We start from the raw sequence: 55252 nt of genomic DNA, 5'->3' as shown, positions 1-55252 counted from the left end.
GCAGATGGATGATATCGGCTTCGCGTTGTGGGATATCGCCAATCTATCGAAAAGTCCCAAGAGGCTGCCTACCGATTGGGACGAGTTGGTCTATAGGCGGAGCGACTCATGAGCGAATCTCCTTACGTCCACTCGGCTGCAGAGGGGGTAGTTGAAAGCAGCATGGGGCTCTATTCCGTGCCCGCCTATGTCAGCTTCCTGCAGCAGAACCGGACCCGGGAACAGGCGTTGGCGATCTATGAGCAGCGTATCGCCGATGCGTTGGCGATTTACACGGAGTTTTCTCATGCATTCGTGGAAAGGTGTTGTCCTTGTTGCGGAGCGCAGGAGCGCGCCGACCTCGAACCTTTCCAGGGTATCTATTGTGTCGCCAAATGCATGCGCTGCACCACCGCGTATGTAACGCCTTGCCCGCCGCCGGCGGTACTTGGTCATTATTACAGCCAGTGCCGCTGCAACGGCATGCTCGGCGACCTGTTGAAGGCGCGTCAGCGCTCAGGCGACCGGATAATTTCCGATCGGGTGCGCTTTCTCCTCACTCTGATCGATGAGTATCTGCTGGGCCGGGCGCGGATACGCATCCTTGAGGTCGGCTGCAATTCGGGCGGCTTGTTATCCGAGTTGAAGGCTGCCCTTCACGCCAGCGATCTCCTGCACCGATGCGAGTTGACCGGCATTGATATCGACGCTTCGGCCATCGCTAGGAACGAAGACCGCGACCTCACGCTCCATGCTGCCAGTGCCGAGGAGTTTGCTGCCGGTAGTGGCGGGGTCTTCGACCTGATCATCCATTTCGAGCTGATCGAGCATCTGTTCGATCCTCACGGTTTTATGGTCGCCACGAAGAAGCTCATGAGCGATGGAGGGCTCCATCATTTCCATACACCTAACGCGCTCGGTATGGACAACCAGGCACTGGGTTACAACAGCTTTCGTGCGCTGGCCCATGGTATTTTTCCGCCGATGCATTTGCAGGCTTTCACTCCGCAAAATATCGGGCATTTCGCCATGCGTTCGGGCTACAGCATCGTTCAGATGGACACTCCTGGAAATTTCGATGTCGACATGGTTGCCAACTGGTTGCCGAAGGACGCCATGGACTCTCCTTTTATACACATCCACCAGTTGCCCAGGGAGCACCTGGCTATATTCCAACAATGGCTGAAAGTGCTAGGTGCGAGCAGCCACATGCGTTGCACGCTCAGGAGCTGATGGATGGTCCAGCCATTGTCGGCGATCACCAGCAAGGTGCTCGACTGTACCCTCCGTGATGGTGGCTACTACACCGCCTGGGACTTCCCCACCACGATCATCGAGCGTTATCTCGATGCGATGCGTGCGGCGCGGGTCGACGTCGTGGAGCTGGGTTTCCGGTTTCTGCGCAACGAAGGGTTCAAGGGAGCCTGTGCCTACACCACCGACCACTTCATCCGCAGCCTTGCCATTCCCGAAGGGTTGGCCCTGGCGGTGATGCTCAACGGCGCCGACCTTTTGGGCGAGATGGGCCTGGAGGCAGCGTTGCAACAACTGGTTCCAGAGAGCGCGGAAACCAGCGCGCTGAAGATGGTGCGCATCGCCTGCCACTTCCACGAGTTCGAGCGTGTATTGCCCGCGTGCGACTGGCTGAAGCGCCGAGGCTATGCCGTTGGCTTCAACCTGATGCAAATGGCCGGCCATACCCGTGAGGAGGTGAGTCGCCTTGCGTCATCGGCCAGTGACTGGCCCGTCGACGTGCTGTACTTCGCCGATAGCACGGGCAGCATGAAGCCCGCGGATGTCTGCGAGACCGTGGCCTGGCTGCGGGAAGGCTGGTCGGGGGCGCTGGGTTTTCATGCGCACGACAACATGGGCCTGGCGTTACAGAACACCCTGACCGCGCGGACCGAGGGCGTCGAATGGTTGGATGCCACCATCACCGGAATGGGACGCGGCCCCGGCAATGTGCGCATCGAGGAACTGTTGATCGAGCTTGCCGAGCCGCGGGCCAACCTGGTCCCCTTGCTGGCCCTGATCGGAGAATACTTCGCCCCTTTGAAGGTGCGGCATGGCTGGGGGACCAACGCGTTCTACTACCTTTCCGGGAAGCATGCCATCCACCCGACCTATGTCCAGGAAATGCTGGGCGACCCGCGCTATGGCGAAGAGGACGTGCTTGCCGCTATCGACTATCTACGTCGGCAAGGTGGACAGAGCTTCCGTCGCGACATGCTCGTCAGTGCCCGTCATCTCTATGATGAAACGCCGAAAGGGATTTGGTCCCCATGCGACTGGCTGGAAGGCAGGGAAGTATTGCTGCTGGGGGCTGGCGCAGGCGTGGTCAGGCACCGCCAGGCCCTCGAGTCCTATATCCGGCGTACCCGGCCAGTGGTAGTCGCGTTGAATACCCAGTCGGATCTCGACGCCAGCCTGATTGATCTCCGCGTAGCCTGCCATCCAGTACGCCTGCTTGCGGATTGCGAAACCCATGCGCGCCTGCCGCAGCCTCTCATAACCCCTGTCTCGAGCCTGCCTACCGAATTACTGATGTCGTTGCACGATAAGCAACTTCTGGATTTCGGGTTGGGAGTGAGGTCCGGCAGGTTCGAAGTGTTCCCTCAGGGCTGCGTCGCTCCGAACTCACTGGTCATCGGTTATGCCTTGGCGGTGGCCGCCAGCGGCAGAGCGCGACGAATTCTCCTGGCCGGTTTCGATGGCTATCCGCCGGGAGACTCGCGCAACCAGGATATGCAGGAACTGTTCAATCTGTTCTGTGCGCGGCAAAGCGTGCCCGGCATGGTTTCCGTCACGGAGACGGCTTATGACATTCCTTGCACGAGTATTTACGGCATGTAGCGACACACGCACCCGGACAGCAGCCCGCGGCTATGGATGATTCCCAAAGGCAAGGCCCGACAGAGACTAGCCTGGCGAATCGATGCTCTTCAATTTCGACAACGGTCAATGAATATGGGTGAACAGGCTCTCGTCAGCATCGTCATGCCGACCTACAAGCTGGAGTACTTCGAGGACGCCCTCGACAGCGTGCTCGGGCAGACCTATCTGGCCCTGGAGCTGATCATCTGCGACGACAGCAGCGACGAGCGGATCGCCACGCTGGTCGAGCAGAAGCGCGCCTCCGCGGCATTCCCGATCCGCTACTTCCGCAACGAGACGCGCCTCGGCGAGCTGGGCAGCACGGCGAAAGGCATCCGCCTGGCGGAGGGCGAGTACGTCAAGTTTCTCCACGACGACGACGTGTTGCTTCCCGAATGCGTCGAGGCGTTGGTGGGAGCGATGGAGCGCGAGCCGAACGTGGTCCTGGCCTCGTCGCGGCGGTTGCGTATCGACGAGGAAGGGCAGCCGCTGCCGGACATCCTGGCGACCTGCTTCCCGTTCGCCGGCGACGTCCTGATCGACGGTCGCGAGCTGGTCTCGTTCCTCGCCGACCACACCATCAACTTCATCGGCGAACCCAGTTGTCTGATGGCCCGGCGCGATGCGCTGCTGCAGATCTGCGAACGCCTGATGATGCTCAACGGCCGGGCCATCGACTGGATCGGCGACCTGGCCATGTGTGCGCAGTTGCTACAGCGTGGCGACCTGGCGTTCCTGTCGCGGCCGCTGACCCGTTTCCGCGTCTCCCGCCAGCAGTTCAGCCAGGTCGGGCGCGACCAGCCCGGTATCGGCGAGCAGGGCCATGCCGACTTCCGCCTGGCTATCCGCGAACTGGGTTGGTATCGCCAGGCCGGCGACAACCGCTTCGTCCGGGTGGCACCGATCACCCGCCTGGACGCCCGTGTCTTCAAGCCGGTCAACCTGCTCGCCGCGCTGAGGCGGGCGGCGGGCTTCGGTAGCGTCACGCTGTCGACCTGGCTGGAGGCGCGGCGGCCGGATGCGGTGCAGAAGGTGCTGATCGATCGATTCCTGCAGGAGCAGGGTGGTGGGCCGCGCTTCGCGGTGCTGGTGCTCGATGCCCACGGCGATACCGAGGCCGTGGAGCGTACCCTGCAGAGCCTGGAGCACGTCAATTCGTATCCACGTGTCGAGAGCCACCTGTTCGCGCCGCTGGGCACGAGTCCGCGGAACGGAGCGATGCTCTTCGATCCTGCCGCGGGGCCGATACCGACGATCAACCAGGCGCTTGCCCGGCTTGATACCGACTGGTTGCTCCTGGTCGAAGCGGGCGTCGAATTCACTGTCAGCGGCCTGCTGGTGGCGGCGCTGGACCTGCTGGCGGCACCGGAGAGCTGCCAGGCGGTGTACGCCGACGAACTCATGCGCCTGGATGACGGCGAGCTGGGCGCGGCGTTGCGCCCGGACCTGAATCTCGACCTTCTGCTCAGTTTCCCCGCCGGCCTGTCCCGGCACTGGTTGTTCCGCCGCGAGCCGCTGCTTGCCACGGGCGGATTCGACGAGACCGCCGGCGAGGCTTTCGAGCTGGCCTACCAGTTGCGTCTCGTCGAGCAGCGGGGCCTGGGCTGTATCGGACACATCAGCGAGCCACTGCTGTCTGGCCCAGCGCTGCGCCTGCAGGACAGCACCGCCGAGCGTGCGGCGATCGAAGGCCACCTGCGTGCCCGTGGCTACGCGCAGGCGACAGTCGGAAGCCGGCTGCCGGGGCGCTACGAGCTGGACTACGGCCACGCCGGGCAACCGCCGGTCAGCATCCTGGTGCTGGCCGGGGAGCGCCTGGCGCAGCTCCAGCGTTGCGTAGAAACCGTGCTGGAGAATACCGCCTATCCCAACTACGAGATCCTTCTGCTGGAACAGGGTGGCGAAGCGGCCGACGTTCGCGAATGGCTGCTCGCCGTCGAAGGCATGGGTGTCGAGCAGGTGCGGGTGCTGCGAGGCGATGGGCAGTTATCCCGTGGGGCTCTGCGCAACCTGGCGGCGTCCCGGGCGCGTGGCGAATTCCTGCTCTGGCTCGATGCCGGCAGCGGCATCCTCGACAAGGACTGGCTGCAGCAGTTGCTCAACCATGGCCAGCGTCCGGAAGTCGGCGCGGTAGGCGCCAAGCTCCTGGCGGCGGACGGACGGGTCTGCCACGCCGGCTGGCTGCTCGGCTTATGCGGACCGGCCGGGCGGGCCTTCGAAGGGCGTTCGCACGAGGACGCCGGTTACCTGCAGCGCCTGCAGGTGGACCAGAACTACTCGGCGGTGGCTGGCGAATGCCTGTTGATGCGCCGCGAGTTGTTTCTCGAATTGGGCGGTTTCGACGAGGCGCTGACGCGCTGGGACGATGTCGACATCTGCCTGCGGGCGGTCCAGGCGGGCTACCTGAACGTATGGACGCCGCGTGCGCGGCTGTTGCTCGATGCGCCTGCCACGACGGCGGCGAGCGTCGAGGAAGAAGATGCGCTGTACGCGCGCTGGCTACCGTTGTTGGCACGCGATCCCGCCTATAACCCGGGCTTTTCGTTGCAGGCCGAAGGCGGTTTCAAGCTGGCCGACCCGCAGCTGGCCTGGCGCCCGTTGCAGGGGTGGCGGCCCTTGCCCACTGTCCTGGCGCACCCCGCCGACCTGTTCGGCTGCGGCCATTACCGGGTGATCCAGCCGTTCAGCGCGTTGTGCGAGTCGGCATCCATCGATGGCGCGCTGTCGATCGGCCTGATGCACGTGGCCGATCTGGAGCGCTACGACCCGGATGTACTGGTGCTGCAGCGCCAGGTCGGCGAGGAGCGTCTCGAGGCCATGCGGCGGATGCAGGCGTTCTCGCGGGCCTTCAAGGTCTACGAGCTGGACGACTATCTGCCCAACGTGCCCCTCAAGAGCGCCCATCGCCAGCACCTGCCGAAGGACATTTTGCGCACGCTGCGTCGCGGGCTGGGTTACGTCGACCGCTTCGTGGTGTCGACGCCGGCCCTGGCAGAGGCCTTCGCCGGTCTCCACCCGGATATCCGGGTGATCGAGAACCGCCTGCCGGTGGGGTGGTGGCAGGGGCTGCGGGCGCAGCGGCGGCGCGGCGAGCGGCCACGTGTCGGTTGGGCGGGCGGCTCGAGCCATACCGGCGATCTGGAACTGATCGCCGATGTGGTCCGGGAACTGGCCGACGAAGTCGACTGGGTGTTCTTCGGCATGTGCCCGCCGTCCATCCGTCCCTTCGTCAGGGAAGTGCATGCGGGGGTGCCTATCGAACGCTATCCGCGGGCATTGGCGGCTCTCGATCTCGACCTGGCGCTGGCGCCGGTGGAGCAGAACCTGTTCAACGAGTGCAAGAGCAATCTGCGCCTGCTGGAATACGGCGCCTGCGGTTTCCCGGTGGTCTGCAGCGACGTGCGCTGCTACCAGGACGATCTGCCGGTGACGCGGGTGAAGAACCGTTTCCGCGACTGGGTGGAGGCGATCCGCATGCATACCCGCGACCTGGATGCCGCGGCCAGGGCAGGGGATAACCTGCGCGAACGGGTGCTGGCGGATTGGATGCTCGACGGCGAGCATTTGCGCGCCTGGTATCGTGCCTGGATGCCGGACTGAGCGGCCGGCGGGGCTTTCCGTCGCTGTCCGCAGCGCTCGGGAGGCCTTGCGCGAACCCCTCCGACGGGGCCGATGCATGAAAAACGAGGATGGTCAAAAAAAAACCTAAAGCTCCCCAGGGAAGCGCCGATAAAGATCACGAATGCGAACTTTAGGGGTGCCTGGGCGATGCCCACCCGAGGTCGCAAGCTCAGGCAAACATATCGTCCTTGGAGGGCATCAAGATGGCCTTGACCGTCAACACCAACATCGCTTCGCTGAACACTCAGCGGAACCTGAACAACTCTTCCGCGTCGCTGAACACTTCGCTGCAGCGTCTGTCCACCGGTTCGCGCATCAACAGCGCCAAGGACGACGCTGCCGGCCTGCAGATCGCCAACCGTCTGACCAGCCAGGTCAACGGCCTGAACGTGGCTACCAAGAACGCCAACGACGGTATCTCCCTGGCGCAGACCGCTGAAGGCGCCCTGCAGCAGTCGACCAACATCCTGCAGCGTATGCGTGACCTGTCCCTGCAGTCGGCCAACGGCTCCAACAGCGACTCCGAGCGTACCGCTCTGAACGGCGAAGTGAAGCAACTGCAGAAAGAACTGGATCGTATCAGCAACACCACCACCTTCGGTGGCCGCAAGCTGCTCGACGGTTCCTTCGGCGTCGCCAGCTTCCAGGTGGGTTCGGCCGCCAACGAAATCATCAGCGTCGGCATCGACGAGATGAGCGCAGAGTCGCTGAACGGCACCTACTTCAAGGCTGACGGCGGCGGCGCGGTCACTGCTGCAACCGCTTCGGGCACCGTCGACATCGCGATCGGCATCACCGGCGGCAGCGCCGTGAACGTCAAGGTGGACATGAAGGGCAACGAAACCGCCGAGCAGGCGGCTGCCAAGATCGCCGCAGCGGTCAACGACGCCAACGTCGGCATCGGTGCCTTCAGCGACGGCGATACCATCAGCTATGTTTCCAAAGCTGGCAAGGATGGCTCCGGTGCGATCACTAGCGCGGTTTCCGGCGTTGTCATCGCTGACACCGGCAGCACCGGCGTAGGCACCGCGGCTGGCGTAGCCCCTTCCGCTACCGCTTTCGCCAAGACCAACGACACCGTCGCCAAGATCGACATCTCCACCGCGAAGGGCGCTCAGTCCGCCGTGCTGGTGATCGACGAGGCGATCAAGCAGATCGACGCCCAGCGTGCCGACCTCGGTGCGGTGCAGAACCGCTTCGACAACACCATCAACAACCTGAAGAACATCGGTGAGAACGTATCGGCTGCTCGCGGCCGGATCGAAGACACCGACTTCGCAGCCGAAACCGCCAACCTGACCAAGAACCAAGTGCTGCAACAAGCCGGCACCGCGATCCTGGCCCAGGCCAACCAGCTGCCGCAGTCGGTTCTGAGCCTGCTGCGCTAAGCTTCGGCGAGGTCAAGGTGAAGTCACGAGGGGGAGCGCTGGCGCGCTTCCCCTCGTATCTCATTGAGAGGTAGCGACGATGGACGTCAGCAATGTCAACAATTCGACGGCTGCTCCGGTAATCCGGCTGTTCGGCTCGGCGTCTTCTTCCGATGGCGCACGCCCGGCCGGCCAGGCCGGCGAGGCGGCCGCCAGCGCAAGCGCGCAACGGACGGGCGACGTCAGGATGGGCGACAAGGAGCAACGCGCTGCGGTCGAGGAGGCGGTTTCCTCCATCGAGAAGTTCACCCAGAGCATCCGTCGTGATCTGAGTTTCAGCCTGGACGACTCCACGGGGCGGGTAGTGGTCAAGGTGACCGATTCGACTTCCGGAGAAGTCATCCGGCAAATCCCTTCCGAAGAGGCCCTGCGCCTGGCAGAGCGACTGGACGAAGCGCGCAGCCTGCTGTTCAAGGCGGAAGCCTGAGCGGAATTGGCACGTCTTTTGAGTGTCTGTTGGAATTGGAAGGACAAAGCGTCAATGAGCTGACGAGGTGAAGCAAGATGGCGAACAGTACGACGATCAACGGCTACAACTCGGGCCTTGATATCAAGAACATCGTTTCCACCCTGGTGGCGGCCGAGAAGGCGCCGAAGGAGGCGCAGCTCAAGCGTCTGGAAAGCGACACCACCGCCAAGTTCACCGGCATCGGCCAGCTCAAGAGCGCGATCTCCGACCTGCAGACCATCCTCAAGGAACTGAACAAGCCCGAGCTGTTCCAGAAGCGCTCGGCGAGTACCAGCGACGAGAAGTTCGCCACCGCCACCGCGACCAAGGACGCCCTGCCGGGTATCTACAAGCTCGAAGTGACCCAGCTGGCCAGTGTCAGCAAGGTGGCCACCGCGTCGTTTGCCGATGGCTACAAGACCACTTCCGGCGGAACCCTGACCATCAAGCAGGGTGCCGACGATGCCGGTGTCACGGTAAACGTCGCGGCGGGCGCGACCCTCGCCGAAGTGCGCGACTCGCTCAACGCGCAGCTGAAGGACAAGGGCATCACCGCCAACATCGTCAACAACCCTGGAGACGGAACCTCGCGACTGGTCTTCACCGGCAAGGATTCCGGCGCCGGCAAGGACGTGTTCGTCCAGGGCAGTTCCGGCCTGGAGAACTTCAACATCGGCAGCGTCGGCGCCGATGGCAAGCTGACCCTGTCCCAGTTGGACGGTACCTCCTCCAGCAGCAGCGGCTATATCACCCAGGCGAAGAATGCCAAGTTCAGCATCGACGGCCTGACCCTGGAAAGTCCGACCAATACGGTCGACAAGGTCATCAACGGCGTCACCTTCGAGCTGAAGACGGTCACCGACACCAACAAGCCGATCACCATCTCGGTCGAGCAGGACCGTGGCGGCGTCAAGGACAACATCAAGAAGTTCGTCGAGGCCTACAACAAGCTGGTCGGCGTGACTTCGGAACTGACCGGCGTGACCAAGGTGGGCGACGACAAGGCTCCCGTGGTCGGTGCCTTGGTCGGTGACAGCAGCGTGCGCAACCTGCTCACCACCATGCGCAACGAGATGGTCCAGCCGGGGCAAGGTACCGATGTTCGCATGCTCGCCGACATGGGTATCACCACCAAGAAAGACGGCACCCTGGAAATCGACGACAAGAAACTCGACAAGGTTCTGAAGGACAAGTTCGAGTCGGTTTCCGCTCTGTTCACCGGCGATACCGGCCTGATGAAGCGTCTCGACGACAAGCTCACGCCTTACACCCAGACCGGCGGTGTGCTCCAGCAGCGCCTGGATGGATTGCAGGACACCATCAAGTCGGTGGATACCCAGCGCGAAGCGCTCAATCGCCGGGTCGAGCAGTTGCAGGATCGTTTGCTCAAGCAGTTCACCGCCATGGACCAGTTGATCGGCCAGCTCAACCAGACCAGCGGACGCATGGCCCAGGCTCTTAGCAGCCTGCCTGGCCTTGTGAAGAAAAGCTGATGTCGCGTCCTATCGATACCTACCGGCAGGTAGGCAGCGCACAGGACGTCCCGCCCTACCAGGTGGTCAAGCTGCTGCTGGACGGCGCGCTCGAACGCATCGCCCTGGCCCGGCGCGCGGTGCTGGAGCGCAACCCGGCGCTGCGCGGCGAAGCGGTAGGCACCACGTTGTCGATCATCGGCGCCTTGCAGGCTGGCCTCGATCACCAGCAGGGCGGCGAGATAGCCGGCAATCTGGATGCGTTGTACGACTACATGACCCGCCGCCTGGCTGGTGTCGCGCTGGACGACACACCGCGTCCGCTGGACGAGGTCGAGGCGCTGCTGGGCCAGATCAAGCAGGCCTGGGATGCCATTGGCAGCGCCGAAGCGCAGGGCGAAGACAGCGAACGGCGCTAAAGAATCGCGGTAGCCGACCGATATAGAGCGTATCAGTCACCGAACAAGGCAACCGTCGATGAACGCAATGGCAGCCATGCGGCAATACCAGAATGTCAGTACCCAGGCTCAGGCTATCGATGCCAGCCCGCATCGCCTGATCCAGATGCTGATGGAAGGCGGCCTGACCCGGATGGCGCAGGCCCGCGGAGCCCTGGAGCGCGGCGAAGTGGCGCTGAAGGGCGAGCTGATCGGCAAGGCCATCGCCATCGTCGGTGGCCTGCGCGAAGGGCTCGACTTCGAGGCGGGCGGCGAGCTGGCAGCCAACCTCGACCGCCTTTACGCCTACATGTCGATGCGCCTGACGGAAGCCAACTTGAAGAACGACGCGGGCAAGCTCGAGGAAGTTTCCGAGCTGTTGCGCAACATCAAATCCGGTTGGGATGCGATTGCCCCCTGAGAGGCATCCCCAGAGGGACCAAGCAATGAGTGCAGCTGTACAGATCCTTGAAGAAACCGGTAGCGCCCTGCGCGTTGCCCTGGCCAGCCAGAACTGGGAGGCCATCGGTGAACTCGACCAGCGTTGCCGCCAGGCCGTCGACGAGGCGATGCTCGATGTACAGGACGAAGCCACCTTGCGGGCGCGGATGGAAGAGCTGCTGGCGCTGTATCGCGAGCTGATCGATGTCTGCCAGGGCGAGCAGCGCAAGCTGGCCACCGATCTGATCCAGCTGAACCAGTCGAAGCAAGGCGCCAAGGTCTACCAGATGTTCGGATAAGTTTTTCATGGCTTTGTGCCGTTACTTTGGCGCAAGGCTTTTCGGAAAAATTTACATATCCCCCAAAACCCCTGCCAGTACTGCTTTCCATGCGGTCTGTAGGGGTTTTTTATTGCCTCTCCCTGTCGGAAACAGCAAAAAAAACACGCCATAAAATTGACTAATCGTTCACATTTGACTTAACTAGTGGCCAAATGCTGGCTGCTTATTAGAAATAGGCATTAGTCCCAGCCCTCTTTCGGGTCGAGCGAGACCCATTCGATGCAAGGCAGCTGATCAAAATGTGGCGCGAAACCAAACTCTTGCTGATTGACGACAATCTCGATCGCAGTCGCGACCTGGCAGTCATTCTCAACTTCCTCGGCGAAGATCAGCTGACCTGCAACAGCGAGGATTGGCGAGAGGTAGCGGCGGGCCTGAGCAACAGTCGCGAAGCCCTGTGCGTGCTGCTCGGTAGCGTCGAGTCGAAGGGCGGGGCGGTAGAGCTGCTGAAGCAGCTGGCCAGTTGGGACGAGTACCTGCCGATCCTGCTGATCGGCGAGCCGGCCCCGGCCGACTGGCCGGAAGAGCTGCGCCGCCGGGTGCTCGCCAGCCTGGAGATGCCGCCCAGCTACAACAAGCTGCTCGACTCCCTGCATCGCGCCCAGGTCTACCGCGAGATGTACGACCAGGCCCGCGAGCGCGGCCGTTCCCGCGAGCCGAACCTGTTCCGCAGCCTGGTCGGCACCAGCCGGGCGATCCAGCAGGTGCGGCAGATGATGCAGCAGGTCGCCGATACCGATGCCAGCGTGCTGATCCTCGGCGAGTCCGGCACCGGCAAGGAAGTGGTGGCGCGCAACCTGCATTACCATTCCAAGCGCCGCGAGGGGCCCTTCGTCCCGGTGAACTGCGGGGCGATCCCGGCGGAACTGCTGGAAAGCGAACTGTTCGGCCACGAGAAGGGCGCCTTCACCGGTGCCATCACCAGCCGTGCCGGACGTTTCGAGCTGGCCAACGGCGGCACCCTGTTCCTCGACGAGATCGGCGACATGCCGCTGCCGATGCAGGTCAAGCTGCTGCGCGTGCTGCAGGAGCGCACCTTCGAAAGGGTCGGCAGCAACAAGACGCAGAACGTCGACGTGCGGATCATCGCCGCGACCCACAAGAACCTCGAGAAGATGATCGAGGACGGCACTTTCCGCGAAGACCTCTACTACCGCCTCAACGTATTCCCCATCGAGATGGCGCCGCTGCGCGAGCGGGTGGAAGACATCGCCCTGCTGCTCAACGAACTGATCTCGCGGATGGAGCATGAGAAGCGCGGGTCGATCCGCTTCAACTCGGCAGCGATCATGTCGCTCTGCCGCCACGACTGGCCGGGCAACGTCCGCGAACTGGCGAACCTGGTGGAGCGCCTGGCGATCATGCATCCCTACGGGGTGATCGGGGTCGGCGAACTGCCGAAGAAATTCCGCCATGTCGACGACGAGGACGAGCAACTCGCCAGCAGCCTGCGCGAAGAGCTGGAAGAGCGCGCGGCGATCAACGCCGGGCTGCCGGGAATGGACGCGCCGGCGATGCTGCCGGCCGAAGGCCTGGACCTCAAGGACTACCTGGCCAACCTCGAGCAGGGCCTGATCCAGCAGGCCCTCGACGACGCCGGCGGAGTGGTCGCGCGGGCCGCCGAACGCCTGCGCATCCGTCGCACCACGCTGGTGGAGAAGATGCGCAAGTACGGCATGAGCCGGCGCGACGACGACCTGTCGGATGATTGACAGGTCGTTTCGCAACGCTTTGATTTTCAAATGAAAAAAATTTAGGCACGGGTATTGCTATATCTCCGTCGACCGACAGAACCATGACGTCGCGCCGACCGAGAGAAACGCAATGCAACCAGCCCTCCACGCCTTCCCCGAGCAGCCAGCCGATACGGCCGAGGCCACCAGCCGCGCCGGCCTCGAGCAGGCCTTCGCGCTGTTCAACCAGATGTCCAGCCAGCTCAGCGAGTCCTATAGCCTGCTGGAGGAGCGCGTTACCGAGCTGAAAGGGCAACTGGCCCTGGTCAGCGCGCAGCGCATGGAGGAGCTGGCGGAAAAGGAGCGCCTGGCGAACCGCTTGCAGAGCCTGCTCGACCTGCTTCCCGGCGGCGTCATCGTCATCGATGCCCATGGCGTGGTCCGCGAGGCCAACCCGGCGGCCCTGGGCCTGCTTGGCGAGCCGTTGGTGGGCATGCTCTGGCGTGAGGTGATCGCCCGCTGCTTCGCTCCGCGCGAGGATGACGGTCACGAGATTTCCCTGCGCGACGGACGTCGCCTGTCCATCGCCACCCGCTCGCTGAACGGCGAACCGGGGCAACTGATCCTGCTCAACGACCTCACCGATACCCGCCGTCTCCAGGAGCAACTGGCGCGCCACGAGCGCCTGTCGGCGCTGGGGCGGATGGTCGCCTCGCTGGCCCACCAGATCCGCACGCCGTTGTCGGCGGCGTTGCTCTATGCCGGGCACCTCAGCGAGCAGGCGCTGCCGACCGACCAGCAGCAACGCTTCGCCGGGCGCCTGAAGGAGCGCCTGCACGAACTGGAGCATCAGGTACGCGACATGCTGGTGTTCGCCCGCGGCGAGCTGCCACTGACCGACCGGGTGGCGCCGAAGGCGCTGTTCGACAGCCTGCGCGCGGCGGCCGAAGTCCATGTCCAGGGGCTCCAGGTGCGTTGGCAGTGCGAGGCGCGCGGCGGCGAGCTGCTGTGCAATCGCGACACCCTGGTGGGCACCGTGCTCAACCTGGTGGAGAACGCGATCCAGGCCTGCGGGCCCGAACTGCGCCTGAAGGTGCATCTCTATGCCCGCGCCGACAGCCTGCGCCTCAGCGTCAGCGACAACGGACCGGGTATGGACCCGGCGACCCTGGCGCGCCTGGGCGAACCCTTCTTCACCACCAAGACCACCGGTACCGGGCTCGGCCTGGCGGTGGTCAAGGCCGTGGCGCGCGCCCACCAGGGGCAATTGCAGTTGCGCTCTCGGCCGGGGCGCGGCACCTGCGCCACCTTGATCCTGCCGCTGATTCCGGCGGCGCCTCTTTCTGCGATTCAGGAGTAACCCCATGGCAGCCAAAGTCCTGCTGGTCGAAGACGACCGCGCACTACGCGAAGCCCTCAGCGACACCCTGCTACTGGGCGGTCACGAGTTCGTCGCCGTGGACTCGGCGGAGGCGGCGCTGCCGGTCCTGGCCCGCGAAGCCTTCAGCCTGGTGATCAGCGACGTGAACATGCCGGGCATGGACGGACACCAGTTGCTCGGCCTGATCCGTACACGCTACCCGCACCTGCCGGTGTTGCTGATGACCGCCTACGGCGCGGTCGATCGCGCCGTCGAGGCGATGCGCCAGGGCGCCGCCGACTACCTGGTCAAGCCGTTCGAGGCGCGGGCGCTGCTCGACCTGGTGGCACGCCATGCGCTGGGCCAGTTGCCGGGCAGCGAGGAGGATGGTCCGGTGGCCCTGGAGCCGGCCAGCCGGCAGTTGCTGGAACTGGCCGCGCGGGTCGCGCGCAGCGATTCCACCGTGCTGATCTCCGGCGAGTCCGGGACCGGCAAGGAAGTCCTGGCCAACTATATCCACCAGCAATCGCCGCGTGCCGGCAAGCCGTTCATCGCGATCAACTGCGCGGCGATCCCGGACAACATGCTCGAGGCCACCCTGTTCGGCCACGAGAAAGGTTCCTTCACCGGCGCCATTGCCGCCCAGCCCGGCAAGTTCGAGCTGGCCGACGGCGGCACCATTCTTCTCGACGAGATATCGGAAATGCCCCTCGGCCTGCAGGCCAAGTTGCTGCGCGTATTGCAGGAGCGCGAGGTGGAGCGGGTCGGTGCGCGCAAGCCGATCAACCTGGATATCCGCGTGCTTGCCACGACCAACCGCGACCTCGCGGTGGAAGTCGCGGCGGGGCGTTTCCGCGAGGACCTCTACTATCGCCTGTCGGTCTTCCCGCTGGCCTGGCGGCCGCTGCGCGAACGCCCTGCGGACATCCTGCCGCTGGCCGAGCGTCTGCTGCGCAAGCACAGCCGCAAGATGAACCTCGGCGCGGTGGCGCTCGGCCCCGAGGCCGCCCAGTGCCTGGTCCGGCATGCCTGGCCGGGCAACGTACGGGAACTCGACAACGCCATCCAGCGTGCATTGATCCTGCAACAGGGCGGCCTGATCCAGCCCGCCGACCTGTGCCTCACCGCGCCGATCGGCATGCCGCTCGCGGCCCCGGTGCCGGTGCCCATGCCGGCAATGCCACCGGCCACCCCGCCGAGCGTCGAGATTCCGTCGCCGGCCGCAGGCCAGGACGCTAGCGGCGCGCTGGGCGACGACCTGCGCCGCCGCGAATTCCAGGTGATCATCGATACCCTGCGCACCGAGCGCGGCCGCCGCAAGGAGGCCGCCGAGCGCCTTGGCATCAGCCCGCGGACCCTGCGCTACAAGCTCGCCCAGATGCGCGACGCCGGGATGGACGTGGAGGCCTATCTCTACGCCATCTGAGGGCTCGCCATGTTCCCCAGGCCCGCCTCGTGCGGGCCTTTTGCGTCCGCCGCCGGTCGTCGCCCGGGGCTGTTCGAGCGTGCGCGCCTGCCGATAACCGGAGCAGGGACGGACCCTGCTGCGGTCGCGGGCATTGGCGGCGAACGCCGATGCCGGGCCTTGGGGGCGACTTGGCACCCTTGTTGCTAACTCCTCTGCAAAGTGCCGGGCGGCGTCAAAAAAGCCGCGGCTGTTGGAGGAAGAGTCATGAGTCAGGGTGTCGAGTTCAATCGTCTGATGCTGGAAATGCGTTCCATGCAAATGGAAGCCATGGCCAAGGCCAAACCGGCTCAGGCGCCGGCCGAAGCGGGGGCGCCGAGCTTTTCGGAAATGCTCTCCCAGGCCGTGGACAAGGTGAACGAGACCCAGCAGGCCTCCACCGCGATGGCCAACGCCTTCGAGGTCGGCCAGAGCGGCGTCGACCTGACCGACGTGATGATCGCCAGCCAGAAGGCCAGCGTGTCGTTCCAGGCCATGACCCAGGTGCGCAACAAGCTGGTCCAGGCCTACCAAGACATCATGCAGATGCCGGTCTGAGCGGCGCGAGGATAACTAGTTCATGGCCGATGCACTGATCGACAGCCAGGTTCCCGCCAAGAGCGGCGGTGCCGGGATGCTGCAGAAATCCTTCCCGGGACTGTCGTTCCTCGACAACCTTTCCGAGATGACCATGCTGCGCCAGATCGGCCTGCTGGTCGGTCTCGCCGCCAGCGTGGCGATCGGCTTCGCCGTCGTGCTCTGGTCCCAGCAGCCGGACTACAAGCCGCTCTATGGCAGCCTCAACGGGGTCGACGCGAACCGTGTGGTGGAAGCGCTGACCGCGGCGGACATTCCCTACAAGGTCGAACCCAACTCCGGCGCGCTGCTGGTCAAGGCCGACGACCTCGGCCGGGCACGCATGAAGGTGGCCTCCGCCGGCGTGGCGCCGACCGACAACAACGTCGGTTTCGAGATCCTCGACAAGGAACAGGCGCTGGGCACCAGCCAGTTCATGGAAGCCACCAACTACCGCCGCGGCCTGGAAGGCGAGCTGGCGCGCACCGTGTCGAGCCTGAACAACGTCAAGGCCGCCCGCGTGCACCTGGCGATCCCGAAGAGTTCGGTGTTCGTCCGCGACGACCGCAAGCCCAGCGCCTCGGTGCTGGTCGAGCTGTATCCGGGTCGCAGCCTGGAGCCGAGCCAGGTGATGGCGATCGTCAACCTGGTCGCCACCAGTGTGCCGGAGCTGGACAAGTCGCAGGTCACCGTGGTCGACCAGAAGGGCAACCTGCTCTCCGACCAGCAGGAACTCTCCGAGCTGACCATGGCCGGCAAGCAGTTCGACTTTACCCGGCGCATGGAAGGCCTGCTCACCCAGCGCGTGCACAATATCCTGCAACCGGTGCTGGGCAACGGTCGCTACAAGGCCGAGGTGTCCGCCGACGTTGACTTCAGCGCGGTCGAGTCGACCTCGGAGATGTACAACCCGGACCAGCCGGCCCTGCGCAGCGAGCAACGCAACAACGAGGAACGGCAGAATTCGTCCGGCCCGCAGGGCGTGCCGGGGGCGCTGTCGAACCAGCCGCCGGGCCCGGCCAGCGCGCCGCAGCAGGCCACCGCCAGCGCGCCGGCCGACTACGTCGCGCCGGGCCAGCCGCTGAAGGACGCCAACGGCCAGACCATCATCGATCCGAAGACCGGCAAGCCGGAGCTGGCGCCGTACCCGACCGACAAGCGCGACCAGACCACCCGCAACTACGAACTGGACCGCTCGATCAGCTACACCAAGCAGCAGCAGGGGCGCTTGCGCCGACTGTCGGTGGCGGTGGTGCTGGACGACCAGATGAAGGTCGACGCGAAGACCGGCGAGGTCAGCCACCAGCCCTGGAGCGCCGACGAACTGGCGCGCTTCACCCGCCTGGTACAGGATTCGGTGGGCTACGACGCCAGCCGCGGCGACAGCGTCAGCGTGATCAACGCGCCGTTCGCCCCGGCCCAGGCCGAAGAGATCGACAGCATTCCGTTCTACTCGCAGCCGTGGTTCTGGGACATCGTCAAGCAGGTGCTCGGCGTGCTGTTCATCCTGGTCCTGGTGTTCGGTGTGCTGCGTCCGGTGCTGAGCAACATCACCGGCGGCGGCAAGGGCAAGTCGCTGGCCGGCGGCGGCGGTCGCGACGGCGACCTGGCGCTGGGCGAGAGTGGCCTGGAAGGCTCGCTGGCCGACGACCGGGTGAGCATCGGCGGGCCGTCGAGCATCCTCCTGCCGAGCCCCACGGAGGGGTATGATGCGCAATTGAACGCGATCAAGAACCTGGTCGCACAGGACCCGGGCCGCGTCGCCCAGGTCGTGAAAGAGTGGATCAACGCCGATGAGTAAGCGCCATGAGTGAGAATCGTCTCGCCGCCAAACTGACCAAGGTCGACAAGGCCGCCATCCTGCTCCTGTCGCTCGGCGAGACCGACGCGGCGCAGGTGCTGCGGCACATGGGACCGAAAGAGGTGCAGCGGGTCGGCGTGGCCATGGCGTCGATGCGCAACGTGCATCGCGAACAGGTCGAGCAGGTGATGGGCGAGTTCGTCGAAGTGGTCGGCGACCAGACCAGCCTCGGCGTCGGTGCCGACGGCTACATCCGCAAGATGCTCACCCAGGCCCTCGGCGAGGACAAGGCCAACAACCTGATCGACCGCATCCTCCTCGGCGGCAGCACCAGCGGCCTGGACAGCCTGAAGTGGATGGAGCCGCGTGCCGTGGCCGACGTGATCCGTTACGAACACCCGCAGATCCAGGCCATCGTGGTCGCCTACCTCGATCCCGACCAGGCCGCCGAGGTGCTCAGCCATTTCGACCACAAGGTGCGCCTGGATATCGTCCTGCGCGTCTCCTCGCTGAACACCGTGCAGCCCTCGGCGCTGAAGGAACTCAACCTGATCCTGGAGAAGCAGTTCGCCGGCAATTCCAACGCCACCCGCACCACCATGGGCGGGGTCAAGCGCGCGGCGGACATCATGAACTACCTCGACAGCTCCATCGAAGGCCAGCTGATGGATTCGATCCGCGAGGTCGACGAAGACCTGTCCGGACAGATCGAGGACCTGATGTTCGTCTTCGACAACCTCGCCGACGTCGACGACCGTGGCATCCAGGCGCTGCTCCGGGAAGTCTCCTCGGACGTACTGGTGCTGGCGCTCAAGGGCTCCGACGAGGCGATCCGCGAGAAGGTCTTCAAGAACATGTCCAAGCGTGCCGCCGAGCTGCTGCGCGACGACCTGGAGGCCAAGGGGCCGGTACGGGTCAGCGAAGTGGAAGGTGCGCAGAAGGAAATCCTCACCATTGCCCGGCGCATGGCCGAGTCCGGCGATATCGTGCTGGGCGGCAAGGGTGGCGAGGAGATGATCTGAGGTGGTCCCCCACGACAAGGACAAAGACAATCCCAGCGAACTGATCCGCGGCAAGGACGTGGCGGCCTTCGGCCTCTGGTCGTTGCCGAGCTTCGACGAGCCGCGCGACGAGCCGGCCGTTGCCGCGCCGCAGGTGCCCGCGGTCGCCGAACCCGCGCCGGCGCCGCCGGCGGTGGAAGAGGTCGAGCTGGAGACCGTCAAGCCGCCGACGCTGGAGGAGATCGAGGCGATCCGCCAGGACGCCTACAACGAAGGCTTCGCCACCGGCGAGCGCGACGGTTTCCACGCCGGCCAGTTGAAGGCGCGGCAGGAAGCCGAGGAGGCGCTGAAGGAGCGCCTGCAAAGTCTCGAGCGTCTGATGACGCAGCTTCTGGAACCCATCGCCGAGCAGGACGCCCTGATCGAGCAGGGCATGGTCAACCTGGTCAACCACGTTGCCCGCCAAGTGATCCAGCGCGAACTGCACATGGACTCCAGCCATGTCCGCCAGGTCCTGCGCGAGGCTCTGAAGCTGCTGCCGATGGGCGCGGCGAACATCCGTATCCATGTCAACCCGCAGGACTTCGAGCGGGTCAAGGCGCTGCGCGAGCGCCACGAAGAGAGCTGGCGGATTCTCGAGGACGATTCGTTGCTGCCCGGCGGCTGCCGCATCGAGACCGAGCACAGTCGCATCGACGCGACCATCGAGACGCGCCTGGCGCAGGCAGTGAAGCAACTGTTCGAGCAACAGCGCGAACAGGCGACCCATCCGCTGGCCAGCGACATCCGGATCGACCTCGACGCCCCCGGAGACGTCGATGCGCCTTGAGCGAACCAGTTTCGCCAGGCGCCTGGAGGGCTACACCGAGGCTGTCTCGCTGCCGGCGCAGCCGGTGGTCGAGGGCCGCCTGCTGCGCATGGTCGGCCTGACCCTCGAAGCCGAAGGCCTGCAGGCCGCGGTCGGCAGCCGCTGCAACGTGATCAACGAAAGCGGCTACCACCCGGTGCAGGTGGAGGCCGAAGTGATGGGCTTTTCCGGTAGCAAGGTGTACCTGATGCCGGTCGGCAGCCTCGCCGGCATCGCGCCCGGCGCGCGGGTCGTGCCGCTGCCGGACACCGGGCGCCTGCCGATGGGCATGTCGATGCTCGGCCGCGTGCTCGACGGCGCCGGCCGCGCCCTCGACGGCAAGGGCGGGATGCGCGCCGAAGACTGGGTGCCGATGGACGGCCCGACGATCAACCCGCTCAAGCGCCACCCGATCAGCGAACCTCTCGACGTCGGCATCCGCTCGATCAATGGCCTGCTCACGGTCGGCCGCGGCCAGCGCCTCGGCCTGTTCGCCGGTACCGGGGTGGGCAAGTCGGTGCTGCTGGGGATGATGACCCGCTTCACCAGGGCCGACATCATCGTCGTCGGTCTGATCGGCGAGCGGGGCCGCGAGGTGAAGGAGTTCATCGACGAGATCCTCGGCGAGGAAGGCCTCAAGCGCTCCGTGGTGGTCGCCTCGCCGGCCGACGACGCGCCGCTGATGCGCCTGCGTGCCGCGCAATACTGCACGCGGATCGCCGAGTACTTCCGCGACAAGGGCAAGAACGTATTGCTGCTGATGGACTCGCTGACCCGCTACGCCCAGGCCCAGCGCGAGATCGCCCTGGCCATCGGCGAGCCACCGGCGACCAAGGGGTATCCGCCATCGGTGTTCGCCAAGCTGCCGAAGCTGGTGGAACGCGCCGGCAATGCCGAAGCCGGTGGCGGCTCGATCACCGCGTTCTACACCGTGCTCTCCGAGGGCGACGACCAGCAGGACCCGATCGCCGACGCCGCTCGCGGCGTGCTCGACGGGCACTTCGTATTGTCCCGGCGGCTGGCCGAGGAAGGCCACTATCCGGCCATCGATATCGAAGCTTCGATCAGCCGGGTGATGCCGCAGGTGGTCGAGGCCGAGCACCTGCGCGACGCCCAGCGCTTCAAGCAGCTCTGGTCGCGCTACCAGCAGAGTCGCGACCTGATCAGCGTCGGTGCCTACGTGGCCGGCGGCGATCCCGAGACCGACCTGGCCATCGCGCGCTTCCCGGTCATGCGCCAGTTCCTGCGCCAGGGCCTCGACGAAAGCGAAAGCCTGGCGGAAAGCCGTGCGCGGCTGGCGAGCCTGCTCGCCGGCGGGCAGGCCTGAGGCGCCCTGAGGCATGGAGAAGCGCGCGGCGCGGCTGGCGCCGGTGGTGGACATGGCCAGCAAGGCCGAGCGGGATGCCGCGACCCAGCTGGGCAGGTGCCAGCAGCAATTGCTCGCGGCACAGCAGAAGCTGGCGGAGCTGGAACGCTACCGCAACGACTACCAGCAGCAATGGATCAGCCAGGGCCAGAAGGGCGTCAGTGGCCAGTGGCTGATGAACTACCAGCGCTTCCTCTCGCAACTGGAGACCGCCGTCGCCCAGCAGGCCAACAGCGTGACCTGGCACCGCGAGGCGGTGGACAAGGCGCGGCTCAACTGGCAGGAGAGATACGCCCGCCTGGAAGGGCTGCGCAAGCTGGTCGAGCGCTACCTGGAAGAGGCGCGCCAGGCCGAGGACAAGCGCGAGCAGAAACAGCTCGACGAACTCGCCCAGCGTACCCGCCGCCAGGACGACTGACGACTCAGAAGAACGGACGCGACGCCTTCAGCATGAACGTGGTGTCGCAGTAGCTGTTGTGTCCCGAGTAGGCGCTGCAATCGCTGCCGGTCAGGCTGGTGCCGCTGTAGGACAGGTTCAGGTCGATGCCCAGCCAGGGCCGCGAGAGGTTCACCGACCAGTCGTTGAAGACGCTCACGTAGCCCCCGCCGCTGAGGCTCGCCGGGTTGTCCAGGCGATGGTTGCCGTACTTCAGGGTGACGTCGAAACCGAACGGTGGGTTGACCCCGAGGTCGGCGAACAGGGTGGTGTCGTTGCGCCCCGGGTCGCTGCTCAGGGCCGCGCCGAGCCGGCTGCCGAAGATCGACAGGCCGCCGTAGAGTTCGGCTGCGTCGTTGGCCGGCTGCTCCGGGCGGCTGTAGCGGATCAGGCCCATTTCGTAGCCCAGGCGGTTGTTCAGCGGGCGCTTGAAGCCGGCGTAGGAGTCGATCTCGGTGGGCTTGCCGGGGTCGAGGTTGGAGGTCCAGTTGCCGATGTACCAGCCACTTTCGTGGCTTAGGTCGAGGCCGCCGTGGAAACTGCCGGAGCTGCCCGGGGTGACCAGGCCCTGGGCCATGCTGCGGGTCGGACTGGTGGCCAGCTTGAGTTCGAAATCGCCCAGGTCGCGGGCCATCACCTGGGCCAGGGCCGAGGAGCTGGCGAGCAGGGCACAGGTGAGCACGAGCAGGTGCTTGAGCATGGTTCTCCCCTGGTAATGCGGACAACGGCGCTGCGCCGGTCTTCCCGCACGACGCCAACGGCAAGGCCGCGGCATGGGGCCGGGCGAGGTCGGGCAGGTCGGAAGGGCAGGAAGAGCGGCGAGCTAGAGCGCCACGGACCATCTTAACCAAGGTTCGGGCGGCTGACCGACCGCTCGTCAGGGCCGGCCGATCAATTGTTACCGCAGGCTTTCCGCGAGGCTGGCCAGGCGAATCACTTCCACCCGGTTGCGACCGCTGCTCTTGGCCCGGTAGAGAGCCTGGTCGGCGGCGCTGTAGAGCTGCTCGTAGCTGGCCTGGCCGCCTCCGTCGAGGCTGGCCACGCCGAAGCTGGCGGTCAGGCAGAGCACGCCGTCCTGCGTCGCCAGCGGGGTACCTTCGAGGCGTTCGCGGAGTTTTTCCGCAAGGCTGCGAGCCTGCTGCTCGGCGGTGTCGGGCAGGAGCAGGAGGAATTCTTCCCCGCCCAGGCGCGCCACGCTGTCGCTGCTACGGGTATTGCCGCGCAGCAGGTTGGCGGCATGGCGGATGACCTCGTCGCCGAAGGGGTGCCCATAGCGGTCGTTGATGTACTTGAAGTGATCCAGGTCGACCATCAGCAGGCTCAGCGGCTGCGGTTGGCGAGCGATGCGCGCGAGCTCCATGAGCACCAACTGGTCGAACTCGCGACGATTGAACAGGCCGGTCAGGGGGTCGTGACCGGCCAGGTACTCCAACTGGCGATTCTTCTCCTCCAGCTCCTGCCGCTGCAACTCCAGCTTGCGTTGCTGGCGCAGGTTGCGCACGTGGCCGTGCCAGAGGATCAGCGACAGCAGCAGGCCGAGGCCGAACGCGGTGAGGCCGTTGGCCTGGTTCGACAGGCGCAGTTGCGGGTCGGCCTGGGCGTGGTCCATCGCCACCTCGAAGGCCAGCATCGCCAGACCGTAGAAGGGCACCGCGTAGGCCGGGCGGATCAGGATGAACATGGCGCAGGCGAAACAGGCCAGCAGCAGCGGCGTGATGTTGCTGGTGATGCGCTGGTCGATGCAGGCGATGGCGACGCCGAAGCCTATGATCCCTGCGCCGCCCAGCAGGATCAGCAGGCGCATGCGCCACAGCTTGGGCGGCTGGCGGCGCAGCCATAGCGCGAGCAGGCCGATGCCGCCGAAGAGCAGGGCCATGGCGCCATGGGCGTACATGATTTCCTGGCGCCAGAGCTGATGGCCGAGGTCCGGGCGGAAGTCCTTCAGGGAAAACACCAGGATGTGGATCAGGTTGAAGGGGACGGTCAGCAGCGCGAGGTGGGTCAGACGCGAGAGATTCTCCAGGGCGATGGGAAGGGCCAGGGACGAATTCACCTCGATGGCGTGCTGGATCGATTCGAGCGTCGTTCTGGCCACGTTCTGCGGGTCCGCATGGGCGCTGTGCCATCACAGCATAGCAGCGTCGCGACGGCCGCCCTATCCGGCTTTCCGGGCCGGTCGTCCGGTTTGCACGGGCGTACCTGGCGCCGCTTTCATTCCGGCAGCCGCCTGGCCAGCAGCAGTGCGACCAGGCCCAGCAGGCTCCAGTACGCGGCCAGCGGCCAGGGACGGTCGAACGGTAGCAGGGTGGACGCGCCCAGTCCGAGGCCGATCAGCAGGTAGTAGGCGAGCCCGAACAGGGCTCCGGCGCGTCCCCGGCAATCGTCGTAGGCGTGCAGCGCCGGACCCAGCAGGTTGGGAATCGCCACGCCGAAGCCGATGAAGATCGGCAGGGCTGGCAGCGCCCAGTACAGGCCTTCGGCGTATCCGACGGCGGCCAACAGCGTCTGCGCTGTCGCGCCGGCGGCCGCCAGCGCTAGGCCCAGGCGTACCCGGCGAGCGCTGTTCCAGGTGCGCGGCAGGCGTCGGTTGAGCAAGGCGCCGAGGCTCCCGGCAAGGGCGATGGCCAGGCCGATCCAGCCGAAGCCCAGGCCGGGCAGGTCGCCGACCATGAACGGCCCGGCGGCGTAGAAGGAGAACACCAGCACATTGAGCACCGCCACCAGCAGTGCGCGCGTTTGTAGCGGGCGGTCGGCCAGGACCCGTCGGAAGATCGCCAGGGTCGCGGGCTCGGGCGTGCCCGCCAGCAGCGGACGGGTTTCCGGCCAGGCCGGGACGACCAGCGCCGCCAGCGAGGCGAGCAGCACCGCCAGGGTGGCGAACACCGCCGGGTGCCCGCCGAGGTCGGCCAGCCACTGGCCGCCGAGGGGGCCGACTGCCGGCGACCAGGCCAGCACCGCGCCGAGCGTGACGAAATAGCTCATCAACGCCGGGCCTTGCAGCACATCGCGCAGGCTGGCCTGCACCGTCACCGAGCAGGTCGCCAGGCCGAGGCCCTGGACCAGGCGACAGGCAAGCAGGTAGGAATAGTCGGTACTGGCCCAGGCACTGAAGGTCGCCAGGGCCGCCAGGCCGAGCCCGCCGAGCAGAGCCGGGCGCCGGCCGAGGCGGTCGGCCAGCCAGCCCCAGAGCCAGATGCCGGGGGCGAAACCGACGAAGAACAGCGCCATGGTCCACTGGCTGGTAGCGTCGTCCAGTCGCCAGTGGCTGGCCAGGGCCGGCAGCGCGGGGGAAAGGATGGTTTCGGCGACTTGCGGCAGGGCTAGCAGGGCGAGCACCAGCAGCAGGGGAGGGCGAGGACGGTCAGGCATGATGGCTCCGGAAAAAAGAGCCAAGCCTAGGCCGCCTGCGCCTGGCAGAATGCTGCGGTCAGGACGGAAAACATCGCGAAGAGGACAAGGTGCCGCGCTATCCCTACGAACGGGTCGAGGATCCCGATTTCGCCCGCTGCCCGGTGGTCGGCCTCGAGGTCGACAGCACCGGCCACCGCAGCGACTGGCATTGCCACCGGCGCGCGCAGTTGCTGTACATGGCGGCCGGTAGCGTCACGCTGTATTTCGCCGAGCGCATTTGCCAATTGACGCCGCTCCAGGCCGCCTGGCTGCCGGCCGGCGTGCCGCATCGCACGGTCCTGCACGGCCGCTTCGCCTACCGTAGCCTGTACTTCGAACCCTCGGCGTTCGCCGAGCTGCCGGACAGCGTCCAGGTCCTCGAAGTCGGGCCGCTAATGCGCGAACTGATCCTGCGCATGACCGGCTGGGCAGCCGACTTGCAATTGGAAGGGCCGCACCTGACGCTGTTGCGCGCACTGTTCGATGAACTGGCGAGCGCGCCGGCACACGCCGCGAGCCTGCCGATGCCGCGCGATGCGCGGGCGCTGAAGGTGGCCGAGGCGCTGCTGGCGCAACCCGCGCTGGACTGGAGCATCGAGGCATGGGGACGTGAGGTCGGCGCCAGCGGGCGGACCCTGGCGCGTCTGTTCACCGAGCAGACCGGCCTGGGTTTCTCCCGCTGGCGAACCCAGGCGCGCTTGTTCGAAGCGCGGAGGCGCCTGGCCGAAGGCCGCTCGGTGACCGAGGTCGCCCACGCCCTGGGCTACGCCAGCGACAGCGCGTTCATCGCCATGTACCGGCGGGTCTGCGGGCAGTCGCCGGGGCGCGCCCTGCGTGGCCTCGAATGAGCGCTCAGAAGCGTTCGTGGAGGCCGAGGTAGCGCCATTCGCCGAGCGGTAGCCTGGCCAGCGACAGCGCGCCGATGCGCAGGCGGCGGATGCTCCGCACTTCCAGCCCCTCGCTTTCGCACATGAAGCGCAACTGGCCGGGCAGCACGTCTTTGAGGGCGAAGCGCAGGTGGCTTTCGTTCTGCCAACTGACCTTGCACGGCGATAGCCTGCGGCCCTGGTAGGCGAGGCCGTGGCGCAGGCGCTCGAGGCCGCCGGCGGCCAGGTCGCCGGCGACCTCGACCAGGTATTCCTGCTCCAGCCGTGCACCGTCGTCCACCAGCTTGCGCAGTACGCCGTGCTGCTGGCTGAACACCACCAGCCCCGAAGCCTCGCTGTCCAGCGCAAGGGTGGGACGCTGGCGGGCGAAGTGTTTTTTCAGCGCTCGCAAGGGACTGGGGTCATCGCTCCAGCGCCGCCCCGCAGCGAGCAGGCCTTCGAAATCGTCGTGGCGCCAGCCGGCCGGCTTGTGCAACAGCAGGGTGGCCGGTTCGATCGTTTCCGCGCGGGCGCCCGGCAGCAGCTCCACGCGCTGGTCGAGCACCTTGAACTGTGGCTCCTCGATCACTTCGCCGTCGACGCTGACCCAGCCGCCCTCGATGTACAGCTCGGCTTCGCGGCGCGAGCAGGCGGTGAGTTCGGCGAGGCGTTTGGACAGGCGGATCGGGTCGGTCATGGCGAGGCTACTGGAATGAAAGACCGCCAGTTTACTCGTTGTGGCGATGGGCGCCGAGGAATGATTCGGCGCCCGCTCGGTCCCAACTTAAGGAACCGGAGAGGAGACCCTCATGCAGTCACGCCTGATCGATGGCCTGGAATGGGACCTGGACGAGGATGGCAGCGGCGGCCTGTGCAACGTCCATGGCGACAAGGTCCATCTGCGCCAGGGCGACATGGACGGCGCCTGCGGGCCCTACTGCCTGGTCATGGCGATGCTGGTCCGCGGCCAACTGCGCCGGCGCCAGGCCAAGGGCCTGGAGCGGGTCGACAGTCGCAGTCGCTACGGGCGCCTGATGAAGGCGCTGGACCAGCACGGCCCGCTGCTGCGCGTCGGCACCACCGGCGTCGACCTGCTGGAGCTGCTGGCCGAGATCAACGATACCGAGCATTTCGCCCTCAAGGGCGAGGGGCGCAGGTTGGTCCGGCACACCCGCGAATACCTGGAGGCCGGCTTTCCGGTAGTGCTCGGTTTCCACGGCCGCAAGGGCAGCGATATCCGCCACTGGGGCCTGGCCATCGGCATGAGCGAGCGCGCCTTCCTGCTCCTCGACCCGGCCCACGACCTGCCGCGCGGGCAGGCCTGGAACGCGGTGATCACCAGCGAGGCGCATGGTTCCCGGTTCGGCTATCGCTATATCAATGCCAAGGGCACCTGGGCGGTGACTCTCAAGGAAATGGTCGCCTTGCTTTGAGGGGCGGGTTTGTTACAGCCCGTGTGCGGACCGCCAGGCGCGGCGGATCTGCGACTAGAGTGGTGTTTTTCGCTTGGGGAAGGAGAGAACGCATGCCGGGCCTGTCTTTGAATGCCATCCTGCTGAGCGCCGTCGCGCTGCTCGCTCCGTCGGTCGAGGCGGTGGACGCCGGTCGCCACGACAGCGAGCTGGGCGCCGTCGAGGTCACCCCGGTGGTTGGCGGTCTGGCCTATCCCTGGGCCGTCGCCTTCCTGCCGGACAACCAGGGCATATTGGTCACCGAGCGGCCCGGCAGCTTGCGTTTCGTCAGTCCCGAGGGACAGTTGTCGGCGCCGCTGGAAGGCGTACCCAGGGTCTTCGCCAGCGGCCAGGGGGGACTGCTCGACGTCGCCTTGTCGCCGGGGTTCGCCGAGGACCGGCTGGTCTACCTGACCTATGCCGAGGCCGGCGAGGACGGCCGCGCCGGAACGGCGGCGGGACGTGGCCGGTTATCGGCGGACAAGCGACGGCTGGAGGGCTTCCACGTGATCTTCCGGCAGTTGCCGAAGCTTTCCAGCGGCCATCACTTCGGCTCGCGCCTGGTCTTCGACGGCAAGGGCCACCTGTTCATCGCCCTCGGCGAGAACAACCAGCGCAGCACCTCGCAGGACCTGGACAAGTTGCAGGGCAAGATCGTCCGCCTGTATCCGGACGGCGGCGTTCCCAAGGACAATCCCTTCGTCGGCCGTGCCGACGCGCGGCCGGAGATCTGGAGCTATGGCCACCGCAACCAGCAGGGCGCCGCGCTGAATCCCTGGACCGGCCGGCTCTGGACCCACGAGCACGGCCCGCGCGGCGGCGACGAGATCAACATACCCCAGGCCGGCGGGAACTACGGCTGGCCGCTGGCGACCCATGGAATCAACTACACCCTGCTGCCGATCCCCGAAGCCAGGGGCAAGGCCGTCGAAGGTACCGAGGCGCCGCACCATGTCTGGGAGAAGTCGCCGGCGATCAGCGGCATGGCGTTCTACGATGCGCAGCGCTTCCCGGCCTGGCAGCATAATTTGTTCATCGGCGCGCTGGCGACGCAGGAACTGATCCGCCTGCAACTGGATGGCGACCGGATCGTCCACGAAGAGCGCCTGCTGGGCGATCTCGGGGTGCGCATCCGCGACGTGCGGCAGGGCCCGGACGGCTATCTCTACCTGCTCACCGACCAGAAGGACGGGCAATTGCTGCGCCTGGGGTTGGCGCGCTAGCCTTCAGCCTTGGTTGCGCTTGAGCTGGACGTAGAGCGCCTCGACCTTTTCCCGGGCCCAGGGCGTCTTGCGCAGGAAGGCGAGGCTGGACTTGATGCTCGGGTCGTTCCTGAAACAACGAATGTCGACCCGTTTGCCAAGCTCCGCCCAGCCGTGGTGGGCGACCAGTTCGGTGAGCAGTTTTTCCAGGGTGACGCCGTGCAGTGGATCGGGATGGCCAGGCATGAAGGGCTCGGGATTCAGGCAATGAAAAAGGGGATGGAGCGTGGCACATCTGCGTGCCGGCCTGCCATCCCCTTCGTAGTCCCCGGCGAGGGGCGGGCGTTCAGCGCTTCTTGCTGATGGTGATCTGCCGCGACGGGCCGTAGACCTGGCCGCTGACGCCCTTGGCGATCTTCTGGATCTCGCCGCCGGCCTGGAGGAAGGCGGCGACCTGCGCTTCGATGGACTCGCGGGTTTCGACCGCGGGAGCCGGCTTGGCGGCTTTCGGCGCGACGGTTTTCTTCATGATGGCCATATCCGGGGACCTGTCTCTGCATTAAATATGGCCGTTCATTATAACCGAAGCGGCGTTTTATTTCATCTTGAATATTGTCGATCAGATTTCGGACGTAACCTGCTGTTTTCTATAAAGTCCGTTAGGCAATACCCGAGCGAGGCGCTGCGGCATTGGCGATCCGGCGGTGAACTGCTCGAGGTCTCCGCGGCTGGATGTTCCGCCGACCCCGGGCGACGCAGGATACCGCCAGGTGGATAACTCCCTTCGCGCATCCCGGCATGAATTCCAATGTTTGCATTAGTTGATGCGAGAAAGTTCTCCGGGCCTCTATCTCACCTATATCGAGAATAATGAAAAGTTCACGATTAGTTATCGGCTAAGTTGCCCGGATATATACGTCGATATCATCGCGCTGCCGGCCGGGGCATGCATCGCCTCGCTGCGTTCCCGGTGCTAACCTGCGGAACCCCAGCCGCCGAGCGAGCGCCGCATGCCAGCCATTCTCTCCTCCCGCCAACGTATCGCCCTGCGCCTGGCCTGGCGCTTCATGGCGCCTTACCGCTGGCGCATGCTCGGGGCCCTGGTGGCGTTGCTGTTCACCGCAGCGATCACCCTGTCCCTGGGCCAGGGCATCCGCCTGCTGGTGGACCAGGGGTTCCTCACCGCCTCGCCCGAATTGCTCAATCGCTACATCCTGCTGTTCTTCGTGCTGGTGCTCGGCCTGGCCGTGGGCACCTTCGTGCGCTTCTACCTGGTGTCCTGGATCGGCGAGCGCTTCGTCGCCGATATCCGCAAGCGCGTGTTCGACCACCTGATCGAGTTGCATCCCGGTTTCTACGAAACCAACCGTAGCTCCGAGATCCAGTCGCGCCTGACCGCCGACACTACGCTGCTGCAGACGGTGATCGGTTCCTCGCTGTCGATGGCCCTGCGCAATGCCCTGATGCTGGTCGGCGGGGTGCTGCTGATGTTCGTCACCAACGCCAAGCTGACCAGCATCGTGGTGCTGGCGTTGCCGCTGGTGATCGCCCCGATCCTGCTGTTCGGCCGCCGCGTGCGCAGCCTGTCGCGGGAAAGCCAGGACCGGGTGGCCGACGTCGGCAGCTACGTCGGTGAAACCCTCGGTCAGATCAAGACCGTGCAGGCCTACAACCACCAGGCGCAGGATCGCCAGCGCTTCGCCGGCACCGTCGAACGCGCCTTCGACACCGCGCGCAAGCGCATCGCCCAGCGCGCCTGGCTGATCACCGTGGTGATCGTGCTGGTGCTCGGCGCGGTCGGCGTCATGCTCTGGGTCGGCGGCCGCGACGTGATCGCCGGCAGCATCTCGGCCGGCGAACTGGCCGCGTTCGTCTTCTACAGCCTGATCGTCGGCATGGCCTTCGGCACCCTCAGCGAGGTGATCGGCGAATTGCAGCGCGCCGCCGGCGCCGCAGAGCGCATCGCCGAGCTGCTCAGGGCGCGCAGCGAGATCCGCCCGCCAGCGCAACCACGCAAGCTGGCGGCACGGGTGAGCGGGAGGATCGAATTGCAGGCGGTGCGCTTCGCCTATCCGACCCGTCTCGAACACTGGGCCATCGACGACATCAGCCTGGCCGTCGAACCGGGGGAAACCCTGGCCCTGGTCGGACCTTCCGGCGCCGGCAAGTCGACCCTGTTCGATCTGCTCCTGCGTTTCTTCGATCCGCAGCAGGGACGGCTGCTGCTGGACGGGCAGCCGATCGTCGAACTGGACCCGGCCGACTTGCGCCGCAGCTTTGCCCTGGTGTCGCAGAACCCCGCGCTGTTCTTTGGCAGCGTCGAGGAAAACATCCGCTACGGCCGTCCGCATGCCAGCGCCGCCGAGGTCGAGGCCGCAGCGCGTGCCGCGCATGCCCACGAGTTCATCCTGGGTCTGCCGCAGGGCTACGCCACCCACCTGGGCGAGGGCGGCATCGGCCTGTCCGGCGGCCAGCGCCAGCGCCTGGCGATCGCCCGGGCGTTGCTGGTAGACGCGCCGGTGCTGCTGCTCGACGAGGCGACCAGCGCCCTGGATGCGGAAAGCGAGCACCTGATCCAGCAGGCCCTGCCAGGCCTGATGAGCGGACGTACCACCCTGGTGATCGCCCATCGCCTGGCCACGGTACAGAGCGCCGACCGCATCGCGGTGATCGACCAGGGGCGGCTGGTGGCCATTGGTAGCCATGCCCGGCTGATCGCCGAGAACCCGCTCTATGCGCGCCTGGCGGAACTGCAGTTCGCTGCCGGCGGACGCTAGCTTCAGAGCGGCTTGTCGATGCCCGCGTACTGCTTGTCCAGCTCGTCGATACGCTGCGCGTAGGCGCGGGAGAGGCAGTCGGTGTCGCCACCGCAGCGCCGGCGCTGGCGCAGCCAGTCCTGCTGCCGGTCCTGCATGGCGCCGCGGCCGCCCATGGCGAACAGGCCGCGGAGGAAGTGGTACTTGACGCTCATCTCGACGTCCTTGTCGTTCAGCGCCCGGTTCGCGCAGATGGCCTTTTCGTCCGCTCGCTCAGCCTTTTCGCAATCGAAGCTGGCCGCTTCGGCCAGGGGCGCCAGCAGGAGTCCGCCGAGGGCGAGGAATGCCAGGTGCTTCATGCCGTTCTCCGTTTCGCCTGGTTGCTTGCGAATCTTCGACGCCCGCGACGGCGCTGGGTTCAGCGGGGAGCGCGCGGCGGCCGGGCGGGCCGCTCCGGCGCGGTCAGTGCGAAAGGATCAGGGCCTTCTGCTCGGGGATGACGGTGCGCTCCCGAGGGGCGTCCGCGCGTTCCGCTTCCTCGGTTTCGGGGCGGTTGGCGAACAGGCTTTTCAGGGTGCTCAGCAGCGGCTGTTCCTTCGCCGCTTCGGCGACCTGGCTGCGGCTTTCCACGGGTTCCGGGTTGGCCGCCGTGACCACGTGGAAGTCGCTGATCTCGATGATCCCGCGGCCCTCGGCGAGCAAGTGGAAGGAGAAGGCCTTGCGCGCTTCCGGGTTGTCGAAGGTGAAGCTCATGTCCAGCGGCTTGCCTTTGAGCAGGCGCGGGATGTCCGGTACCGGTATGGGAACGTCGCGTTCGAACTCCTTGGTCTTCAGCGTCACCCGGGCGCCGTTGCGGTCCATCTGCAAGGCGCGGATCTTCAGGGTGACCGTGGTCCTGCTGTTCTTCGGCATCTCCAGGTATTGCGCGCCGATCAGGTTGTCGGTCCAGTCGTTGTGGGTTTCCGGCTTCAGGCGGATGCGTTCGTGGGTGGCGAACTGGAACTCCTGGCCCAACTGGCCGGCCTGTTGCACGGAGTGGTCGAGGACGGCGGCGCGCTGGCTGACCAGGCGTGCCTGGCGACCGCTGAAGCGACCGAGGAACTCGGCTTCGTCGGCGATGAAGCCCTCGCTGCGGTAGCGCCGGCAGACCTGCTGGAAATCGCATTCGACGAAGGTGTCCTTGCCGTCGTGGTGGCGCAGCATGCCGTTGGTGTAGGACATCATTTCGCGGCCGCTGGCGTAGTCGCGGAACAGCGAGCGCCCGGAAATCCCCGCCGGCACGCGGTAGCCGAAATAGTCGAGGACGGACGCGGCGAGGTCGACGTGGCCGTAGACGCCGCTCTTGATCGGCGGCAGCGCCGCCTGTTCCGGTGCCAGTACCAGGTTGAAGCCCCAGGCCGAGGCGAGGCGCACCTGGTCGACACCGTGGGATTCGTCGGAAGTGAGCACCACCAGGGTGTCGCGCAACACGCCCTGTTTCTCCAGGTCGGCGAGGAAGGCGTCGATCGCGTCGTCGAGATAGGCCACCGCGGCCTGCTTGGCGCTCGGGTAGCGGGCCAGGTAGTCGGCAGGCGCCGAGTAGGGCTGGTGGGTGCCGACGGTGAGCAGGGTCAGCATCCAGGGTTTCTTCTGCTGGCGCAGCTGCTTCACGTAGGTCGCGGCGCCCTCGAAGAAGGCCTTGTCGTCCATGCCCCAGGGAAACTCCAGGTAGGACGTGTTGCGGAACCAGTCGCGCCCGAGGGTCTTGTCGAAGCCCATCTGCGGCATGACCTTGTCCTTGGCCATGAAGCGCAGGCCGGCACCCTGCAGGAAGTGCGTGCTGAAACCGTGCTGGCGCAGCTGGGCGGGCAAGCACTCCCTGGCCCGGGCCGGGTTGTTGAGCAGCTCGACGCCCTTCGGCGTGCCCGAGTCGAGCTTGCTGTAGTCGCCGCAGAGCATGGCGTAGAGGCCGCGGATGGTCTGGTGGCTGTGCAGCACGTAGTCCGGGGTGGTCATCGCCCGTTCGGCCCAGCCACTCAGTCTGGGCATCGGCGCTTCGTGGTAGCTGCTGTTGATGGCGGCGCGGTTGGCGGCGATATACGCGCCGGGGATTCCCTCCATGGCCACGATCAGGACGTTGCGCGCGCGCCCTCCGCCGGCCAGCAGCGGCGTTCCGGAAAGGTCGAGCTGGTTGAGCCCGGCGACGTCCGGCGGGGTGTCCGGACGGTCGTCGGCGAGCCAGTCTTCGACCGCCAGTTGGCCACTGCTGAGCGCGCTGGCCAGCAGCTTGTGCGGCAGGTTGTACTGCTGCCATTGGTCGGCGTCGCTCGGACGCAGGTATTGCAGGCCGACATGCGCCGCCAGGAACGCCGCCGGCAGCGCGTAGGCATAGCGCGGCAGGCGCGGACCGCGGCGACGCCAGAGCAGCACGCAAAGCAATGTCGCGCCACCGAGGCCGAGCGCCAGTGGCAGGTGGGCGAGGCCGCCGCCCTGGGTGGAGCTGCTGACGAACTGCGGATCCAGCAGGTACTTGAGGTCGGAAGGTTCCGGCATGCGCCCGACCGCGCCGACCAGTTCGGCATTGCCGATCAGGAACAGGCACCAGAGCAGCATGACCGGGAGCGCGAACCACAGGGAGCGTCGATGCAGGAGCAGCACCAGCAGGCTGCCGAGGGCCAGGTCCGAGAGATAGCCGAACGGCGTCGACCAGCCGAGCCAGTAGCGGCCGGCGAGGGGAACGACCAGGAACAGCGCGGCCAGCGCCAGAAGCGAGCCGCAAGATGAGAGCCAACGGCTGAGTGGACGCACAGGAACTCCTGATGAGCGGCAGCGAGAATCCTTGATAAGGATGTTCCAAAAAAGTCTTTAGGGTTCACGATTTTGAAACATCGTTGTGCTTACTGCCAGTAGACAGTCGGCATTTGGGAAATGTCCGCGTGGTTCAGGATGTTTCGGCGCGAATGGCCGGCAAGGCGATGAGCGGCGTCGGCGTACCGGCAAAAACTTCCGCCCGCATGCGTGGCGCCCGGTAGAATGCCGCCCCTTCGACAGGGGGAGACAACATGGCGGTCATCGGGCGTTTCAATTCACTGCAGGTGGTCAAGCACACGGAGTTCGGGCTCTATCTCGACGGTACCCAGCACGGCGAGATCCTCCTGCCCAAGCGCTATGTGCCGAAGGACCAGCCCAGCGAAGTGGGCGACTGGCTCAACGTGTTCATCTACCTGGACAGCGACGACCGCCTGATCGCCACCACTCAGACGCCCAAGGTCCAGGTCGGCGGTTTCGCCAGCCTGAAGGTCGTGGAGATCAACCGGATCGGCCTGTTCCTCGACTGGGGCCTGCCCAAGGACCTGCTGCTGCCGCATTCGGAAGAGAAGCGTCCGTTGCAGGTCGGCGACTACTGCGTGGTCTACGTCTACCTGGACAAGCGCACCAACCGCATCACCGCCACCGCACGCCTGGACCGCCAGCTGGACAACCTGCCGCCGCGCTACAGCGTCGGCCAGGCGGTCGACCTGCTGGTGGTGGAGCGTACCGAGATGGGCTTCAAGGCGATCATCGAGGGCAAGCACTGGGGCCTGATCCACAAGAACGAGGCGTTCAAGTTCCTCCGCAGCGGCATGCGCGAACAGGGCTACATCAAGGAATTGCGCGCGGACGGCAAGATCGCCCTGAGCCTGCAGCCGGTCGGCGCCGAGGCCGCCGTCGAGCTGAGCCAGCAGATTCTCGCCCGGCTGCTGGAGGCCGGCGGCAGCCTGCCGCTCAGCGACAAGAGTTCGCCGGAAGATATCCACCGGCTCTTCGGGGTCAGCAAGGGGACCTTCAAGAAGGCCATCGGCGGCCTCTACAAGAAAGGCCTGATCCTGATCCACCCGGAACGCATCGAACTGCCGCGCTGAGGTTTCCGCTCAGGGCTGGAGGAACGGGGCGAAGTCCAGGCCAGCGCCGCCGGGGCGGACGTCGCGCAGGCGCTTGCCGGGGTCCGCGCTCAGCTCCAGGCTGAGGGTCGGCCGGCGGGCGTTCTTGTCGCGCAGTTCCAGGCTGTCCTGCTGCTGGCGAAGGAAACCGGTGGGCACCTTCAGGTGCTCCACTGCATCGCCGGCCGGGTTCGCCAGCAGCAGGTTGAGGAACTTGCCGGCCTTCAGTTGGCTGAGCGGAATATCGAACCACCAGACGTTCTTGCTCTTGTTGAAGCGGGCGAGCAGGGTGTTGCCGGCATCCAGCACGGACATGCCCAAGGCCTGGTTGAGCTGTGCGATGGCTGCCGCTTTATCGAGTTTCATGGAGTTTCCTGACGGGCCGCGCCGGCCGGGATGGCGGGCGGGTAGCCGGATATTCTAGCAGCCGGAGGGACGCCGCAGGACCTGCGCGGTGCGCAGGCCCCGCCGCTCAGACCATCCGCCGGAACTGCCGCCAGCGTTGCTGCCAGCCCAGCAGCAGCGGAGAGACCGCGGGGCCGGTGCCGGCGTCCTGCAGGCGCGGGTGGTGGCTGACCACGTTGACCAGGATCGGCTCCTGGGCGTTCTTCACATCGACGAAGAACAGGTGCTGCCCCTGGTGCAGGCGTTCTTCGAAGGGGCGGAAGGCGCGGTTGGTGCGCTGCAGGCCGAAGAAGCTGCCTTCCCACAGGCAGAACGCGCAGAGCACGGCGCCGAGGAAGATCACCGGAATCCAGCCGGCGGCGGTTTCCGTCCAGCCGCTGGCATAGGCGAAGGCCACGGCGACGATGGCCAGGACGAGGCCGACCAGCAGGCCGACACGGCCGGAGCGGACCACATCCTTCTTCATGAACGGAGAGACTTCGTGCAGATGGCGCTGGCCGGTCTTCGCGTCCTTTTCGCTGAGGACGTGGATCTGCTCGGTGGCGATGCCGCTGGCTTCCAGTTCGGCTTCGAGCCGTTCCAGCTCGTCGAGGTTGTCGCTGATGTAGTAATGCCGGTTCATGGCATGCCTCCCATCGTCTGACGGCCTGTTCCTTGGGCGAACAGGCAAAGGTCGATACCCCCTGTCGGTGAATCCCGGAGCACCCGCAAGCGGCAGGTCGGCCGGGATTGTCGGTTTCTTGCGCAGCATTCAGTCTAGCATCCGCGGCAGCGGCGGCCGGTACGCCGGTCTGCTGGCTTCTTCCTTCAACATAGGCCGGAAGCGGGGTAGTGGCGGGGCCGGGCGATGGACGGGCCAGGTACGGGTGGGCCGTACGCAGCCCGCGAGCGCAGGATTACTCGGCGGGAACGATGATGGCGACGCGGCGGTTCTCGCTGCGGCCGGCGCGGGTCTTGTTATCGGCCACCGGCTTGCTCATGCCAAGGCCGCGGACCTCGATGTTGGCCGCCGGCATGCCGGCTTCGCGGAATACCGCGGCCACCGACTCGGCGCGCCGTTCGGAGAGCTTTTGATTGTAGCCTTCGTCGCCGTAGTTGTCGGTGTGGCCTTCCAGGCGGACCTTGTCGATGTCTACCGCGAGCAGGGCGCGGGCGATCTTGGTCAGGGTGTTGCGGCTGTCGGGATTGAGACGGTCTAGATTGTTGCCGAACAGCACCTTGCTCGACATGCCGAACTCCCAGCCTTCGTCGCGGAGTTCGAAGCCCTGCTCCTGGAGCACGGCGATCTGCTCGGCGCTCAGGCCGGTCTGCGGCGGCTTGGTCTGGCAACCGGCCAGGCCCAGCACAAGGCTGAACAGGGCGAGGGCAAGCAATCTACTTGGGTGGAGCCTCTGGGGTAGCACTGTCTATCTCCTTTTCTTCCTGAAGGATGCGGGGGTCGTTGAGTTCCGCCAGGCGCCGGCTGCCGCGGGCCTGGCGCTTGGCGATGTACATCGCCATGTCGGCGTCGTGGAGCAGCGCCGCCGGGGTATCCGCATGCTCGGGATAGAGGGCGATGCCGATGGTCAGCGAGGTACTCACCGTGCTGCCGTCGCTGAGCCGGATCGGCGCCTGCATGCTGGCGATGATGTTGTCGGCGATGCGCAGGGCGTCGGCGCCGGACGCCAGCGGTGCGAGCAGGACGGCGAATTCGTCGCCGCCCAGGCGCGCCACCAGGTCGCTTTCGCGCAACTGCCCACGGATGCGCATGGCGATGTTGACCAGCACGGTGTCGCCGGCGGCATGGCCGAGGCGGTCGTTGATCTCCTTGAAGCGGTCGCTGTCGATGAACAGCACCGCCAATTGCTCGCGATGCTCGTTGGCATCGCGCAGCGCCCGGCTCAGGCGGCCTTCGAAGAAGGCGCGGTTGGGCAGGCTGGTCAGGCTGTCGTGGTGGGCCTGGTGCGCCAGCGAGGCGTTCTCGTCCTGCAGGCGCGCCTGCCAGGATTCGAGTTCGTCGAGCAGGGCGTTGAAGTCCTCGCCCAGTTGGCTCAGCTCGGCGATGCCGGCTTCCGGTACGCGCTTCTCGAAATCCCGTTCGCGGCGCACGGTATGCGCGACCTTCGCCAGTTGGTCGAGCGGGCCGACGATACCGCGTACCAGCCGCCGCGACAGGTAGAAGGCGCCCAGGGCGGTAAGCAGCAGGCACAGGACCATGCCGGCGAAACCGGTGAGCAGGAAGCGCAGCAGGCTGCCGCCGGAGCCCTTCACCTCCACCGAACCGATCTTCTGGCCGTCGTGCAGGATCGGTTGTTCGGTCGGCGCGCTGAGCAGCCAGTGCGCCAGTTGCTGTTCCAGCAGGTGCAGCGGCCCGGTGCTTTCCCGATGCCAACTGGCCAGGGTCTGTCCCTGGCGGTCGTAGACGATGGCGCTGGAGACCTCTTCGCTGGAGGCGATCAGCGCCAGGGACTCCTCGGCGGCCTGGGCATCGCCGAAGACCACCGCGGCTTCGACGGTATAGCTGATGGAACGGGCGATCAGTTGCTGGTTGGGGTCGGCATAGGCGCGCAGGGTCAGCAGGCCGACCAGGGTCACCGCCAGCCCGGCGGTGAATACCGCGACCAGCGCCACGCCCAGGTGCGCGCGATAGAGCACCCGGCGCAGCGATGGATTGGAACCCGTATAGCGACGACGACGGTTCATCACGGAGTGGCCTGCCGCCTTGCCAGTTTCAATACGCTCGGGTGCACGCGTACGCCGCTGCGGGCGATGGAGTCGAGATTGGCCTCGAAGGTGATGCGCGGGCCGCCGACGTTGAGGCAGAACATGCTGCCGACGCTGCATTCGGTGCCACGCTCGCTGATGGACAGGACCGGATGCCCGGCCAGGCTGCGGAACACCTGCTGGCGCTCGCGCTCGTCGACCACTCCGAGGTAGATCACGTTGCAGAGCGTGCCGAGGTCCGGGTTGTCCACCGCGCGGCGTTCCGCATGCACGCGCCTGCCATTGGCCTGCACCATGCCGCGGAGCAGGCCGTCGGCGTACTCGGTCGGTCCGACCACGCAGAGTTGCAGGACCGCCGGCTCCTTCGGCCAGCGCACGTAGCTGAATATGCCCAGCAGAACCTGGCTGACCGCATTGCTGCGTTGCTCGACCGACGTCCGTGCGTCGTCCGCCCACAGGCCTCCGCCGCCCAGGCAGGAAACCGCCAGGACCAGGCAGGCCAGGGTGCGCCTGTAGAGGTCGAGGGGCTGCAAGGTGGGCAACGAAGGCAAAAAGGTTTCCTCCAGGAAAACGTAGCGGGGTGGCACGACTGGCCAGTGTAGTCGGTGTGCGGCGAATATTACCGGATGTGCCGGGAAAGAAAGCCGTTCGGTGTCAAATCAATGGCGCAATTGCCGGAGATGGAAGCGCTTTGCGTCTTGTCCTGTCTGGTTTTCTGGCTGAGCATGTAGGGCGTTACTGACCTTTATCAGGGGGCGGCATGATCCGGGAAATCCTCAAGATGGGTGACGAGCGCCTGTTGCGCATCGCGCAGCCGGTGCCGTCCGAACTGTTCGGCAGCGAGGAGCTGCAACGGCTGATCGACGACATGTTCGAAACCATGCATCACGTCGGCGGGGTAGGGCTGGCCGCGCCGCAGATCGGCGTCGACCTGCAGCTGGTGATCTTCGGTTTCGAGCGCAGCGAGCGCTATCCGGACGCCCCGGCCGTGCCGCCGACCATCCTGCTGAACCCGCGGGTCACCCCGCTGGACGACGAGATGGAAGAGGGCTGGGAGGGCTGCCTGTCGGTGCCGGGGTTGCGCGGCGCGGTATCGCGCCATCGGCGCATCCGCTACCAGGGCCTGGACCCGCAGGGACAGCCGATCGACCGCAGCGTCGAAGGGTTCCATGCGCGGGTGGTGCAGCACGAGTGCGACCACCTGATCGGCCGCCTGTATCCCTCGCGAATCACCGACTTCAGCAAGTTCGGCTTCACCGAGGTGCTGTTCCCCGACCTGGACCCCGCCGCGGACGATTGAGCGGTTGCGCCTGCGGCTCTGCTCCGGCCTGGCTCAGCTCCGCGATGGGGTGCCGAGCGGCACCGCCGGAGCGTGTTTTTTCGCTCGTTTCGCCAGGCGTTTCTCCTGGGCGGTTTTCAGCGGTTTCCTACGAGTTTCCTTCTTCGCGTTCAGTCCCTTGCTCATGGCGTTCACCTCACCACGCAGCACCTGCGTGGCGCGCCGGATGGCCGATGGCGTCCGCGGCGCCGGACGGCGGCGGACGCTTCCAGCATAATGCGTGGCGCAGCGCCCGGCGCGGGCGGCGATCGACGGCGCTCAGCGCAACTGGCGTTGTGCGGTGATTTCCGGCAGGTCCTGGCGGCGCAGATAGACCAGTAGCGGCTCGCCGATGTTCAGTCGTTCGTTGATGTTCTGTTCCAGCAGGATCTGCAACTGCTCGCGGCCCAGGCGCATGACGTCGTCGCGTACCGAACTCCAGACGAACTCGCTGGTGGGCGTGATGCTGTCGTCGGCGACGTCCATGCCGAAGGAGTCTTCGCTGAAACGCACGATGTAGCGGCCGGTCTTGCGGTTGAAACCGACGAACCCCTTGAGGGCATCGGCGGCCTGGCAGATGTCGGTGGATGTGATGCTCATGCGGAACCTCCCTGAACGTTCCTGTTTCTCTGGGCGCACGCATGATCGGCGGCGCCCCCGTTCTGCGGCGGGGGTCGCTGGTGCCGAGCGGGGTATTCTGCCAGTTGCCGCCGCCCGGGGAAGAGGACGGATCGCGAACGGTAGTGGGACGGATTGTCGCGACCTTGGTTAAACCGCCGCCACGCGCTAGGCTCGGGGTTCGCAGCCGACCGAGTGGAGAACAGCGCCAGATGCCAGGGGCCGTGGATTTCAAGGAGCGGATATCCCGCCAGCGTCCGCACGACAGGGAAACCTACGGACATGCCGGGAATACCGATCTGCAAGACATCGTCTACCAGTTGGAAAGCGACCGCGGGCGCATCGTCAATTCCGCCGCCGTGCGTCGCTTGCAGCAGAAGACCCAGGTCTTCCCGCTGGAGCGCAACGCGGCGGTGCGCAGCCGCCTGACCCATTCCCTGGAAGTGCAGCAGACCGGGCGTTTCATCGTCCGCACGCTGTTCCGCCAACTGGGCCCGCGTGCCGCGGAGGTCGGCCTGGACGGGCTGGAAGGCGCGCTGGAAAGCCTGGTGGAAATGGCCTGCCTGATGCACGACGTCGGCAATCCGCCGTTCGGTCATTTCGGCGAGTACGCCATCAACGACTGGTTCGAACGCAACCTCGACGCCCTGTTCGAGCGCCGCATACCGCCGGGCCAGGGCGACGGCCTGTTGCAGCAGCGCATGCTCACCGACCTCAAGCATTTCGAAGGCAACGCCCAGGCCATCCGCCTGGTGGTGAAGCTGCTGCGCCTGAACCTCACCTACACCCAGACCGCCGGCCTGCTCAAGTACGTGCGTCCGGCCTACGAGCCGAAGCCGGACAAGGCGGCGGCGAACCACTACCTGAACAAGAAGCCGGGCTTCTATCTTTCCGAGGAAGCCTTCGTCGACGAACTGCGCCGAGTCCTCGGCATGCGCCCGGGCACTCGCCACCCTGTGGCCTACATCATGGAAGCGGCCGACGATATCTCCTATTGCCTGGCCGATATCGAAGACTCGGTGGAAAAAGGCATCCTCGACATCCGTCAATTGGCGGATCTGCTGGTGAAGAAGTTTGCCGTCCACCATTCGCCGGACGCGCCGATTCCCGGCGACGCGGACAACATGAGCTTCCAGCGGATGGTCGACTACTCGCTGGAAAAGGCCGAGCGGGAGCCGATCAACAAGGTCAGCGAATTCTTCATCCGCCTGCGGGTGAAAATGATCCACCCGCTGGTCCAGCACGCCGCCCAGCAGTTCATCGACAACTTCGAAGCGGTTCATGCCGGCACCCTCGGCCGCGCGCTGATGGAGGACGGCAGCCTGCCGCACGCCATCGTCCAGACGTTCAAGGACGTGGCCATGGAATGGGTGTTCTGCCATCCGGAGGTGGAAACCCTGGAATTGCAGGGCTACCGCATCATTCAGGGGTTGCTGGATTTCTACGCGCCGCTGCTGCGCCTGCCGGCCGAGGAGTTCCAGGCCCTCGCCGAAGGTCGCCAGGCCGCCGCGCCGCATCCGCAACTGCTGGTTCGGCGCCTGCCGAGCCAGCAGATCAAGGCTTACCTGGAGGCCATGAAAGGTGTGGCGGAGGACCCGTTGCAGCGGCAGTGGGAGTTCTACCACCGCTGCCGCATGCTCCAGGATTTCGTCAGCGGCATGACCGACCAGCATGCCCAGGACGAATACCGCGCGTTGTCCGCGCTGTAAGCGGAGGAGCGAGATGCGCGCTGTCGTCGAACTGCTCGCCGGCGCCCGCCGCCTGGTGATCTTCACGGGCGCCGGGGTGTCGGCGGAAAGCGGGATTCCCACCTTCCGCGATGCCCTTGGCGGTCTCTGGGCGCGCTACGATCCGGCGGCCCTGGCCACGCCCGCGGCCTTCGCCGACGATCCCGCGCTGGTCTGGGGCTGGTACGAGTGGCGCCGCCTGAAGGTGCTGGGTGTCCAGCCGAATCCCGCGCACCGGGCGATTGCCGCATTGAGCGGACGAATCGCCAACACCCGGCTGGTCACCCAGAACGTCGACGACCTGCATGAACGCGCCGGCAGCCGCGACGTCCTTCACCTGCATGGCAGCCTGCACGCGCCGCGTTGCGCAACCTGCGCGGCAGCCTACCGGGACGCCTTGCCCGATTCGGTCGAGCCGGAAGAGGGACGACGGATCGAGCCGCCGCGTTGTCCGGCCTGCGGCGGACAGGTCCGGCCGGGCGTGGTCTGGTTCGGCGAGGCGCTGCCCGAGGCGGCGCTGCGCGAGGCTTTCGCCGCGGCCTGCGAGTGCGACCTGTTGCTCAGCGTCGGCACTTCCGGCGTGGTGCAGCCGGCGGCGCGGATACCCGGACTGGCGCTGGAGCACGGTGCCAGCGTCGTGCATGTGAACCCGCAACCGGTGCGCACCCGCCATCCGCGCGAACACTGTCTCGTCGGTCCGGCTGGCGAGGTGCTGCCCGAACTGTTGCGCCGGGCGTTTCCCGGCTGAGGCGGCTCAGCCCTGGGACGAGCCGAAGAGGATCACCGCGGAACCGATCAGGATCAGCAGCCAGTAGAGCGCGCCGAGCACGATGAACAGCAGGTTGTAGCCCGAATAGCCGGCGTTGCCCGTGCCCTGCGGGTCGCCGCTGGCGAGGTTGGCCTGGCGCTGGATGTTGCGCATCGGGATCAGCGGCGTGAGCAGCAGCAGGAGCGAGGGCAGCGAGTAGGGCTCCAGCGCGGGGACCACGTCGGTGAGATGGCTGATCAGGTTCGCCGCGACCGTCAGCAGCACCGCCCAGGTCGCATCCTCGCTCGGGCTCCATAGTGCCTGGCGCTCTTCCGGCAGGGCCTGGTGGATCCGCCGGGCGAGGGCGTGGAAAAAGAAGATGCCGAAGATCGCCCGCCATACCGGGCTGATCCGCCGCTCCATCTGCGGTTGCTGGGCCTTCCAGTGCTTGTACATCCAGTACACGCCGTACAGCCCCAGGGTGAGGAGGAAGAGCACGCTCATCTTGCCCAGCGAGGTGACGAAGAAATGCGCCCGCTTTGCGCCGCGGGTTTCCACCAGGGGCGCTTCCGGGGTCTTGTAGACGTTTTCCATAACTGATCCGGCAGTCCTTGAGAAAAACCGCCATTTTGCCTTCCGCCGCTCCGTCAGGCCAGCGGCCAGGGGCGTGCCGCCCCGGCCGTCCGATCAGGCGTTGCGGCTGGGCGGCGCCATGAACTCGGGACCGACCGGATCCTGGATGGTCTCGGCGAGGATCCACTCGATGCGGGCCATGGCCTCGTCGTCCAGGCGCCAGCCGAAGGCGTCGGCGATGCCGTTCAACTGCTCCGGCTTGCGCGCCCCCCACAGCGCCACCGTAGGGCCGCGATCGAGAATCCAGCGGATGGCCAGGGCCAGCACCGACTTGCCATAGCGCTCGCGAGCCAGTTCCTCCAGTTGCGCGACCGCTGCCAGGTACTGGGCGAAGCGGGGCTGCTGGAACTTCGGGTCGGACTTGCGCAGGTCGTCGCCATCGAAGCGGGTCTCGGCGTTCATCCGTCCGGAAAGCAGGCCGCGGCACAGCGCTCCGTAGGCCAGCACGACGATGCCGTTACGCTCGGCGTAGGGCAGCACGTCGGCGTCGATGGCGCGCTCGAACAGGTTGTAGGGTGGCTGCACGCTGGCCAGCGGAGCGAACTGGCGGAACCCGTCCATCTGTTCCGGCGAATAGTTGCTCACGCCGATGGCGAGGATCTTGCCGTCGCGGCGCAGGCGCTCCAGTTCGCCGGCGGTTTCCTCGTGCGCCACCAGCGGGTCCGGCCAGTGAATCTGGTACAGGTCGATACGATCGGTCTTCAGCCGCCGCAGCGAGTCCTCGACCTCCCGGCGGATGCGTGCGGCGGAGGCGTTGCGGTGGATGCCCGCGTCGCTCCACTCCAGCGCCGCCTTGGTGGCGATCACCGCCTTGTCGCGCAGGCCCTGCAAGGCCTTGCCGACGACCTCTTCGGAATGGCCGAAGCCATAGACCGGCGCGGTGTCGATCAGGTTGATCCCGGATTCCACCGCACGCCGGATGGTTTCCACCGACGTCGCGTCGTCAGCGCCGCCCCACATCCAGCCGCCGATGGCCCAGGTGCCGAGGCCGATGCGCGAGACCGGCGTGTCGATACCCTCGATGCGAATGCTTTCAACGCTCATGGAAATACTCCTGCAGATCGGGAAAACGCTTGCCGGCAATGCGCTCGGCGGCACGGAGCGATTACTCTAGATCACCCGAGATTGAATGTGGCTCAATGCTGCATTGACCTCCGAGAACTGCCAGGAGCCCTGGAATGCCGGCTTTCACCCGTTCCGAACTCGCCGACCTGAACGTCTTCATGACCATCGTCCGGCGCCGCAGCTTCCGTCACTCAGCCCAGGAGCTGGGTGTCAGTACCTCGGCGCTGAGCCACAGCATGCGCAATCTCGAGGCGCGGCTCGGGGTGAAGCTGCTCAACCGTACCAGCCGTTCGGTGGTGCCGACCGATGCCGGTAGCGCGCTGGCGGCCAAGCTGGAGGATGGTTTCCAGGTGATCGGCGAGGCGCTCGGCGAGCTCGATGCCTATCGCACCTCGCCGGTGGGCCGGCTGCGCCTGAACGTGCCGCGCGATGCCTCGCGGCTGCTGCTGGGGCCGGTCCTCAGGCGCTTCACCGAGGCATATCCGGACCTGCAACTGGAACTTTCGGTGGAGGACCGCATGGTCGACATCGTCGCCGACGGCTACGACGCCGGCATCCGTTACGGCGGCACGGTGCCCCAGGACATGGTCGCGGTGCCATTGACCGGGGAGCTGCGCTGGGTGGTGGCCGCGTCGCCCGATTACCTGGCGCGCCACGGCGTGCCCCAGCGGCCGGACGACCTGTTGCGGCACGCCTGCATCCGCATGCGCCTGGGCGACAACTCGTTCTACAAATGGGAACTGGGCGACGGCGAGCGGATGGTCGAGGTCGACGTGCCCGGCCCTTTCAGCGTCAACGAAAGCAATACGGCGGTCGCCGCGGCCCTGGACGGCATTGGCCTGGCCTACTGCCTGGAAGTGGGAATCGCCGAGGAGCTGCGTAGCGGCCGGCTGCAACTGGTATTGCCCGACTGGACCTCGATGGGCGCGCCGTTCTGCCTCTATTATCCGAGCCGACGCCAGCCGCAACCCGGCTTGCGCCAACTGATGGAAATGATCCGCGGCGACTGGCTGGGGCGTGCCTGAATCGTCCTCCCGCCAAACCTTGCAAGGAGCCCCCCATGCTCACCGGTCTCAATCACCTGACCCTGGCGGTCGCCGACCTGCCGGCCAGCATCGCCTTCTACCGCGATCTTCTCGGCTTTCGCCTGGAGGCGCGCTGGGACCAGGGCGCCTATCTCGAACTGGGTTCTCTGTGGCTGTGCCTGTCCCGGGAGCCGCAATGCGGCGGGCCGGCCGCGGACTACACGCACTACGCCTTCGGCATCGCCGCCGCGGATTTCGCCCGCTTCGCCGCGCAGCTGCGCGCGCATGGCGTGCGCGAATGGAAGCAGAACCGCAGCGAGGGCGATTCGTTCTACTTCCTCGACCCGGACGGCCATCGCCTGGAGGCCCACGTCGGCGACCTGCGCAGCCGGCTCGCGGCGTGCCGGCAAGCGCCCTATGCGGGAATGCGTTTCGCCGACTAGGCCTTGGCCTTGCCGGGAACTGTGGGCGCCACCGCCGGACCGGCGAGGCGCTTCAGCAGGCGCGGGCGGTTGGTCTCCAGCGCGCCGCCGCGTCCCCGCAGGCCGTCCCACAGGCCCCAGCCCAGGCAGCGCAGCTTGAGCAGCTTGTCGCGTTCGAGCAGGAGCACCGCGAGGCCCTGGGTCAGGGTCGGCAGGTTCGCCAGCAGGGCCAGCGGCGAGGACCGGGCGTAGCGGCGCAGGACCAGCAGGCCGTTGCGCGCCAGGTAGTAGCGGCGCAGCGGGGCGTGGTTCATCGCGCTGAGGCTGAGACCGCCGAGGCGGCGGGTCTTGCGCGTGCCGATGCGGTGCTCGAGGACCAGCCGTGGGTCGACGTACAGGGGCACGTCCAGCGCCTGGGCGCGCAGGCTGTATTCGGTGTCCACGTGGTCGATGAACAGTTCCTCGTCGAAGTGGCCGAGGCGCTGGTAGGCCTCGCGGGTCAGCAGGCAGCCGGAGGAGATCAGGAACGAGGTGCGCTGCGGGGTCGTCAGGCCGTCCAGAGACAATTGCCTGAGCGTCAGTCCGTCGAGATGGATGGCCGGCAGGAAGCGCCGGTCACCCCGGTCGAAGATCCGTGGGCCGAGCAGGCAGGCCTGACCGTTGCGCGCCTGCAGGTTGCGCCACTGGGCGGCGAGGAAGGCGCCGCCGGGACGGGAGTCCTGGTCGAGCAGCAGCACACCCTGCACGCCACGCCGGAACAGCGCGTCGAGCCCCTGGTTGAAGGCGCCGGCGATGCCCTGCCGGTTGCCGTGGTGCAGCACGGCGATGCCTTGCCCGCGCAGCCGGGCATTGCGCTGCGGATCGCTGTGCGGTGAGTTGTCGACGGCAAGGAAGCGCAGTTGCGGAAACGCCGCCGCCAGTTCGCCAAGGTGTTCCAGGTCGTCGTCGCCAGGATTGAACAGCACCACCAGCACGCCCATGTCTATCCGGTCCATGATCGTTCTTCTCCCGTAGGTCGAAGTTGCCAGGCCAGGACCAGCCCGGCCAGAACGAGAAGGGCGCCGGCGAGGAATGGCGCGCCGGCCAGGGGCACTGGCGCGAGCGGACCGCTGCCCCAGTGGAACAGGCCGCTCATCAGCGGCGGACCGACGATCGCGGCGAGGCTCATCAGGCTGCTCAGCACGCCCTGCAACTCGCCCTGGCGGTCGACCGGCACGCGGGCCGAGAGCAGCCCCTGCATGGCCGGGGTGGCGAGGCTGCCGAGCGCGAAGGGCAGCAGCGCGCAGACCAGCCAGAATGACGAGTCGACCAGGGCGAACAGCAGCAGGCCGCAGCCTTGCAGGGCGAGGCCCAGGCGCAGCAGGCGGGCGTCGTCCAGGCGCCGCTTGCAGAGGTTCACGCCGAGGGTCTGGGCGAGCACCGCGAGCACGCCGTAGAGGGCCAGCGAGTAGCCGATCCAGGCGCTGCTCCAGTGAAACTTCTCGATCACGAAGAACGGCCAGACCACCATCACCGCCTGCAAGCCGAGGAATACCAGGGCAAGCACCGCCAGCAGGCGTCCGACCCCCGGTTGCCGAGCCAGGCCGCTGATCGAGCGCAAGGCATTCATCCGCCTCGGGTCCAGGCGGCGGCGTCGCGTCGGGGGCAGGGTTTCCTCGAGGAACAGGCCGGCGAGCAGGGCGTTGAGCAGGCACAGGCCGGCGGCCAGCAACAGCGGCAGCGTCGTGCCGTGCACCGCCAGCAGCCCACCGAGGGCGGGGCCGAGGATCATGCCCAGGGCGAGGCCGGCGTACAGCCAGCCGAAGTGCCGGGTGCGCTGCCCGTGCGTGCCGAGGTCAGCCGCGCAGGCCATCGCGGTGGCCACGCTGGCGCCGGTGAGCCCGGCCAGCGCGCGACCGAGGAACAGCATCCAGAGGCTGTCGGCCAGCGCCAGCAGCAGATAGCTGAGGGCGAAGCCGAGCATCGCCAGGACCAGGACGGGGCGGCGTCCGAAGCGGTCGCTGAGGCTGCCGAGGACCGGCGAAAAGAACAATTGCAGCAGCGCGAAGGTCATCACCAGGGCGGCGCCCCAGGTGGCCGCGTCGCGGATCGCCAGCGGCGCCACGCTGCCGATCAGCGTCGGCAGCAGGGGCACGATCAGGCCGACGCCAGCGGCATCCAGCAGGCAGGTGAGGAACAGCAGAGGCAGGACGCGTTTCGCGCCGGGACCGTGTTCCCGCGTGGCGGAGGGGCAGAGGCTGGTCGTGGACACGCCAGGACCCTCCCGGCGAACACAGGAAATCCCGATCCTGGGACGCCAGCGAGGGCAAGGGAAACTACCGGAATTCACAGGTTCGACGAACGGTCGCGGCAACGCCGGCGGGCGGCGTGATGTCATAATGATGCGACCCGTGCGCCAGTCGGGTATCCTTGCCGGCCTCTCAACGTTGTTTCCTAACGATATTTTCCTCCTGTCGCGAGCAAAGGGATTTCAATGACGCCCAGAAAAGGAAAGCTACCTGCCGTGCTCGCCTGCATGGCAGCGCTGGCGGGCTGCAACATCAACCCGGCGAACCAGGGCTCGGTGTCGTCCTGGTTCTCCATGCGCGCCGGCGATCCGCCCAGCTTCGTCACCGGCGTGGTCGGCTTCGAGAACACCGGCAGCAACGACCCGTCCACCCGCCTGACCCTGCGTTTCCGCGATCCCGCCTCCAAGACCCATGCGGCCCACGTCACCACCTCGTCGTACTCCGAGCTGTTCAGCCTCGCACTGACGCCGCGCTACTACGAGCTTTACGAGTTCGAGGTGAGGTACCTGTCCTATACCGTCACCCGCGAGACCGGTGCGTACGAGGAGCGCTGCGAGGCCAACGGCGAGGCGCTGGAGAAGACGGTCCGGAAAAGGAAGCGCAGCGTCACCCACACGGCGGTAAACGTGGAGTCCAACTGTCGTTCTACGCCGCTGACCAAGACCGACTACTACTACGAGACCTATACCTCCAAGCCGTTCTCCGCGCCGTTCCGTGCCGAGAGCTTCGCCACCAACTACATCGGCGACTTCCGCGTGCAGTGCAGCTACAAGGAGAAGAAGGGCAAGACCCTCGTCGACAGCTGCCGTCTCAACTACGGCGCCGTCAGCCGCGATCGGGTGGACGCCTGGGTGGCGCAGATGAACGAGGCAGACAAGGACAAGCGCGAGCCGCTGCCGCCGGTACGCCAGCAGGCGGTCGACACGAAGAAGGCCGGCAAGCTCATCCATTCGGTATTTCGCTGAGGCGCTCGCTCAAAGAGCGCCGGCGATCGCGCGCCAGGTGTCGGCGTATCGCCATCGCAGCCAGGCGACCAGGCAGCGCTCGTGCCAGCGTCGCAGGGCGCTGCTCCTTTGCCGCGCCAGGCGTCGCTCGATGGCCTCTTCCAGCCAGGCCTCGTCGAAGGCGGTCCATACCGCCGGAGCGGGGCTGAGCAGGTTGCCGTGGCAGACCGGCGCCACTTCCTCGAAGAACAACCGCTCCAGCAACGCCGGGTCGACGCCCTTTATCCGCCGGGCGATATCCTCGGGCTCCAGGAGAGTGTCGACGAAGGCGTCGGATAGCGCGTGGCGCAGTCGTCGGCGTTGGCTCGGGTCAAGGGCCATGGCAAGTATGGGTCCGCAGGCTGGTGCGCAGGCAGCATAACCCGCCACGGCCAGCGTGGAGAGGCGTCAGGCTCGACGGGGACGCCAGGAGCGACGACGAAGGGGTGGGCGCTGGCGGCCGAACCAGCGCCAGCGGTTGCGCCGTAGCGCCTCGTGGCACTCGTCGCGCAGCCAGGCTGGCAGCAGGCGCAGCCAGCGCAGGTGACGCCAGGGGCCCGGCAACAGGCGCAGCACCTCGAGCAGGGCATCGTTGTCGTCGCAGGCGTAGGCGCCGTCGACGAACAGCCAGGTGTCGAAATGATCGGGTGCCAGCCCGAACCAATCGAGAATCGCCAGGCCTTCGGCGGACTGCGCGGCAAGCAGCTTCAGCCGGTGGTCGGCGCGGCGTGCCAGGAAACCGCTCCAGAGCGTGCAGAAGCGGCAGTGCTGGTCGTACAACACGACCTTGTCGCCGGGCTTGAGGTACGGCGGCAGTGACATGAAGGGCCCCCTTGGGTTCGGCTTTGTGCGCAAGCCCGGAACCGTAACGGCGGGAAGGGAGGACGACTAGTCGGGGTGCTGTCAGAGTTTTCTTTCTGTGCGGTCATCGATTCGTCTTTCGCCGGACGGCGCCGGGCAACGCGCCATTCCTCTTCCTGAAGGACGATGCTGCGCCAGGCCGGTTTAAGTTCGATGACGCCGGGACGAACGGGAGATGTCCCCGTCCGTGGGGCACGGACGGGGCGCGGCGGGGAATCAGCGGGCGAACGCTTCGAGAAGGGTCTTGGCGGCCAGCTTGCCAAGGTTGTTGGAGGCCAGCGGGCTGTCGCCGGTGAGCAGCTTGCGGTCGCGGTGGACCTGGCCGGTGATGCCCTTGTTGAGGATCTTCACCCCGAGCTTCTGCAGGTTCTCGCCCACCAGCCAGGGCAGGGGACCGGGCATGTAGCCGATCTCCAGGTTGGCGCCGGTGTCCAGGGCGTCGGGGAACACGCAGATCTCGTAGCCCTTGAACGGGTAGTCCTCCGGCTTCTCGTCGACCGCCGGTGCCAGCAGGCAGGCCGGACCGTGGCAAAGGGTGATGATGTAGCGGTCCTTGGCGAGGAAGGCATTGAGCAGCCGTTTCACCTCCCGGCTGTGCGGAATGCCCGCCAGCACGCCGTGGCCGCCGGGAACGAACACCGCGGCGTACGGCGAGTCGTCGGCGACGGCCTGCTCCAGGAGGTCGGCGAGCTTCCGCGGCGCTTTCAGCTTGGGCAGGTACTTCGCGTAGATGCTCTTCACCGCCTCGTCCTCACCGGGCATCGCCCACATCTCCAGCTTCACCGGGTTGCCGGAGAGCGTGGCGACATCGAACTCGAAGCCGGCCTTGTCCAGGTGGTACATCGGCAGGAGCATTTCCACCGGGTGGTTGCCGGTGGAGAACATGCTGCCGTTCTGCATCAGGATGTAGCGTTCGTCGGTACCGATCATCAGCACCTTCTTGCCGCCCTTGTACGGGGTCGGGTAGTCGGCGCCGTCGAAGTCGGTCTTTGCCGAGGTGTACTGGCTCAGGGAATAGGGCGAGGGAAAGAACGCGTTGTGCTCGGCGTGGTCGGGCGTCGGGGTTCTGCTGGTATCGCGCTCGTTGCTCATGGCTCGTTCCTTTCTGCGTGATGGAGGTCGTACCAAGACGATAGGCGGGGTCGCCGGCCGGCGAAATAGGGGAAATCCCCTAACCCACGATCGGTCGCCTGAGGGTTTTCCCCTATGGGCTTTTGCCGGCAAGCCGGGGATCATGCGGAAAAAGCCAGGAACGTCCGCTCCATGACCGACTACGCCAGCCTTCTCTTCGACAGCGTCGCCCGGCTGCGCAAGGCCGCTACCACCGAGGCGGTCTGCCGCGAGATGGTGGAGTTCGCCGCACGCCTGGGCTTCGACCGGGTGATCGTCTGCAGCCTTTTCCCCCGCCCCGACGAGGACGAACTGATCGACGAGCTGTTCTTCGTCCATGGCGACTGGGCCGAAGGGCGCAGCGCCCAGGAGCGCGACGCCTATCTTCTGCACTGTCCGGTCACCCGGCACATCCTCGAACTGGACGAGCCGTTCTTCTGGTCGAAGAGCCCCTCGGAGGATCCCGAGCGCATGACCTACCGCATCGTCCGTGGGGTCCGCGACCTCGGCCAGGTCAATGGCATGCAGGTGCCGGTGTTCGGCCGCAACGGCCTGGAGGGCGCGGTGTCTTTCGCCGGCGAGCGGCTGGACCTGAATGCCGGTTGCAAGCTCGCCGCCCAGGCCTTCTGCCCGATCCTGTTCTTCGCCCTGAAGCGCCTGCGCGGCCCTGTGTCGGCGGGCGATGCGCAAGCGCTCAGCGAGCGCGAGCGGGAAGTCCTGCAATGGATCGCCCTGGGCAAGCAGCAGGCGGAGGTGGCGGCGATCCTGATGATTTCCGAGCGCACCGTGGAGAATCACCTGCGTGCCGCCCGCCGCCGTCTCGGCGCGGCGTCCACCGCCCAGGCGGTGGCGCGGGCGCTGCGCCTGGGCGATATCGAGGTCTGAGCGGCCTCAGGGAGCTGACGTGAGGACGATCTTGCCGATGTGCTGGCCGGAGTCCATCAGTTCGTGGGCCTGGCGCGCCTGTTCCAGGGGGAAGGTGCGGAACACCTGCGGCCGGACAGTGCCGGCGCGCACGTGCGGCCAGACCTGGCGCTCCAGTTCGGCGATGATCGCGCCTTTCTCGTCGTGGCTTCGCGAGCGCAGGGTCGAGCCAAGATGGACCAGGCGCTTGCTCAGCATCGGGAACAGGTCGACTTCGGCGGCCTTGCCCTTGATCACGCCGATCTGCACGATCCGTCCGTTCATCGCCGCCGCCTGATAGTTCCGCGTCACATAGTCGCCGGCGACGATATCGACGATCACATCGACCCCGCGTCCTTCGGTGCCGCGCAGCACTTCCTCGACGAAATCCTGCTCGGTGTAGTCGATCGCCACGTCGGCGCCGAGGCGCAGGCTGGCCTCGCGCTGGGCCTCGCTGGAGATCGTGGTGAAGATTTTCGCCGCGCCGAAGGCCTTGCCCAGCATGGTCGCGGCGGTGCCGATGCCGGAGGCGCCACCGTGGACCAGCAGCGTCTCTCCGGCCTTGAAGCCACCGCGCTGGAACAGGTTGACCCAGACGGTCATGAAGGTTTCCGGCAGCGCCGCCGCTTCCTCCATGCCCAGGCCGTCGGGCAGGTGCAGGGTGGTGCGCTCGTCGGCCACCGCGAACTGCGCGTAGCCGCCGCCGGGAATCAACGCCATCACCGCCTCGCCGACGGCGAAGCGGCTGACCTCGCTGCCGACCGCCCGCACCGTGCCGGCGATCTCCAGGCCGGGAATGTCCGAGGCGCCGGGTGGCGGGTCGTACACGCCCTTGCGCTGAAGCACGTCGGGACCGTTGACGCCGGCGGCGCGGACTTCGACCAGGACCTCGCGCGGGCCGGGCGTCGGCAGCGGCCGGCTGGTCGCCACCAGTACCTCGGGGCCGCCGGGCCGGGCGATCTCGATGGCGGTCATTCGTTTGGGAAATCGGTTCGTGCTGCTCATCGCATGCTCCTGGGAAAGTGGTTCGGACCTGGTTCGCATGGTAAGCAGCGCGGATGCCGTGGTCGCGCAGCGCTTTTTCATTAGACTGATGCGAAAATGCATCAGGAAAACCGCCATGAATTGGGACGACACCCGCGTCTTCCTCGCGCTCTGCCGCGAGCACACCCTGCGCGGCGCCGCCCGCGCGCTTCACGTCGACCAGGCCACGGTGGGCCGGCGGCTGGCGTCGCTGGAGGCGGCGCTGGGCTCGACCCTGTTCCTGCGCACCTCGTCCGGCTACCTGCTGACCCCGGCCGGCGAGGCGGCCTTCGAACTGGCCGAGAAGATGGAGCGCTCGGCCCTGGAGTTGCTGCGGCGGACCCGCGGGATGGACCACCGACTGTCCGGCGAGGTGCGGTTGTCCACCACCGACTCCCTGGCCGTCGACTTCGTGCTACCCGCCCTGGGCCGCCTGCACCTTGAACACCCGGATATCCGCGTGCTGCTCGACAGCGCTTCGGCCGTGGTCGACCTGCCCAAGCGCGAGACCGACATCGCGATTCGCACCCTGCGGCCGGAAAATCCCGATTTGATCCTGAGAAAACTCGCCAGTTGGCCCATGGGCCTGTTCGCTTCCGCGGACTACCTGCGGCGCAACGGCGTGCCGGTGCCCGGCGAGCGTTTCCGCGGCCACGACCTGGTGATGTACGAACCCTATTGGCACAGCCAGCGCGAACTGACCCTGGGCGGCGAGCCGATCCGCGACGGCCGGGTGGTCATCGCGGTGAATTCCAACATGATGGTGCGCCAGGCCCTGGCGCGCGGCCTGGGGCTCTGCGAGCTGCCGCTGTACATGGGCGAGCGCGACGGACTGGTGCGGGTCTGGCCGCAGCGCGAGCGACGCCGGCCATACGAGGTGTGGATGGTTACCCACAAGGACCTGCGCCACACCGCGCGGGTCCGCGCGGTGATCGAGCAGTTGGTGGAGGCGTTCGCCGAAGCACCGGCCTGAGCCTGCAGCGCCGGCGCCGGGTTCCGGTCGAATGCGGCGGCGCGCCGCGGAATCGCGCATCATAGGCGCCATCAGATCGAGGAGATTTCCATGGCAATCCCAAGCATCCCGCGTTTGGCCGTACTGACGCTCGGGCTGGCGCTCGCAGCGGCCGCCAGTGCCGCCGACGAGGCGCAACTGATCGAGGCGATCAACGCCTACCGCGGTCAGGTGCAGTCCTGCGGCGGGCAGGCCAGCGGTGAACTGCCGCCGCTGGCCGCCGACCCGCGCCTGGCCTTGCCGGTGAATGCCGCTGGCGACCTGCAGCAGGCGATGGCACAGGCCGCCTACCCGATGGTCAACGTGCAGTCGGTCAGCCTTTCCGGGCCGCGCGATGCCGGCGCGGCGATGAAGGCGCTGGAGGAAAGCTTCTGTCGCGTGGTGCTCGACCCGCAGTTCGTCGACGTCGGCGTCAGCCGCCAGGACCGCGACTGGCGCATCGTCCTCGCCCGGCCATTGCTGCGCGGCGGCATGGGCGATTGGCAGGCGGAAGGGCAGAAGCTCCTGGAACGGATCAATGCCGCCCGCGGGCAAGCCCGCCAGTGCGGTGGCAAACCTTACGCAGCGGCCCAGCCGCTGGCCTGGAACGCCACCCTTGGCGGCGCCGCCGAAGCGCATTCGCGGGCGATGGCCAACGGCAATTTCTTCGACCACCTCGACCGCGACGGCCGCACCCCCGGCGACCGCGCCGAGCTGGCCGGCTACAGCGGCGGGCTGGTCGGCGAAAACATCGCCGCCGGCCAGGACGGGGTGGACAAGGTGGTCGACGGCTGGCTGGCCAGCCCGGGCCACTGCGCCAACCTGATGAGCCCCGGCTACCGCGAGCTGGGCGCGGCCTACGCCACCGATCCGAAGAGCGACGCGGGAATCTACTGGACGGCCATGTTCGGTTCGCCCTGAAGTCCTCCGCGCCCGGAGCTGACGACGGGCTGGGCGCCTTCCGCAAACGAAAAACCCGGCGCCATGGCGCCGGGTTCCCTTTCAGCCTGTCCCGCCCTCAATGCGGCGCATTGAGAGTCAGGCGCATGTGCCGGTTGACATCCTTGTACAGCAGGTAGCGGAAGCGCCCCGGGCCGCCCGAATAGCAGGCCTGCGGGCAGAAGGCGCGCAGCCACATGAAGTCGCCGGCCTCCACCTCGACCCAGTCCTGGTTCAGGCGGTACACCGCCTTGCCTTCCAGCACGTACAGGCCGTGCTCCATCACGTGGGTCTCGGCGAAGGGGATCACGCCGCCCGGCTCGAAGTTGACGATGTTGACGTGCATGTCGTGGCGCATGTCGCTCATGTCGACGAAGCGGGT

Annotated in this window: 57 protein-coding genes (2 of these 57 running past the window's edge); 33 read left to right on the top strand and 24 right to left on the bottom strand. The window is 66.5% G+C overall.

Annotation, left to right across the window (positions count from 1 at the left end; translation table 11 throughout):
- From ACI766_RS20335 to fliJ, 19 genes are all read left to right on the top strand, one after another.
- Positions 1-112, top strand: partial view of a hypothetical protein gene (locus ACI766_RS20335; protein ID WP_003158212.1) — the 3' end only. The gene continues 389 nt to the left of window position 1, outside the view; only the last 112 of its 501 coding nucleotides appear in the window; its start codon lies beyond the left edge, outside the window; it ends in the stop codon at positions 110-112.
- Positions 109-1212 carry a class I SAM-dependent methyltransferase gene (locus ACI766_RS20330; RefSeq protein WP_003158213.1) on the top strand — a complete coding sequence of 368 codons (1104 nt, stop codon included), beginning with the start codon at positions 109-111 and terminating at the stop codon, positions 1210-1212. Before ACI766_RS20335 ends, ACI766_RS20330 begins: the two co-directional genes overlap by 4 nt.
- Before the next feature lie 3 nt (positions 1213-1215).
- Positions 1216-2832 carry an aldolase catalytic domain-containing protein gene (locus ACI766_RS20325; RefSeq protein ID WP_003158214.1) on the top strand — a complete coding sequence of 539 codons (1617 nt, stop codon included), beginning with the start codon at positions 1216-1218 and terminating at the stop codon, positions 2830-2832.
- Between the two features lie 114 nt (positions 2833-2946).
- Positions 2947-6453 carry a glycosyltransferase gene (locus ACI766_RS20320; RefSeq protein WP_087823773.1) on the top strand — a complete coding sequence of 1169 codons (3507 nt, stop codon included), beginning with the start codon at positions 2947-2949 and terminating at the stop codon, positions 6451-6453.
- A 224-nt stretch (positions 6454-6677) separates the two neighbouring features.
- Positions 6678-7862: a flagellin gene (locus ACI766_RS20315; RefSeq protein ID WP_003158216.1), complete on the top strand. Its 1185-nt coding sequence runs from the start codon at positions 6678-6680 to the stop codon at positions 7860-7862.
- 79 nt (positions 7863-7941) lie between these two features.
- On the top strand, positions 7942-8328 hold the full coding sequence (locus tag ACI766_RS20310) for a flagellar protein FlaG (protein ID WP_003086436.1): 387 nt from the start codon (positions 7942-7944) through the stop codon (positions 8326-8328).
- Positions 8329-8405: 77 nt separating this feature from the next.
- Positions 8406-9842 (top strand): flagellar filament capping protein FliD, encoded by a 1437-nt coding sequence (gene fliD, locus ACI766_RS20305; protein ID WP_003123161.1) that lies wholly within the window; start codon positions 8406-8408, stop codon positions 9840-9842.
- Positions 9842-10240 (top strand): flagellar export chaperone FliS, encoded by a 399-nt coding sequence (gene fliS, locus ACI766_RS20300; RefSeq protein WP_003086441.1) that lies wholly within the window; start codon positions 9842-9844, stop codon positions 10238-10240. Before fliD ends, fliS (ACI766_RS20300) begins: the two co-directional genes overlap by 1 nt.
- 58 nt (positions 10241-10298) lie before the next feature.
- Complete coding sequence (fliS, locus tag ACI766_RS20295) at positions 10299-10679, top strand: flagellar export chaperone FliS (protein WP_003158217.1); 381 nt, start codon at positions 10299-10301, stop codon at positions 10677-10679.
- 25 nt (positions 10680-10704) lie between these two features.
- Entirely contained in the window at positions 10705-10998 is a 294-nt protein-coding gene (locus ACI766_RS20290; protein WP_003086445.1) for a flagellar protein FliT, read from the top strand.
- Between the two features lie 281 nt (positions 10999-11279).
- Positions 11280-12752: a transcriptional regulator FleQ gene (gene fleQ, locus ACI766_RS20285; protein WP_003086448.1), complete on the top strand. Its 1473-nt coding sequence runs from the start codon at positions 11280-11282 to the stop codon at positions 12750-12752.
- 112 nt (positions 12753-12864) lie between these two features.
- On the top strand, positions 12865-14073 hold the full coding sequence (fleS, locus tag ACI766_RS20280) for a sensor histidine kinase FleS (RefSeq protein WP_003082199.1): 1209 nt from the start codon (positions 12865-12867) through the stop codon (positions 14071-14073).
- Positions 14074-14077: 4 nt separating this feature from the next.
- Entirely contained in the window at positions 14078-15499 is a 1422-nt protein-coding gene (gene fleR / locus ACI766_RS20275; protein ID WP_014603176.1) for a sigma-54-dependent response regulator transcription factor FleR, read from the top strand.
- 246 nt (positions 15500-15745) lie between these two features.
- The gene (gene fliE, locus ACI766_RS20270) at positions 15746-16075 is read left to right on the top strand and encodes a flagellar hook-basal body complex protein FliE (protein ID WP_003082207.1); all 330 of its coding nucleotides are present in this window, start codon (positions 15746-15748) and stop codon (positions 16073-16075) included.
- Positions 16076-16097: 22 nt separating this feature from the next.
- A complete protein-coding gene (gene fliF, locus ACI766_RS20265; protein ID WP_023087679.1) occupies positions 16098-17894 on the top strand; it encodes a flagellar basal-body MS-ring/collar protein FliF in 1797 nt (598 codons plus the stop codon).
- Between the two features lie 5 nt (positions 17895-17899).
- On the top strand, positions 17900-18916 hold the full coding sequence (gene fliG, locus ACI766_RS20260; RefSeq protein ID WP_003082212.1) for a flagellar motor switch protein FliG: 1017 nt from the start codon (positions 17900-17902) through the stop codon (positions 18914-18916).
- A gap of 1 nt (position 18917) precedes the next feature.
- Entirely contained in the window at positions 18918-19724 is an 807-nt protein-coding gene (gene fliH, locus ACI766_RS20255) for a flagellar assembly protein FliH (RefSeq protein WP_003082217.1), read from the top strand.
- Positions 19714-21069, top strand: coding sequence for a flagellar protein export ATPase FliI (gene fliI / locus ACI766_RS20250; protein WP_003086458.1), 1356 nt, complete (start codon positions 19714-19716; stop codon positions 21067-21069). Before fliH ends, fliI begins: the two co-directional genes overlap by 11 nt.
- A 13-nt stretch (positions 21070-21082) precedes the next feature.
- Positions 21083-21526 carry a flagellar export protein FliJ gene (gene fliJ, locus ACI766_RS20245; protein ID WP_003082220.1) on the top strand — a complete coding sequence of 148 codons (444 nt, stop codon included), beginning with the start codon at positions 21083-21085 and terminating at the stop codon, positions 21524-21526.
- A 4-nt stretch (positions 21527-21530) separates the two neighbouring features.
- On the opposite strand, the gene ACI766_RS20240 is transcribed toward fliJ, so the two are convergent.
- The 3 genes from ACI766_RS20240 to ACI766_RS20230 all read right to left on the bottom strand — a co-directional run bounded on the left by ACI766_RS20240 (position 21531) and on the right by ACI766_RS20230 (position 24913).
- Positions 21531-22244: a TorF family putative porin gene (locus ACI766_RS20240; protein WP_003086461.1), complete on the bottom strand. Its 714-nt coding sequence runs from the start codon at positions 22242-22244 to the stop codon at positions 21531-21533.
- A 198-nt stretch (positions 22245-22442) separates the two neighbouring features.
- The gene (roeA, locus tag ACI766_RS20235; protein WP_003082226.1) at positions 22443-23639 is read right to left on the bottom strand and encodes a diguanylate cyclase RoeA; all 1197 of its coding nucleotides are present in this window, start codon (positions 23637-23639) and stop codon (positions 22443-22445) included.
- Positions 23640-23755: 116 nt separating this feature from the next.
- Positions 23756-24913, bottom strand: coding sequence for a multidrug effflux MFS transporter (locus ACI766_RS20230; RefSeq protein ID WP_003145490.1), 1158 nt, complete (start codon positions 24911-24913; stop codon positions 23756-23758).
- A gap of 89 nt (positions 24914-25002) precedes the next feature.
- Here ACI766_RS20230 and ACI766_RS20225 point away from each other — a divergent pair, with 89 nt between their 5' ends.
- The gene (locus tag ACI766_RS20225) at positions 25003-25782 is read left to right on the top strand and encodes an AraC family transcriptional regulator (RefSeq protein ID WP_003145488.1); all 780 of its coding nucleotides are present in this window, start codon (positions 25003-25005) and stop codon (positions 25780-25782) included.
- Between the two features lie 4 nt (positions 25783-25786).
- On the opposite strand, the gene ACI766_RS20220 is transcribed toward ACI766_RS20225, so the two are convergent.
- The gene (locus tag ACI766_RS20220) at positions 25787-26497 is read right to left on the bottom strand and encodes an rRNA pseudouridine synthase (RefSeq protein WP_003086466.1); all 711 of its coding nucleotides are present in this window, start codon (positions 26495-26497) and stop codon (positions 25787-25789) included.
- 112 nt (positions 26498-26609) lie between these two features.
- Between ACI766_RS20220 and hcuA the strand changes: the two genes are divergently transcribed.
- On the top strand, positions 26610-27233 hold the full coding sequence (gene hcuA / locus ACI766_RS20215; RefSeq protein ID WP_003082239.1) for a hydrophobic compound transporter HcuA: 624 nt from the start codon (positions 26610-26612) through the stop codon (positions 27231-27233).
- 92 nt (positions 27234-27325) lie between these two features.
- Positions 27326-28474, top strand: a complete 1149-nt coding sequence (gene hcuB, locus ACI766_RS20210; protein ID WP_003112500.1) for a hydrophobic compound transporter HcuB — start codon at positions 27326-27328, stop codon at positions 28472-28474.
- Between the two features lie 3 nt (positions 28475-28477).
- Here hcuB and ACI766_RS20205 read toward each other — a convergent pair whose 3' ends face one another.
- On the bottom strand, positions 28478-28699 hold the full coding sequence (locus ACI766_RS20205; RefSeq protein WP_003082243.1) for a VF530 family DNA-binding protein: 222 nt from the start codon (positions 28697-28699) through the stop codon (positions 28478-28480).
- A gap of 100 nt (positions 28700-28799) precedes the next feature.
- The gene (locus tag ACI766_RS20200; RefSeq protein ID WP_003109112.1) at positions 28800-28991 is read right to left on the bottom strand and encodes a hypothetical protein; all 192 of its coding nucleotides are present in this window, start codon (positions 28989-28991) and stop codon (positions 28800-28802) included.
- A 472-nt stretch (positions 28992-29463) separates the two neighbouring features.
- Between ACI766_RS20200 and hcuC the strand changes: the two genes are divergently transcribed.
- Positions 29464-31230 (top strand): hydrophobic compound transporter HcuC, encoded by a 1767-nt coding sequence (gene hcuC, locus ACI766_RS20195; RefSeq protein WP_087823771.1) that lies wholly within the window; start codon positions 29464-29466, stop codon positions 31228-31230.
- A gap of 2 nt (positions 31231-31232) precedes the next feature.
- Here the strand turns inward: hcuC and ACI766_RS20190 are convergent, their stop codons facing one another.
- Both ACI766_RS20190 and ACI766_RS20185 read right to left on the bottom strand, forming a co-directional pair.
- Positions 31233-31568: a lysozyme inhibitor LprI family protein gene (locus ACI766_RS20190; RefSeq protein WP_003082246.1), complete on the bottom strand. Its 336-nt coding sequence runs from the start codon at positions 31566-31568 to the stop codon at positions 31233-31235.
- A 103-nt stretch (positions 31569-31671) separates the two neighbouring features.
- Entirely contained in the window at positions 31672-33996 is a 2325-nt protein-coding gene (locus ACI766_RS20185) for an LTA synthase family protein (protein ID WP_003082248.1), read from the bottom strand.
- Between the two features lie 254 nt (positions 33997-34250).
- On the opposite strand from ACI766_RS20185, the gene ACI766_RS20180 reads away from it, so the two are divergent.
- Positions 34251-35090 (top strand): S1 RNA-binding domain-containing protein, encoded by an 840-nt coding sequence (locus tag ACI766_RS20180; protein WP_003082250.1) that lies wholly within the window; start codon positions 34251-34253, stop codon positions 35088-35090.
- A 9-nt stretch (positions 35091-35099) separates the two neighbouring features.
- Here the strand turns inward: ACI766_RS20180 and ACI766_RS20175 are convergent, their stop codons facing one another.
- From ACI766_RS20175 to yfiR, 5 genes are all read right to left on the bottom strand, one after another.
- Positions 35100-35474, bottom strand: a complete 375-nt coding sequence (locus ACI766_RS20175; protein WP_003082252.1) for a hypothetical protein — start codon at positions 35472-35474, stop codon at positions 35100-35102.
- A 106-nt stretch (positions 35475-35580) separates the two neighbouring features.
- Complete coding sequence (locus ACI766_RS20170; protein ID WP_023087676.1) at positions 35581-36135, bottom strand: magnesium transporter; 555 nt, start codon at positions 36133-36135, stop codon at positions 35581-35583.
- Positions 36136-36409: 274 nt separating this feature from the next.
- Positions 36410-36916 (bottom strand): OmpA family protein, encoded by a 507-nt coding sequence (locus tag ACI766_RS20165; protein ID WP_003082254.1) that lies wholly within the window; start codon positions 36914-36916, stop codon positions 36410-36412.
- Entirely contained in the window at positions 36888-38195 is a 1308-nt protein-coding gene (tpbB, locus tag ACI766_RS20160; RefSeq protein WP_003082256.1) for a diguanylate cyclase TpbB, read from the bottom strand. The genes ACI766_RS20165 and tpbB overlap by 29 nt, the downstream gene beginning before the upstream one ends.
- Complete coding sequence (yfiR, locus tag ACI766_RS20155) at positions 38195-38767, bottom strand: diguanylate cyclase inhibitor YfiR (RefSeq protein WP_003082257.1); 573 nt, start codon at positions 38765-38767, stop codon at positions 38195-38197. Before yfiR ends, tpbB begins: the two co-directional genes overlap by 1 nt.
- A gap of 209 nt (positions 38768-38976) precedes the next feature.
- Here yfiR and def point away from each other — a divergent pair, with 209 nt between their 5' ends.
- A complete protein-coding gene (gene def, locus ACI766_RS20150; RefSeq protein ID WP_003112493.1) occupies positions 38977-39516 on the top strand; it encodes a peptide deformylase in 540 nt (179 codons plus the stop codon).
- Positions 39517-39549: 33 nt separating this feature from the next.
- Here def and ACI766_RS20145 read toward each other — a convergent pair whose 3' ends face one another.
- Both ACI766_RS20145 and ACI766_RS20140 read right to left on the bottom strand, forming a co-directional pair.
- A complete protein-coding gene (locus ACI766_RS20145) occupies positions 39550-39681 on the bottom strand; it encodes a hypothetical protein (RefSeq protein WP_003159768.1) in 132 nt (43 codons plus the stop codon).
- Positions 39682-39813: 132 nt separating this feature from the next.
- On the bottom strand, positions 39814-40134 hold the full coding sequence (locus tag ACI766_RS20140; protein ID WP_003082265.1) for a DUF2025 family protein: 321 nt from the start codon (positions 40132-40134) through the stop codon (positions 39814-39816).
- 230 nt (positions 40135-40364) lie between these two features.
- Here ACI766_RS20140 and dgt point away from each other — a divergent pair, with 230 nt between their 5' ends.
- Positions 40365-41861, top strand: a complete 1497-nt coding sequence (dgt, locus tag ACI766_RS20135; protein WP_003112492.1) for a dGTPase — start codon at positions 40365-40367, stop codon at positions 41859-41861.
- Between the two features lie 13 nt (positions 41862-41874).
- On the top strand, positions 41875-42627 hold the full coding sequence (locus ACI766_RS20130; RefSeq protein ID WP_003112491.1) for an SIR2 family NAD-dependent protein deacylase: 753 nt from the start codon (positions 41875-41877) through the stop codon (positions 42625-42627).
- Between the two features lie 6 nt (positions 42628-42633).
- Here ACI766_RS20130 and ACI766_RS20125 read toward each other — a convergent pair whose 3' ends face one another.
- The gene (locus tag ACI766_RS20125; RefSeq protein WP_003158223.1) at positions 42634-43221 is read right to left on the bottom strand and encodes a DUF4234 domain-containing protein; all 588 of its coding nucleotides are present in this window, start codon (positions 43219-43221) and stop codon (positions 42634-42636) included.
- A 93-nt stretch (positions 43222-43314) separates the two neighbouring features.
- Entirely contained in the window at positions 43315-44304 is a 990-nt protein-coding gene (locus ACI766_RS20120; protein ID WP_003158224.1) for an aldo/keto reductase, read from the bottom strand.
- A gap of 134 nt (positions 44305-44438) precedes the next feature.
- Here ACI766_RS20120 and ACI766_RS20115 point away from each other — a divergent pair, with 134 nt between their 5' ends.
- Complete coding sequence (locus tag ACI766_RS20115) at positions 44439-45350, top strand: LysR family transcriptional regulator (RefSeq protein ID WP_003120586.1); 912 nt, start codon at positions 44439-44441, stop codon at positions 45348-45350.
- Between the two features lie 35 nt (positions 45351-45385).
- Positions 45386-45793: a FosA family fosfomycin resistance glutathione transferase gene (locus tag ACI766_RS20110; protein ID WP_003158225.1), complete on the top strand. Its 408-nt coding sequence runs from the start codon at positions 45386-45388 to the stop codon at positions 45791-45793.
- Here ACI766_RS20110 and ACI766_RS20105 read toward each other — a convergent pair.
- Both ACI766_RS20105 and ACI766_RS20100 read right to left on the bottom strand, forming a co-directional pair.
- Complete coding sequence (locus ACI766_RS20105; protein ID WP_003158226.1) at positions 45790-46767, bottom strand: rhamnosyltransferase; 978 nt, start codon at positions 46765-46767, stop codon at positions 45790-45792. The two genes, ACI766_RS20110 and ACI766_RS20105, sit on opposite strands and share 4 nt — an antisense overlap.
- Positions 46755-48023: an MFS transporter gene (locus ACI766_RS20100; protein WP_023084971.1), complete on the bottom strand. Its 1269-nt coding sequence runs from the start codon at positions 48021-48023 to the stop codon at positions 46755-46757. Before ACI766_RS20100 ends, ACI766_RS20105 begins: the two co-directional genes overlap by 13 nt.
- 312 nt (positions 48024-48335) lie before the next feature.
- On the opposite strand from ACI766_RS20100, the gene ACI766_RS20095 reads away from it, so the two are divergent.
- Positions 48336-49025 (top strand): hypothetical protein, encoded by a 690-nt coding sequence (locus ACI766_RS20095; RefSeq protein ID WP_003123148.1) that lies wholly within the window; start codon positions 48336-48338, stop codon positions 49023-49025.
- Between the two features lie 9 nt (positions 49026-49034).
- On the opposite strand, the gene ACI766_RS20090 is transcribed toward ACI766_RS20095, so the two are convergent.
- From ACI766_RS20090 to hchA, 3 genes are all read right to left on the bottom strand, one after another.
- The gene (locus ACI766_RS20090; RefSeq protein WP_003133878.1) at positions 49035-49385 is read right to left on the bottom strand and encodes a hypothetical protein; all 351 of its coding nucleotides are present in this window, start codon (positions 49383-49385) and stop codon (positions 49035-49037) included.
- A 66-nt stretch (positions 49386-49451) separates the two neighbouring features.
- Positions 49452-49865: a thiol-disulfide oxidoreductase DCC family protein gene (locus tag ACI766_RS20085; RefSeq protein WP_003163116.1), complete on the bottom strand. Its 414-nt coding sequence runs from the start codon at positions 49863-49865 to the stop codon at positions 49452-49454.
- Between the two features lie 255 nt (positions 49866-50120).
- Positions 50121-50996, bottom strand: coding sequence for a glyoxalase III HchA (gene hchA / locus ACI766_RS20080; RefSeq protein WP_003082292.1), 876 nt, complete (start codon positions 50994-50996; stop codon positions 50121-50123).
- A gap of 171 nt (positions 50997-51167) precedes the next feature.
- Between hchA and ACI766_RS20075 the strand changes: the two genes are divergently transcribed.
- On the top strand, positions 51168-51899 hold the full coding sequence (locus ACI766_RS20075) for a PA1136 family autoinducer-binding transcriptional regulator (protein ID WP_003112485.1): 732 nt from the start codon (positions 51168-51170) through the stop codon (positions 51897-51899).
- Between the two features lie 6 nt (positions 51900-51905).
- Here the strand turns inward: ACI766_RS20075 and ACI766_RS20070 are convergent, their stop codons facing one another.
- Positions 51906-52892, bottom strand: coding sequence for an NAD(P)H-quinone oxidoreductase (locus ACI766_RS20070; RefSeq protein ID WP_003112484.1), 987 nt, complete (start codon positions 52890-52892; stop codon positions 51906-51908).
- Between the two features lie 145 nt (positions 52893-53037).
- Between ACI766_RS20070 and ACI766_RS20065 the strand changes: the two genes are divergently transcribed.
- Together ACI766_RS20065 and ACI766_RS20060 are read left to right on the top strand one after the other, a co-directional pair.
- On the top strand, positions 53038-53913 hold the full coding sequence (locus tag ACI766_RS20065; RefSeq protein WP_023087674.1) for a LysR family transcriptional regulator: 876 nt from the start codon (positions 53038-53040) through the stop codon (positions 53911-53913).
- A 90-nt stretch (positions 53914-54003) separates the two neighbouring features.
- On the top strand, positions 54004-54852 hold the full coding sequence (locus ACI766_RS20060; protein ID WP_023087673.1) for a CAP domain-containing protein: 849 nt from the start codon (positions 54004-54006) through the stop codon (positions 54850-54852).
- 97 nt (positions 54853-54949) lie between these two features.
- On the opposite strand, the gene ACI766_RS20055 is transcribed toward ACI766_RS20060, so the two are convergent.
- Positions 54950-55252, bottom strand: the end of a protein-coding gene (locus tag ACI766_RS20055) for a bifunctional allantoicase/(S)-ureidoglycine aminohydrolase (RefSeq protein WP_003086528.1). Its footprint extends 534 nt past the window's final position; only the last 303 of its 837 coding nucleotides appear in the window; its start codon lies off the right edge, out of view — the gene reads right to left on this strand; it ends in the stop codon at positions 54950-54952.

It is taken from the genome of Pseudomonas sp. DL (assembly GCF_047199225.1).
GTDB classification, from domain to species: Bacteria; Pseudomonadota; Gammaproteobacteria; order Pseudomonadales; family Pseudomonadaceae; genus Pseudomonas; species Pseudomonas aeruginosa.
Note: the sequence above shows the minus strand (reverse complement) of the source record. Positions and strands in the feature narration are given on the sequence as shown.

What these genes read in the sequence shown, in the direction of transcription:
- ACI766_RS20175 (WP_003082252.1), bottom strand. Translation starts at nt 35,474, where the DNA reads ATGAAACTCGATAAAGCGGCAGCCATCGCACAGCTCAACCAGGCCTTG.
- fliE (WP_003082207.1), top strand. Translation starts at nt 15,746, where the DNA reads ATGAGTCAGGGTGTCGAGTTCAATCGTCTGATGCTGGAAATGCGTTCC.
- ACI766_RS20140 (WP_003082265.1), bottom strand. Translation starts at nt 40,134, where the DNA reads ATGAGCATCACATCCACCGACATCTGCCAGGCCGCCGATGCCCTCAAG.
- ACI766_RS20190 (WP_003082246.1), bottom strand. Translation starts at nt 31,568, where the DNA reads ATGAAGCACCTGGCATTCCTCGCCCTCGGCGGACTCCTGCTGGCGCCC.
- ACI766_RS20205 (WP_003082243.1), bottom strand. Translation starts at nt 28,699, where the DNA reads ATGCCTGGCCATCCCGATCCACTGCACGGCGTCACCCTGGAAAAACTG.
- ACI766_RS20065 (WP_023087674.1), top strand. Translation starts at nt 53,038, where the DNA reads ATGAATTGGGACGACACCCGCGTCTTCCTCGCGCTCTGCCGCGAGCAC.
- ACI766_RS20220 (WP_003086466.1), bottom strand. Translation starts at nt 26,497, where the DNA reads ATGACCGACCCGATCCGCCTGTCCAAACGCCTCGCCGAACTCACCGCC.
- ACI766_RS20330 (WP_003158213.1), top strand. Translation starts at nt 109, where the DNA reads ATGAGCGAATCTCCTTACGTCCACTCGGCTGCAGAGGGGGTAGTTGAA.
- ACI766_RS20125 (WP_003158223.1), bottom strand. Translation starts at nt 43,221, where the DNA reads ATGGAAAACGTCTACAAGACCCCGGAAGCGCCCCTGGTGGAAACCCGC.
- ACI766_RS20060 (WP_023087673.1), top strand. Translation starts at nt 54,004, where the DNA reads ATGGCAATCCCAAGCATCCCGCGTTTGGCCGTACTGACGCTCGGGCTG.
- def (WP_003112493.1), top strand. Translation starts at nt 38,977, where the DNA reads ATGATCCGGGAAATCCTCAAGATGGGTGACGAGCGCCTGTTGCGCATC.
- ACI766_RS20320 (WP_087823773.1), top strand. Translation starts at nt 2,947, where the DNA reads ATGGGTGAACAGGCTCTCGTCAGCATCGTCATGCCGACCTACAAGCTG.
- hcuA (WP_003082239.1), top strand. Translation starts at nt 26,610, where the DNA reads ATGCAGTCACGCCTGATCGATGGCCTGGAATGGGACCTGGACGAGGAT.
- hcuC (WP_087823771.1), top strand. Translation starts at nt 29,464, where the DNA reads ATGCCAGCCATTCTCTCCTCCCGCCAACGTATCGCCCTGCGCCTGGCC.
- ACI766_RS20120 (WP_003158224.1), bottom strand. Translation starts at nt 44,304, where the DNA reads ATGAGCGTTGAAAGCATTCGCATCGAGGGTATCGACACGCCGGTCTCG.
- ACI766_RS20325 (WP_003158214.1), top strand. Translation starts at nt 1,216, where the DNA reads ATGGTCCAGCCATTGTCGGCGATCACCAGCAAGGTGCTCGACTGTACC.
- tpbB (WP_003082256.1), bottom strand. Translation starts at nt 38,195, where the DNA reads ATGAACCGTCGTCGTCGCTATACGGGTTCCAATCCATCGCTGCGCCGG.
- ACI766_RS20090 (WP_003133878.1), bottom strand. Translation starts at nt 49,385, where the DNA reads ATGGCCCTTGACCCGAGCCAACGCCGACGACTGCGCCACGCGCTATCC.
- fliS (WP_003086441.1), top strand. Translation starts at nt 9,842, where the DNA reads ATGTCGCGTCCTATCGATACCTACCGGCAGGTAGGCAGCGCACAGGAC.
- ACI766_RS20085 (WP_003163116.1), bottom strand. Translation starts at nt 49,865, where the DNA reads ATGTCACTGCCGCCGTACCTCAAGCCCGGCGACAAGGTCGTGTTGTAC.
- ACI766_RS20310 (WP_003086436.1), top strand. Translation starts at nt 7,942, where the DNA reads ATGGACGTCAGCAATGTCAACAATTCGACGGCTGCTCCGGTAATCCGG.
- ACI766_RS20070 (WP_003112484.1), bottom strand. Translation starts at nt 52,892, where the DNA reads ATGACCGCCATCGAGATCGCCCGGCCCGGCGGCCCCGAGGTACTGGTG.
- ACI766_RS20230 (WP_003145490.1), bottom strand. Translation starts at nt 24,913, where the DNA reads ATGCCTGACCGTCCTCGCCCTCCCCTGCTGCTGGTGCTCGCCCTGCTA.
- ACI766_RS20075 (WP_003112485.1), top strand. Translation starts at nt 51,168, where the DNA reads ATGACCGACTACGCCAGCCTTCTCTTCGACAGCGTCGCCCGGCTGCGC.
- ACI766_RS20110 (WP_003158225.1), top strand. Translation starts at nt 45,386, where the DNA reads ATGCTCACCGGTCTCAATCACCTGACCCTGGCGGTCGCCGACCTGCCG.
- ACI766_RS20105 (WP_003158226.1), bottom strand. Translation starts at nt 46,767, where the DNA reads ATGGACCGGATAGACATGGGCGTGCTGGTGGTGCTGTTCAATCCTGGC.
- ACI766_RS20115 (WP_003120586.1), top strand. Translation starts at nt 44,439, where the DNA reads ATGCCGGCTTTCACCCGTTCCGAACTCGCCGACCTGAACGTCTTCATG.
- ACI766_RS20290 (WP_003086445.1), top strand. Translation starts at nt 10,705, where the DNA reads ATGAGTGCAGCTGTACAGATCCTTGAAGAAACCGGTAGCGCCCTGCGC.
- fleR (WP_014603176.1), top strand. Translation starts at nt 14,078, where the DNA reads ATGGCAGCCAAAGTCCTGCTGGTCGAAGACGACCGCGCACTACGCGAA.
- ACI766_RS20200 (WP_003109112.1), bottom strand. Translation starts at nt 28,991, where the DNA reads ATGGCCATCATGAAGAAAACCGTCGCGCCGAAAGCCGCCAAGCCGGCT.
- ACI766_RS20130 (WP_003112491.1), top strand. Translation starts at nt 41,875, where the DNA reads ATGCGCGCTGTCGTCGAACTGCTCGCCGGCGCCCGCCGCCTGGTGATC.
- ACI766_RS20170 (WP_023087676.1), bottom strand. Translation starts at nt 36,135, where the DNA reads ATGAACCGGCATTACTACATCAGCGACAACCTCGACGAGCTGGAACGG.
- hcuB (WP_003112500.1), top strand. Translation starts at nt 27,326, where the DNA reads ATGCCGGGCCTGTCTTTGAATGCCATCCTGCTGAGCGCCGTCGCGCTG.
- fliS (WP_003158217.1), top strand. Translation starts at nt 10,299, where the DNA reads ATGAACGCAATGGCAGCCATGCGGCAATACCAGAATGTCAGTACCCAG.
- fleQ (WP_003086448.1), top strand. Translation starts at nt 11,280, where the DNA reads ATGTGGCGCGAAACCAAACTCTTGCTGATTGACGACAATCTCGATCGC.
- hchA (WP_003082292.1), bottom strand. Translation starts at nt 50,996, where the DNA reads ATGAGCAACGAGCGCGATACCAGCAGAACCCCGACGCCCGACCACGCC.
- fliJ (WP_003082220.1), top strand. Translation starts at nt 21,083, where the DNA reads ATGGAGAAGCGCGCGGCGCGGCTGGCGCCGGTGGTGGACATGGCCAGC.
- fliI (WP_003086458.1), top strand. Translation starts at nt 19,714, where the DNA reads ATGCGCCTTGAGCGAACCAGTTTCGCCAGGCGCCTGGAGGGCTACACC.
- ACI766_RS20145 (WP_003159768.1), bottom strand. Translation starts at nt 39,681, where the DNA reads ATGAGCAAGGGACTGAACGCGAAGAAGGAAACTCGTAGGAAACCGCTG.
- fliF (WP_023087679.1), top strand. Translation starts at nt 16,098, where the DNA reads ATGGCCGATGCACTGATCGACAGCCAGGTTCCCGCCAAGAGCGGCGGT.
- ACI766_RS20180 (WP_003082250.1), top strand. Translation starts at nt 34,251, where the DNA reads ATGGCGGTCATCGGGCGTTTCAATTCACTGCAGGTGGTCAAGCACACG.
- fleS (WP_003082199.1), top strand. Translation starts at nt 12,865, where the DNA reads ATGCAACCAGCCCTCCACGCCTTCCCCGAGCAGCCAGCCGATACGGCC.
- ACI766_RS20240 (WP_003086461.1), bottom strand. Translation starts at nt 22,244, where the DNA reads ATGCTCAAGCACCTGCTCGTGCTCACCTGTGCCCTGCTCGCCAGCTCC.
- fliD (WP_003123161.1), top strand. Translation starts at nt 8,406, where the DNA reads ATGGCGAACAGTACGACGATCAACGGCTACAACTCGGGCCTTGATATC.
- fliG (WP_003082212.1), top strand. Translation starts at nt 17,900, where the DNA reads ATGAGTGAGAATCGTCTCGCCGCCAAACTGACCAAGGTCGACAAGGCC.
- ACI766_RS20315 (WP_003158216.1), top strand. Translation starts at nt 6,678, where the DNA reads ATGGCCTTGACCGTCAACACCAACATCGCTTCGCTGAACACTCAGCGG.
- dgt (WP_003112492.1), top strand. Translation starts at nt 40,365, where the DNA reads ATGCCAGGGGCCGTGGATTTCAAGGAGCGGATATCCCGCCAGCGTCCG.